Annotated in this window: 52 protein-coding genes and 1 pseudogene (1 of these 53 cut by a window edge); 23 read left to right on the top strand and 30 right to left on the bottom strand. The window is 70.8% G+C overall.

The window, feature by feature from the left end; genetic code table 11:
* From AB0877_RS14835 to AB0877_RS14805, 7 genes are all read right to left on the bottom strand, one after another.
* On the bottom strand, positions 1 to 353 hold the 5' portion of the coding sequence (locus AB0877_RS14835) for a DNA polymerase ligase N-terminal domain-containing protein (RefSeq protein ID WP_366609095.1). It extends 4 nt beyond the left edge of the window; only the first 353 of its 357 coding nucleotides appear in the window; the start codon lies at positions 351 to 353; its stop codon lies beyond the left edge, outside the window.
* 50 nt (positions 354 to 403) lie between these two features.
* Entirely contained in the window at positions 404 to 1,516 is a 1,113-nt protein-coding gene (locus AB0877_RS14830) for a Gfo/Idh/MocA family oxidoreductase (RefSeq protein WP_366609094.1), read from the bottom strand.
* Complete coding sequence (locus AB0877_RS14825; protein ID WP_366609093.1) at positions 1,486 to 2,196, bottom strand: ThuA domain-containing protein; 711 nt, start codon at positions 2,194 to 2,196, stop codon at positions 1,486 to 1,488. Before AB0877_RS14825 ends, AB0877_RS14830 begins: the two co-directional genes overlap by 31 nt.
* Positions 2,197 to 2,461: 265 nt before the next feature.
* Positions 2,462 to 2,689, bottom strand: a complete 228-nt coding sequence (locus AB0877_RS14820) for a hypothetical protein (protein WP_366609092.1) — start codon at positions 2,687 to 2,689, stop codon at positions 2,462 to 2,464.
* Positions 2,690 to 2,812: 123 nt separating this feature from the next.
* On the bottom strand, positions 2,813 to 4,288 hold the full coding sequence (locus AB0877_RS14815; RefSeq protein ID WP_366609091.1) for an RICIN domain-containing protein: 1,476 nt from the start codon (positions 4,286 to 4,288) through the stop codon (positions 2,813 to 2,815).
* 29 nt (positions 4,289 to 4,317) lie between these two features.
* Positions 4,318 to 5,757 (bottom strand): glycoside hydrolase family 43 protein, encoded by a 1,440-nt coding sequence (locus AB0877_RS14810; RefSeq protein ID WP_366609090.1) that lies wholly within the window; start codon positions 5,755 to 5,757, stop codon positions 4,318 to 4,320.
* A 36-nt stretch (positions 5,758 to 5,793) separates the two neighbouring features.
* Complete coding sequence (locus AB0877_RS14805) at positions 5,794 to 7,218, bottom strand: family 43 glycosylhydrolase (RefSeq protein WP_366609089.1); 1,425 nt, start codon at positions 7,216 to 7,218, stop codon at positions 5,794 to 5,796.
* 329 nt (positions 7,219 to 7,547) lie between these two features.
* Between AB0877_RS14805 and AB0877_RS14800 the strand changes: the two genes are divergently transcribed.
* The gene (locus tag AB0877_RS14800) at positions 7,548 to 8,147 is read left to right on the top strand and encodes a GNAT family protein (protein ID WP_366609088.1); all 600 of its coding nucleotides are present in this window, start codon (positions 7,548 to 7,550) and stop codon (positions 8,145 to 8,147) included.
* 18 nt (positions 8,148 to 8,165) lie between these two features.
* Here the strand turns inward: AB0877_RS14800 and AB0877_RS14795 are convergent, their stop codons facing one another.
* The gene (locus tag AB0877_RS14795) at positions 8,166 to 9,041 is read right to left on the bottom strand and encodes an endonuclease/exonuclease/phosphatase family protein (RefSeq protein ID WP_366609087.1); all 876 of its coding nucleotides are present in this window, start codon (positions 9,039 to 9,041) and stop codon (positions 8,166 to 8,168) included.
* Between the two features lie 135 nt (positions 9,042 to 9,176).
* On the opposite strand from AB0877_RS14795, the gene AB0877_RS14790 reads away from it, so the two are divergent.
* Both AB0877_RS14790 and AB0877_RS14785 read left to right on the top strand, forming a co-directional pair.
* Positions 9,177 to 9,707, top strand: a complete 531-nt coding sequence (locus tag AB0877_RS14790; RefSeq protein WP_366609086.1) for a GNAT family N-acetyltransferase — start codon at positions 9,177 to 9,179, stop codon at positions 9,705 to 9,707.
* Between the two features lie 92 nt (positions 9,708 to 9,799).
* Positions 9,800 to 10,405: a GNAT family protein gene (locus tag AB0877_RS14785; protein WP_366609085.1), complete on the top strand. Its 606-nt coding sequence runs from the start codon at positions 9,800 to 9,802 to the stop codon at positions 10,403 to 10,405.
* On the opposite strand, the pseudogene AB0877_RS14780 reads toward AB0877_RS14785, so the two are convergent.
* Positions 10,380 to 11,395 (bottom strand): annotated as a pseudogene (locus AB0877_RS14780) (ATP-binding protein). The gene AB0877_RS14785 and the pseudogene AB0877_RS14780 sit on opposite strands and share 26 nt — an antisense overlap.
* Positions 11,388 to 12,083: a response regulator transcription factor gene (locus AB0877_RS14775; protein ID WP_366609084.1), complete on the bottom strand. Its 696-nt coding sequence runs from the start codon at positions 12,081 to 12,083 to the stop codon at positions 11,388 to 11,390. Before AB0877_RS14775 ends, AB0877_RS14780 begins: the two are co-directional and overlap by 8 nt.
* A gap of 159 nt (positions 12,084 to 12,242) precedes the next feature.
* On the opposite strand from AB0877_RS14775, the gene AB0877_RS14770 reads away from it, so the two are divergent.
* Complete coding sequence (locus AB0877_RS14770) at positions 12,243 to 13,322, top strand: NAD-dependent epimerase/dehydratase family protein (RefSeq protein WP_366609083.1); 1,080 nt, start codon at positions 12,243 to 12,245, stop codon at positions 13,320 to 13,322.
* Here the strand turns inward: AB0877_RS14770 and AB0877_RS14765 are convergent.
* Positions 13,294 to 14,649, bottom strand: coding sequence for a hypothetical protein (locus AB0877_RS14765; protein ID WP_366609082.1), 1,356 nt, complete (start codon positions 14,647 to 14,649; stop codon positions 13,294 to 13,296). The two genes, AB0877_RS14770 and AB0877_RS14765, sit on opposite strands and share 29 nt — an antisense overlap.
* A 156-nt stretch (positions 14,650 to 14,805) precedes the next feature.
* Here AB0877_RS14765 and AB0877_RS14760 point away from each other — a divergent pair, with 156 nt between their 5' ends.
* From AB0877_RS14760 to AB0877_RS14720, 9 genes are all read left to right on the top strand, one after another.
* The gene (locus AB0877_RS14760) at positions 14,806 to 15,486 is read left to right on the top strand and encodes a glycosyltransferase family 2 protein (RefSeq protein ID WP_366609081.1); all 681 of its coding nucleotides are present in this window, start codon (positions 14,806 to 14,808) and stop codon (positions 15,484 to 15,486) included.
* Entirely contained in the window at positions 15,483 to 16,163 is a 681-nt protein-coding gene (locus AB0877_RS14755; RefSeq protein ID WP_366609080.1) for a DUF2064 domain-containing protein, read from the top strand. Before AB0877_RS14760 ends, AB0877_RS14755 begins: the two co-directional genes overlap by 4 nt.
* A gap of 122 nt (positions 16,164 to 16,285) precedes the next feature.
* Entirely contained in the window at positions 16,286 to 16,873 is a 588-nt protein-coding gene (locus AB0877_RS14750; protein WP_366609412.1) for a class I SAM-dependent methyltransferase, read from the top strand.
* A complete protein-coding gene (locus AB0877_RS14745; protein WP_366609079.1) occupies positions 16,870 to 18,036 on the top strand; it encodes a molybdopterin-dependent oxidoreductase in 1,167 nt (388 codons plus the stop codon). Before AB0877_RS14750 ends, AB0877_RS14745 begins: the two co-directional genes overlap by 4 nt.
* On the top strand, positions 18,033 to 18,458 hold the full coding sequence (locus AB0877_RS14740; RefSeq protein ID WP_366609078.1) for a hypothetical protein: 426 nt from the start codon (positions 18,033 to 18,035) through the stop codon (positions 18,456 to 18,458). The genes AB0877_RS14745 and AB0877_RS14740 overlap by 4 nt, the downstream gene beginning before the upstream one ends.
* Positions 18,459 to 18,501: 43 nt before the next feature.
* Positions 18,502 to 19,329, top strand: a complete 828-nt coding sequence (locus AB0877_RS14735; RefSeq protein ID WP_366609077.1) for an S-methyl-5'-thioadenosine phosphorylase — start codon at positions 18,502 to 18,504, stop codon at positions 19,327 to 19,329.
* 66 nt (positions 19,330 to 19,395) lie between these two features.
* Positions 19,396 to 19,992 carry a DM13 domain-containing protein gene (locus AB0877_RS14730; RefSeq protein WP_366609076.1) on the top strand — a complete coding sequence of 199 codons (597 nt, stop codon included), beginning with the start codon at positions 19,396 to 19,398 and terminating at the stop codon, positions 19,990 to 19,992.
* Between the two features lie 276 nt (positions 19,993 to 20,268).
* Complete coding sequence (locus tag AB0877_RS14725) at positions 20,269 to 21,633, top strand: ricin-type beta-trefoil lectin domain protein (protein WP_366609075.1); 1,365 nt, start codon at positions 20,269 to 20,271, stop codon at positions 21,631 to 21,633.
* Between the two features lie 119 nt (positions 21,634 to 21,752).
* Positions 21,753 to 23,039, top strand: coding sequence for a ricin-type beta-trefoil lectin domain protein (locus AB0877_RS14720; protein WP_366609411.1), 1,287 nt, complete (start codon positions 21,753 to 21,755; stop codon positions 23,037 to 23,039).
* A 52-nt stretch (positions 23,040 to 23,091) separates the two neighbouring features.
* Here the strand turns inward: AB0877_RS14720 and AB0877_RS14715 are convergent, their stop codons facing one another.
* The 3 genes from AB0877_RS14715 to AB0877_RS14705 are packed head-to-tail and all read right to left on the bottom strand — an operon-like array spanning position 23,092 to position 25,723.
* Entirely contained in the window at positions 23,092 to 23,301 is a 210-nt protein-coding gene (locus AB0877_RS14715; RefSeq protein ID WP_366609074.1) for an AtzH-like domain-containing protein, read from the bottom strand.
* On the bottom strand, positions 23,291 to 24,949 hold the full coding sequence (locus tag AB0877_RS14710; RefSeq protein ID WP_366609073.1) for a thiamine pyrophosphate-dependent enzyme: 1,659 nt from the start codon (positions 24,947 to 24,949) through the stop codon (positions 23,291 to 23,293). The genes AB0877_RS14715 and AB0877_RS14710 overlap by 11 nt, the downstream gene beginning before the upstream one ends.
* 12 nt (positions 24,950 to 24,961) lie before the next feature.
* On the bottom strand, positions 24,962 to 25,723 hold the full coding sequence (locus AB0877_RS14705) for a cyclase family protein (protein ID WP_366609072.1): 762 nt from the start codon (positions 25,721 to 25,723) through the stop codon (positions 24,962 to 24,964).
* 198 nt (positions 25,724 to 25,921) lie between these two features.
* Here AB0877_RS14705 and AB0877_RS14700 point away from each other — a divergent pair, with 198 nt between their 5' ends.
* The 6 genes from AB0877_RS14700 (at position 25,922) to AB0877_RS14675 (ending at position 33,570) form a co-directional block, all read left to right on the top strand.
* Positions 25,922 to 27,178, top strand: coding sequence for a serine/threonine-protein kinase (locus AB0877_RS14700; RefSeq protein WP_366609071.1), 1,257 nt, complete (start codon positions 25,922 to 25,924; stop codon positions 27,176 to 27,178).
* 84 nt (positions 27,179 to 27,262) lie between these two features.
* Complete coding sequence (locus AB0877_RS14695) at positions 27,263 to 29,038, top strand: extracellular solute-binding protein (RefSeq protein WP_366609070.1); 1,776 nt, start codon at positions 27,263 to 27,265, stop codon at positions 29,036 to 29,038.
* 118 nt (positions 29,039 to 29,156) lie between these two features.
* Positions 29,157 to 30,668 carry a DUF4419 domain-containing protein gene (locus AB0877_RS14690; RefSeq protein ID WP_366609069.1) on the top strand — a complete coding sequence of 504 codons (1,512 nt, stop codon included), beginning with the start codon at positions 29,157 to 29,159 and terminating at the stop codon, positions 30,666 to 30,668.
* 261 nt (positions 30,669 to 30,929) lie between these two features.
* Positions 30,930 to 32,060, top strand: a complete 1,131-nt coding sequence (locus AB0877_RS14685) for a hypothetical protein (RefSeq protein ID WP_366609068.1) — start codon at positions 30,930 to 30,932, stop codon at positions 32,058 to 32,060.
* A gap of 201 nt (positions 32,061 to 32,261) precedes the next feature.
* The gene (locus AB0877_RS14680) at positions 32,262 to 32,867 is read left to right on the top strand and encodes a response regulator transcription factor (protein WP_366609067.1); all 606 of its coding nucleotides are present in this window, start codon (positions 32,262 to 32,264) and stop codon (positions 32,865 to 32,867) included.
* A 118-nt stretch (positions 32,868 to 32,985) separates the two neighbouring features.
* Positions 32,986 to 33,570, top strand: a complete 585-nt coding sequence (locus tag AB0877_RS14675; protein WP_366609066.1) for a response regulator transcription factor — start codon at positions 32,986 to 32,988, stop codon at positions 33,568 to 33,570.
* 20 nt (positions 33,571 to 33,590) lie between these two features.
* Here AB0877_RS14675 and AB0877_RS14670 read toward each other — a convergent pair whose 3' ends face one another.
* From AB0877_RS14670 to AB0877_RS14650, 5 genes are all read right to left on the bottom strand, one after another.
* Entirely contained in the window at positions 33,591 to 35,369 is a 1,779-nt protein-coding gene (locus AB0877_RS14670) for an ABC transporter ATP-binding protein (protein ID WP_366609065.1), read from the bottom strand.
* Positions 35,366 to 37,093 (bottom strand): ABC transporter ATP-binding protein, encoded by a 1,728-nt coding sequence (locus AB0877_RS14665; RefSeq protein ID WP_366609064.1) that lies wholly within the window; start codon positions 37,091 to 37,093, stop codon positions 35,366 to 35,368. Before AB0877_RS14665 ends, AB0877_RS14670 begins: the two co-directional genes overlap by 4 nt.
* Before the next feature lie 72 nt (positions 37,094 to 37,165).
* Entirely contained in the window at positions 37,166 to 37,285 is a 120-nt protein-coding gene (locus AB0877_RS14660) for a SapB/AmfS family lanthipeptide (RefSeq protein WP_013734295.1), read from the bottom strand.
* A gap of 5 nt (positions 37,286 to 37,290) precedes the next feature.
* Positions 37,291 to 39,888, bottom strand: coding sequence for a class III lanthionine synthetase LanKC (lanKC, locus tag AB0877_RS14655; protein ID WP_366609063.1), 2,598 nt, complete (start codon positions 39,886 to 39,888; stop codon positions 37,291 to 37,293).
* A gap of 133 nt (positions 39,889 to 40,021) precedes the next feature.
* A complete protein-coding gene (locus tag AB0877_RS14650) occupies positions 40,022 to 40,567 on the bottom strand; it encodes a carboxymuconolactone decarboxylase family protein (RefSeq protein WP_366609062.1) in 546 nt (181 codons plus the stop codon).
* 468 nt (positions 40,568 to 41,035) lie between these two features.
* Between AB0877_RS14650 and AB0877_RS14645 the strand changes: the two genes are divergently transcribed.
* The 3 genes from AB0877_RS14645 to AB0877_RS14635 all read left to right on the top strand — a co-directional run bounded on the left by AB0877_RS14645 (position 41,036) and on the right by AB0877_RS14635 (position 43,687).
* A complete protein-coding gene (locus AB0877_RS14645) occupies positions 41,036 to 41,614 on the top strand; it encodes a hypothetical protein (RefSeq protein ID WP_366609061.1) in 579 nt (192 codons plus the stop codon).
* Positions 41,615 to 41,881: 267 nt separating this feature from the next.
* Entirely contained in the window at positions 41,882 to 42,487 is a 606-nt protein-coding gene (locus AB0877_RS14640; protein WP_366609060.1) for a lytic polysaccharide monooxygenase, read from the top strand.
* 264 nt (positions 42,488 to 42,751) lie between these two features.
* Complete coding sequence (locus tag AB0877_RS14635; RefSeq protein WP_366609059.1) at positions 42,752 to 43,687, top strand: DUF4394 domain-containing protein; 936 nt, start codon at positions 42,752 to 42,754, stop codon at positions 43,685 to 43,687.
* Positions 43,688 to 43,760: 73 nt separating this feature from the next.
* Here the strand turns inward: AB0877_RS14635 and AB0877_RS14630 are convergent, their stop codons facing one another.
* From AB0877_RS14630 to AB0877_RS14580, 11 genes are all read right to left on the bottom strand, one after another.
* Positions 43,761 to 45,416: a serine/threonine-protein kinase gene (locus tag AB0877_RS14630; RefSeq protein WP_366609058.1), complete on the bottom strand. Its 1,656-nt coding sequence runs from the start codon at positions 45,414 to 45,416 to the stop codon at positions 43,761 to 43,763.
* Between the two features lie 45 nt (positions 45,417 to 45,461).
* The gene (locus tag AB0877_RS14625) at positions 45,462 to 46,190 is read right to left on the bottom strand and encodes an anti-sigma factor (protein ID WP_366609057.1); all 729 of its coding nucleotides are present in this window, start codon (positions 46,188 to 46,190) and stop codon (positions 45,462 to 45,464) included.
* Positions 46,187 to 46,813 (bottom strand): sigma-70 family RNA polymerase sigma factor, encoded by a 627-nt coding sequence (locus tag AB0877_RS14620; RefSeq protein ID WP_366609056.1) that lies wholly within the window; start codon positions 46,811 to 46,813, stop codon positions 46,187 to 46,189. Before AB0877_RS14620 ends, AB0877_RS14625 begins: the two co-directional genes overlap by 4 nt.
* 48 nt (positions 46,814 to 46,861) lie before the next feature.
* A complete protein-coding gene (locus AB0877_RS14615) occupies positions 46,862 to 47,323 on the bottom strand; it encodes a class F sortase (protein ID WP_366609055.1) in 462 nt (153 codons plus the stop codon).
* A gap of 241 nt (positions 47,324 to 47,564) precedes the next feature.
* Entirely contained in the window at positions 47,565 to 48,353 is a 789-nt protein-coding gene (locus AB0877_RS14610) for a hypothetical protein (protein ID WP_366609054.1), read from the bottom strand.
* A 118-nt stretch (positions 48,354 to 48,471) separates the two neighbouring features.
* Entirely contained in the window at positions 48,472 to 49,995 is a 1,524-nt protein-coding gene (locus tag AB0877_RS14605; protein WP_366609053.1) for a molybdopterin-dependent oxidoreductase, read from the bottom strand.
* A 59-nt stretch (positions 49,996 to 50,054) separates the two neighbouring features.
* Positions 50,055 to 50,684 carry a fasciclin domain-containing protein gene (locus tag AB0877_RS14600; RefSeq protein ID WP_366609052.1) on the bottom strand — a complete coding sequence of 210 codons (630 nt, stop codon included), beginning with the start codon at positions 50,682 to 50,684 and terminating at the stop codon, positions 50,055 to 50,057.
* A 163-nt stretch (positions 50,685 to 50,847) separates the two neighbouring features.
* Positions 50,848 to 51,771: a serine hydrolase gene (locus AB0877_RS14595; protein ID WP_366609051.1), complete on the bottom strand. Its 924-nt coding sequence runs from the start codon at positions 51,769 to 51,771 to the stop codon at positions 50,848 to 50,850.
* Positions 51,764 to 52,378 (bottom strand): hypothetical protein, encoded by a 615-nt coding sequence (locus tag AB0877_RS14590; RefSeq protein ID WP_366609050.1) that lies wholly within the window; start codon positions 52,376 to 52,378, stop codon positions 51,764 to 51,766. The genes AB0877_RS14595 and AB0877_RS14590 overlap by 8 nt, the downstream gene beginning before the upstream one ends.
* Before the next feature lie 219 nt (positions 52,379 to 52,597).
* A complete protein-coding gene (locus AB0877_RS14585) occupies positions 52,598 to 53,098 on the bottom strand; it encodes a SigE family RNA polymerase sigma factor (protein WP_366609049.1) in 501 nt (166 codons plus the stop codon).
* Complete coding sequence (locus AB0877_RS14580) at positions 53,091 to 53,969, bottom strand: hypothetical protein (protein ID WP_366609048.1); 879 nt, start codon at positions 53,967 to 53,969, stop codon at positions 53,091 to 53,093. The genes AB0877_RS14585 and AB0877_RS14580 overlap by 8 nt, the downstream gene beginning before the upstream one ends.
* An 894-nt stretch (positions 53,970 to 54,863) precedes the next feature.
* Here AB0877_RS14580 and AB0877_RS14575 point away from each other — a divergent pair.
* Positions 54,864 to 57,242, top strand: a complete 2,379-nt coding sequence (locus tag AB0877_RS14575) for a non-reducing end alpha-L-arabinofuranosidase family hydrolase (RefSeq protein ID WP_366609047.1) — start codon at positions 54,864 to 54,866, stop codon at positions 57,240 to 57,242.
* Positions 57,243 to 57,355: the final 113 nt, after the last annotated feature.

Here is a 57,355-nt window from a genome sequence, read left to right as displayed (position 1 = left end):
CTGTGCTGGTCCGAGGGCTGTTCCTTGGTCAGGTGCAGCAGCCACCCCTCGCCGGTGCGGATGAGCGCGTACCGCCGGCGAGCGGTGCGGCCGTGCAACGTGAACAGCATCCGGCGGTCGGTGCGATCATGCTCCTCCCAGGTGCCGATGTCGGCGATCGACTTGTCGACGTCCTCGTAGGTGAGGTGGTCGAGGTCGTGGTCGGGCACGGCGATCGCGAGCCGGTTGTCGCCGGGGCTGTCCGGCAGGCCGCGGGGCACCGCCCACGAGCGCAGCACGCCGTTCTCCTCCAGCCGCAGGTCGAAATGCGGTCGCGGTTTGCGGTGATGATGCAGGACGAAGGCGGGCGCCACGTTCCCATTGTCGGCGCCAGCCGGCTCTTCCGCCGGTCAACGCGACCACCTCACGAGGCCCGGTATGCCGCCCAGTCCTCGATCGGCGTGAGCGGAACCGGCTCGGGCCGCTCCACCACCGTCGTCAACTCGATCCGCTGACCGTCGGCCGCCGACCGCAGCAGGCTGGTCATGGTGTCGAGGACGTGCAGTGCGACCTCGCCGTCAGCACGCGGGGCACGCTGATCTTCGGCCCTAATCAGGTCGATCAGGCCGATGCCCCGGGAAGCCTTGGCGTAACCGGCCCGCGGTTCGAGAGCGCGCCATTCGGTGTCGCCGAGCGCGAAGAGGCGGACCTCGCCGTCGAAGTAGTTCGGGTCGGGCACCGCGAGCGTGCCGCCCTCGCCGTGCACCTCGATCGGCGCGGCCGTCGTCCGGACGCCGTCGAAGCTGGTCGTGATCGTGGAGAGCGCACCGTTCGTGTGCTCGAGCACGCCGGTGAGGTGGGTGTCCACCCCCACCGGGATCCGCTGGCCGGTGCGGGGGCCCGAGCCGATGACGCGCTCGGCGCGCAGGCGACTGGCGGCACCGGTCACCGACCGGACCGGTCCGAGCAGATGGATGAGCGCCGAGATGTAGTACGGCCCCATGTCCAGCAATGGGCCGCCGCCCGGGGCGTAGTAGAAGTCGGGGTTGGGATGCCAGCGTTCGTGCCCCGGAGTGACCATGACGGCCGACGCGGACATCGGTCGGCCGATGAGCCCCCCGTCGATCGCCGCACGCGCTGTCTGCGTGCCCGTACCCAGGACGGTGTCCGGCGCGCACCCGACGCGGACGCCGGCCGAAGCGGCCCGTTCGATGATCGAGCGGCCGTCCGGGAACGTCACGGCGAGCGGCTTCTCCACATAGACGTTCTTGCCGGCGTCGATCGTGCCCAGCGAGATGTCGGCATGGGCCGCGGGGATGGTCAGGTTGAGCACGGTCTGCACGTCCGGGCGGGCGAGCAGACGCTCGACGCTCATCGCCTCGGCTCCCGGTATCGTGGCCGCGACCTCGGCCGACCGGGAGGCGTCGAGGTCGGCCACCGCGACGATGTCGACCTCAGGATGGTCCGCGAGTGTGTCGAGGTACGCGCGGGAGATGACCCCGAGACCTATGACGCCGACGCGGTGCGGGTCGCCCACACCATCCCCCTCTCGATCACGGTACGGACATCCGCGTGCTCCAGCACGTCGAGGCTGTGCCCCGGGGTCGTCACGACGACACGCCCGGCACCCCACTGTCGGGTCCAGATGGCCGGCGAGGTGACCGGCCGATGCCACGGATGCCACGCCTGCGTCGGGTGGGTGGTCACGGCCAGCACGTCGATCAGGTCGTCGTGCAGCACCCAGTACTGCTCGGTGACGAGGTCGAAGTCCTCGATGCCCGCGGTGATCGGGTGCTCCCGGCCGAGGTCGGTGACGCGCACCGTGTGCGGCAGGAAGTTGTCCTCCGGGCCACCGTGACGCTCACACGGCTCGAGGCCCGGATGGGTCGCGAACTGGCCGCCCACCAGGTGCAGGTATTCGGCTGACGCGCGGAACGAGTCGACGATGCCGCCGTGCCAGCCGGTGAAGCCCGTGCCGGCGATGACCGCCGCGCTGAGGCCCGCCACCTGGTCCGCGGTGATCTGCGACATCGTCATGCACTGCACGACGAGGTCGGTCTGGGCCATCTCGGCGGCGTCGGCGTAGATCTCCGTCGACTCCTCGACCCGTACGGCATAGCCGCTTCGTTCGAGGAAGGGGAGGAACAACTCGGTCGCCTTGACCGGCTGGTGCCCCTCCCAACCGCCCCGAACCACCAGTGCTCTCCGCTGCGCCACCGTCGCTCCCTCCCACGGCCGTCGTCACCGGGCTGGCCGCTCCCGCCCCGACGACGGGTCGTCCATGCCCAAACGTGCCGAGCACCGAAACCGTACCCGTGCTCGCCGACAAAGCCGACGTACGTCGGGCGCCGGATTCCACTCTGCCCGCTCGGCTTGGGCCACACCACCAGTGAGCGCCGCGGTGGAATGCCACGGCGCTCACGACCGGCATCGGTCTGATGTCGACCGCCGCGCCGACCCTCGGTGTACGCGGACGAAGCGATCAACCGCTACGGCGGTTACCCCACTGGCGGGGGCCCTGGACCGAGCCCCGGCCGCCGAAGTGCTGACCCTTCCCGATCGGCTGAGGTGAGGCGACCTTGCCCTTCGCGCGTCGGGCGGCCCGATTCGCGGGAGCGGCAGGCGGGTCGGTCTCGCCCTCGGTCTCGGCCGTGATCGAGGTGTCGGCTGCCGCCTCGTGGGCGTCCTGGTCGGGCTCGGGCTCCGGCATCGGGGTCTCCTTGGATCTGGTGGGTTCTGCGGGCCATCGACGACCGGCGGACGCGGACTCTCGACGCCGGGGCGCGCGCCTTGACGGTAGCGCAACGCCAGCCCCACCTACGTCGGACGACCCTCAGACGGCGGTGCGCGACCACTGCTGGTTGGTGCCGGAGTTGCACGAATACTGCTTGATGACCACTCCGTCCGCGGTCGCCGCGGCCGGCACGTCCACGCACTTGCTGCTGTGTCGTGCCCGGAGTTGGAAGTAGGCGCCGTTGCTGACCAACTGGAACTGCTGGTTGGCCCCGGTGCCGCAGGTGTACTGGACGAGCTCGGCGCCGTCGGCGGTGGATCCGCTCACCACGTCGAGGCACTTTCCGCTGTGCCGGCTGACGATGCGCCAGTAGCCGCTGCCGGCGTCCTGGAACTGCCACTGCTGCCACGCACCACCGCCGTACGTGTACTGGCCGACGCGAGCGCCGTTGGCGGTGTTCGGCTGCTGGACGTCCATGGCCTTGCCGCTGTGCCGCGCGTCGATCCGGTAGAACGTTCCCGTCGAGGGTGGGGGTGTCGTCGGGCCGTCGCCGACGGTGTCGCCCCACGCGTACCGGATCCGGTCCGCGCCCGAGGTGTTGCGGATGGTCAGGTTGAGGTCGGTGCCGCTGCCGCTCAACGCGAACATCGAGTACCAGTCGTAGCCGATGGTGCCGGTCTTGCCGCCGAGGGCGGGCCAGTAGGTGCCGCCCATCTGGTTGTCGCGCATGACCTGGGCCATGGCCCGGATGTAGCGCACGAAGTTGTCGGTGCTGCCCGCGTCGGCGTAGTTGCGGCCGTCGTTCATGGGCGCGCCGAACTCGGTCGCGACCGCCCGGGAGGCGCAGTTGCCGAGGCGGGCCTGGATGTGGCTGCGGAAGGCGTCGTAGGTCATCGCGCCGTAGAAGAAGGCGTAGTAGTGGAAGGACAGCAGGGTCGAGGTGAAGCGGCTGTCGTTGCAGATGTCGCGCAGATCCTGGCTGAAGCCGGTGCCGCCGATGAGCACCCGGCCGGGCACCGCCGAGTAGTGGTAGGTGAGCCAGTTGGCCGCGACGTTGCGCCACTCCGCCGAGCTGTAGCCGTGCGGCTCGTTCATCGGCTCGAAGTAGACATTGGTGTTCGTGCCGTACGTGTTGGTCACGGTGGACCACATCGCGTTCCACGCGGCGAGGTTCGTGATCCTGCCGCCGGAGGCGGCACCGTCCTCCCAGTAGGCGAGGATGACCTTGAAGCCGCGGGCCGTGGCCGCGTCGATGGCGCCTCGGTACGCCTCCCACCAGGCCGTCCCCACCGTGTGGGTGTTGATCGGGAGCCGGATCGTGTTGACCCCCATGGTGGACGCCATGTCGTCGTACAGGGCGTTGGCCTTGGCCCGCACCGTCGCGTTGCTGTCGGACGCGCTCAGGCCCTGCACGACGAGGGGGCTGGTCTTGAAGTTGTCACCCAACACGGCCCAGTTCATGCCGCGGAACTGGTTGGTGGCGGCGGTGGCCGGCGTCGACGCGACGACGACGACCCCCACCATCGCCGTCAGCGCGGCCACCAGGGCGGCGAGCACCCGTCGATGTAGTGCCACAGTCGGAACTCCTTGATCAGGGGCCAGCGTCAGCTGGTCACGCGGAAGGTGGCGTCGGCCCGGCTCTGCGCGTCGGGCACCGGGTCGAGCCGCAGCAGGTAGGCGTAGTGCCGGAGGTAGCGGTCCGGGTGGCTGTACGACTGGAACGACGTCCACGAGGAGTTGGCGAGACCCGCGACCTGCCGGAAGGTGGCGTCGGCGGCGAAGGTGGAGGTGCCGTCGTTGGCTTCCAGTCGGAAGTCGTACCCGTAGTGGCGTAGGTAGTGGCCCGGGTAGTTGACCGACTGGATGGAGACGGTTCCGGAGCCGACCAGACCGGGCACCAGCCGCCACTGGCCGTCCTGGGCCGGGCTGACGTTCGGGTCGATGCGGACGTCGTAGTCGTAGTGCCGCACGTAACGGTCCTGGAAGTTGTACGACTGGATCCGGTTGACAGCGGCGGCGGGCCAGCGGGCGAGGACCCGGCTCTGCTCGGCCGCGGTCAGGTTGAGGATCGAACCATGCCGCTTCTTGGTGCCACCCATCGAGTACGAGCCGGACGCCGGCAGTCGGTAGCTGCCCGGGCTCGACGGATCGGTGGTCAGCACCGGCAGGTAGCCGCGTCCGCTGGAGTACTGGTCGAGGTAGAGGACCCACTCGTTGCGGGTGTTCATCTTCATCCACATCGGGCCCTCGACCTGCGCGCCGGTCAGACCGATGCCGGAGAGGTTTCCGAGGCTGGTCCAGGTGCCGAGGATGGAGTTGCTGCCTTCGATGCCGATCTGGCCGTCCCGGGAGGCCCGGACGTAGCGGTAGGCGCCGACACCGGTCGGCACCTCGACGATCTGGGTGTCGATGATCTCCTGGTTCCCAGGCCGGTTGATGTAGACCTGCGGCGTGGTGACGCTGCGGAAGTTTGCCGTCCGCGCGTAGTAGATGCGGTGCTTGGTAGCCCCGTTGAGCGGGACGTTCGTCGCCCAGTAGAGGACGTAGTCATTGGTGGCGGGGTTCCAGATCGCCTCCGGCGCCCAGGCGTTGCGTCCGTCCGGGATCGCGCCGGCGACGTTCAGCAGCCAGGGCGCCGACCAGTTGACCAGGTCGGTGGACTCCCACACGACGAGGTTGCGGCTGCCGTTGTTGATCGCGGCCGACCAGTCCTGACCGCAGCCGATGCACAGGTCGGTGGCGATGATCCAGTACCGGTCGCCGTTCGGCGAGCGGACCAGGGCGGGGTCGCGTACGCCGCGGGTGCCGATCGTGGAACGCAGGACGAGCCCGCCGTTGTTGAGGTCCGTCCAGCGCAGGCCGTCGGTGCTGTGGGCGAGGTAGATCTGCTGGTCGGTCGACGACTCGCCGGTGAAGTGCGCCATCAGGTAGCCGACGGTCGGGTCCAGCGCGGCCGCCTCCTTCGGTGTCGCCGCCGACCAGGTGGTGAACAGCAGACAGGCGGCGACCATGACCGCGCAGAGCCGGGCGAGGACTCTCGACATGTGTCTCTCTCCTTAGCGCAGGGGCTTAGCAGTCAGCTACAGGGCCGGCACGACGGGCCGGATGGTGCCGTCGGTGTTGAACTCCATCCGGTCGATGGCGGTCTCGCGGTTGGTGCCGTTGCCGGCCGGAACGGCGAAGCGGTGGTAGGCGATGTACCAGGTGTCGCTGCCGGGAGCCCGGACCACGGAGTGGTGGCCGGTGCCCTTGATGCCCGCGTCGAGACGCTTCTGCAGCACCACGCCGCGCTTCGTCCACGGCCCGAGGGGTGAGGAGCCGGTGGCGTAGGCGACCCGGTAGTCCTCGCTGCGTGTGTCGTTCTCCGACCACATGAAGTAGTACAGACCGTTGCGCTTGAACACGAACGGCGCCTCGTTGTAGCCGGACGGGGTGATGACCCGCGCCTGCGCCACGTCGAAGGAGACCATGTCGGCGTTCAACCGCACCGCTCGCGCGATGCCCTGCCCCCAGTACAGGTAGGACCGCCCGTCGTCGTCGGTGAACACCATGGGGTCGATCGTCTGCCCGCCGGAGAACTGGTCGCTGCGGATCAGCGGTCGGCCCAGCGCGTCCCGGAACGGACCGGTGGGGCTGTCGGCCACCGCCACGCCGAGCTGTTTGGCGGTGTTGCCACTGGCCGCGCCGCCGCTGAAGTACAGGTAGTAGCGGCCGTTGGCGCTGGCCACCGCTGGTGCCCAGGCCGAGTTGTCCGCCCAGGAAACGTCCGGTCCGTGGTCGAGGATCACGCCGTGGTCGGTCCAGGTGACCAGGTCGGTGGAGGAGAACGCCTTGTAGTAGGTGCCGGCCCAGCTCGCGTAGCCGTCGGTGGTCGGGTACAGGTAGTAGCGGCCGTCGAACACGGCGATGTGCGGGTCGGCGAAGAGACCCGGGATCACCGGACCCTTGGTGGTCCTGGGTGCCCAGGGCGCGACGAGGCGGAAGGAGCTGTCCGCCCGGAACGCGGCCGTGTCCTGATAGGCGTCGAGCCACAGGGCGAAGTCGCGGTGCCGGATCCGCCGGGTCGGATAGTTGTACGAGGCCAGCGCCACCGACCCGCTGACCGAGCCGTCCACCGCGCAGAAGGTCGCGTCGGCCCGGAATGACGCGTCGCCGGTGTTCGGGTCGACCCTCAGCCGGTAGTCGCGGTGTCGCAGGAACAGGCCGGCCTTCGTCTGAAAGGAGTAGCAGGCCGGCGATGCCAGGCCGTTGACCACGGTGAAGGTGGCGTCGAGCTTGGTCTGGTTGGCGCTGCCGGAGGTCACCGGGTCGAGCTGACCGAGGTAGTCGATGTGGCGGACGTACCGTCCGGCTTGGTTGACCGCCTCCAGCGAGACGGCCCCGGTCGGCAGCGTGGCGGCCTTGGCCGGCCCGTCGGCCACCACCACGACCGCCGCTGCGACCACGGCGGAGAGCACGAGGAGCGCACGCAGACGGGCGGTCGATGCTTCCGGCAGCGATGCCACCCTCCTGCGCCGTGAGTCCACCGGCCCCGCCCCTCTCGCAAGATCATCTATGTTAGCGTTAACACATTCAACAGCGTCAGGGCCCAAGCCCAGCGGCCCTGGCGACGGGTTCGGAGTCTTCGCATATGGCGCCTCTGGCCGCGTGGCGACACAGGCACAATGTGTTCGGTTCGTTACGTTCGCGTTGCGGACAAGTGTTAGCGATCGCATCCACGAGTGTCAAGGCATCGAGAGTGGACGCTCCCCCGACGTCGCACCGGGCCCGTCCACCTGCGACCAGCGACCGGAAACCGCTTGCCCGTCAGCGGCGTCACGCAGAGGATCAGCCGATGCCCAATGACCAGGCGACCGCCGACTTCTCCACCAAGCCCACCCTCACCGGCGAGCGGGTGATCCTGCGTCCGTTCGTCGAGGACGACCTGGACACCTTCCGGGCGGCGGTGGCCGACCCCGAAGTGGCCCGACTGACCGGCAGTCCGGTCGACGACGCTCCCGACGAGGAGCGGATGCGGTCCTGGTACGGCAGCCGCAACGCCCAGACCGACCGCCTCGACCTGGCGGTCGTGGACCGCGCGAGCGGGGCCTGCGTCGGCGAGGTGGTCCTCAACGACTGGGACCCCGACAACCGGAACTGCAACTTCCGCACCCTGCTCACCGCCGCCGGCCGCGACCGTGGCCTCGGCACCGAGGCGGTACGCCTCGTCGTCGGCTACGGCTTCGAGAGCCTCGACCTGCACCGCATCTCGCTGGAGGTGTTCGCCTTCAACCCCCGCGCCCGACGGGTGTACGAGAAGGTCGGCTTCGTCGTCGAAGGCGTGCTGCGGCAGGTCCTGCGCGACGGTGACGACTGGGTCGACGCCACGGTGATGGCGATCCTCGCGCCCGAGTGGGCGGCGCACCGGGGGCATCCGGAGCGCCGCGACTCGTAGCCGGCAACGCCGAAGACGTCAGCTCTGGACGGAGAACGTCGCGACGACTCCGTTGTGGTCGGAATTGGTGCCGCCGACGATGTCGTAACCGGTCATCCACATCAGCTGGTACTCGGGCAGCCGCTTCCAGAAGTAGACGTAGTCGATGTGCCGGTTGCCGTGCGTCCCGGTGCCCTTCTCGCCGTAGAGGTTGTAGTTGGAGCGCAGGTTGGGCAGCTCGTTGGCTTCGAAGACCTGCCACGGGAACTTGGCGTACCCGTAGCTCCGGTCGGCGCTGAAGTCGACGTTGAGATCACCGCTCACGATGACCTGTCCCTCGGCCTGCTTGTTGACCGCCAGTTCCTTGAGGCCCTGAAACTGCGCTTCGGCGCACCTGGTGCGCGGTAGGTCCTGCGGCTGGCCGGCCGTCTCGATGCTGGCCACCGCGTGGGCGTTGATCTGGGTGACGTTGCGGCCACTGGCCTTGTGCCGGTACGTGGCCCAGTTGTTGTACCGCGCGGGCGGGACCTCGCCCGGACCGTTGGTGTCGCAGACGAAGATCGATCCCTTGTCGAGGACGTCGAACATGCTCTTCTTGGCGATCAGCGCCTCGCCGGCCTGGTTGGTGCCTCCCGGCGCGTACAACCACCAGCCGTTGTCGGCGGCCCAGTTCTCCAGGTACGCCTTGCGGTTTCCGACCTCGTTGAGCCCGACGAGGTCGGCCTTGGACGCGATCAGGTTCAGATCGTGTGCGAACTCGGCCTGACTCAACCCGTAGTAGATGTTCAGCGTCGCCGCCCTGAAGGTCACGCTGGCGGCGGTCGCCGGGGCCGCCGGCAGCAGGGCCACCCCCAGCGCGAGCGCGCTCGCGAGTGCGCCCAGCGCGCGGGCCGACCAGTTCGTTGTGCTGCGCATCGACTTCCCTCCGCCTGGAACGCCGGCGGTGGCCGGCCAACGGACACTATCGATTCCGGCCGAAGCGACGCCGAACATCCGGTGACGAAGCATCGACGAACCTGGGTCGGCCACTGCTCGGACTACCATTCGGCCATGGACGACACCACCCACGACGTACGCATCAGACGCGGCGGCCCGGCCGACGCACCCGCCGTCCTGGGCATGCTCGACTCCGCGGTGGTCTGGATGAACGACCGGGGCAACACCGAGCAGTGGGGCACGACGTCGTTCTCGGAGAAGCCCGAGAGGGTCGAACAGGTCGACCGGTACCTCAGCGAGAAACTCCCGTACATCGCGGAGGTGGACGGGACGCCGGCCGCAGCCCTCGTGTTGGATTCCGGGCCCGACCCCCGGCTGCCGATCTCGCCCGCCGAAGAGCCCGAGCGGTTCGTCCGCCTCCTGGTCTCCGACCGACGGTTCGCCGGCCGGAAACTCGGGTCGGCCCTGTTGGCGCACGCCGTCGCGGAGACCCGGCGCGCCGCCGTGCGGTTGCTACGGGTCGACTGCTGGGCGGGCGGCGGTGGCGAGTTGGTGGCGTACTACGAGCGCCACGGGTTCACCCCCACCGAAACCTTCCTGGTGGGAAGCTGGCCGGGGCAGGTGCTGGCCCAACGGGTCGACTGAGTCGCGCGCCCACTGCCGCCGAGCGTCGGGCGGGGGCCGCCGGAGAGATATTCGGGCGTCTCGCCGGGGTGCGTCCACTAGCGTCCCGCCTCATGGCGAACACCACCCTACGCACTGAACGCCTCGAGCTTCGCCCGGTGCGCGACGAGGACGTCGACCGGATCCTGGAGTACCGCAACCTGCCGCAGGTAAGGCGCTGGCTACTCCGTACCCAGGTCGACCCTGCGTCCTTCCGCGCGGCGTGGCGACGCGCGGCCACGGACCCCGACGACCACAGCATGGCGGCCACGCTCGACGGCGTGGTGATCGGCACCGTCTCGCTCGACGTCGTCGACGGCATGGGTCAACCCGGCATGCCACCACGGACCGAGGCCCACCTCGGCTACATCTTCGATCCAGCCTACGGTGGAAACGGGTACGCGACCGAGGCCGTCACAGCGGTGGTGGCGTACGCATTCGACCGGCTGGGCATTCGGAGAATCACCGCCGGCTGCTTCGCGGACAACCTCGCCTCGGCGCGAATCCTCGAGAAGGTCGGCATGCGCCGTGAACAGTACGGCGTCGGCGATTCCTGGCACGCCGAACTGGGCTGGGTCGACGGCTGCACCTACGCCCTCCTCGCCGAGGGCTGGCCGGTGGTGGCGGCCCTCGACCAGCCAGCGAATGGTCGTCTCAGGCGGTCGCCAGGCGGACCATGAACTGGCAGCCGTCGGGGTGTTGCGCACCTCGACCCGACCGCCGTGCGCCTCCACCAGGCCATGGACGATGGCCAGGCCGAGCCCTCCGGACGCCCCACCGTCGCCGGGGCCGGGCGTGCGGGCCGGTTCACCGCGGAACGCGATGTCGAACAGGCGGGGAAGGTCCGCCGGCGGGATGCCGCCACAGGTGTCGGCGACCGACAGCCAGGCGTGGTCGTCCTCCCGGCCGGCTTCGATGCGTACGGTGCCGTCCTCCGGGGTGTAGCGGACCGCGTTGAGCAGCAGGTTGGCCACGACCCGGGCCAGCTCCGGTTCGCTGGCGGCGACCGTGGGCCACCCCGACTCGCTGGCGATCAGCTTGATCCGGCGAGCGTCGGCCAACGGGGTGGTGCTGGCCAGCGCGTCCGAGACCACCTCCCCGAGCGGCACCGCCGTCAACGACAACCGCAACGCTCCCGCGTTGATCCGGGACAGCTCGAACAGGTCGTCGACGAGTCGGGTCATCCGATCGGTCTCCAGTCGGATGCGTCGGTGGTACTCGTCGACCGTGTCCGGATCACGAACCACCCGGTCCTCCAGCGCCTCCGCCATGGCCCTCAGCCCGGCGAGCGGGGTCCGCAGGTCGTGGGAGACCCAGGCGACCAGGTCGCGTCGGCCCTTCTCCAGTTGCCGTTCCCGCTCCCGGGCCTGGTCGCGCCAGACCGCGGCGCGGGCCAGTCGCCGGCCCACGTGCCCGCCGACGGCGAGGCTGACCACCGCCGCCGCCGCGACGGTGATCAGGACCACCTCAAGGTCGTGCGCGGAGAGGAACATCGCTTCCGCGACCGCCATCACCCCGACGGCGACGGCGACCACGGTGGTGGCCAGCAGCACGTTGAGGTGCACGGTGATCGAGCTGCGTCGCAGGGCGCGGAGCAGCACCGCACCGGCGAGCCCGATGCCGAGTGCCGCGCCGAGGGCGATCGCGAAGATCAGGACGATGTCACGCACTGGCTGGCTCGTACCGGTAGCCGACACCCCAGACGGTCACGATCCGCCGCGGATCGGCCGGGTTGGCCTCGATCTTCTCCCGCAGCCGGCGGACGTGCACTGTCACCGTCGAGTGGTCCCCGAAGTTCCAGCCCCAGACCTGCTCGAGAAGTTCGGCCCGGCCGAAGACCCGGGCGGGATGCCGCATGAGGTGGACGAGCAGGTCGAATTCGCGCAACGTCAGAGCCAGATCCGCACCGGCGCGAGCTGCGGTCCGGGAGGCCGTGTGCACCACCAGGTCACCGTCGGTGAGCGCCTCCGGCCGCTCCGGTGGAATCGCGCCGCCGGCGCGACGGAGCACCGAACGGACCCGCAGCACCAGTTCCCGGGGTGAGAAGGGCTTGGTCAGATAGTCGTCCGCGCCGAGTTGCAGCCCGAGGATCCGGTCGGCCTCGTCACCGCGCGCGGTGAGCATGACGATCGGTACGCCGTCCGGCCGTACCCGCAGCGCCCGGCACACCTCGAGGCCGTTGACCAGCGGCAGCATCAGGTCGAGCACGACCAGGTCGGGTGCCTGCCGCTCCACGGCCGCCAGCGCCGCCGCGCCGTCCGCCACGAGGCTCACCTGGAAGCCGTCGTTCTCGAGGTAGCGGCGGATGACGTCGCTCACGGTCTGATCGTCGTCGACCACCAGCACGCGCTGCGTCACGGGCCTTCCCCGTTCCGCCCCGTCAACGTCTCCCCCAGATGTCCATCGGCCCAGCCTAGCCAGGTGGCAGACTCCGCCCGGACCAGCAAACCTTGCGAGGTTCTTACGGCTGCGCGCGGAAGCCCGCCCAGGCGTACGTGAGGTCATACGGTGACCGGAATGCGGATCCTTGTCACCGGTGCGGCCGGGTTCATCGGCTCCCACATCGTCGACCTGCTCACCGACGACGGGCACGAGGTGGTGGCCGTGGACGCGCTCCTGCCCGAGGCGCACGCTGCGACGGCGCCGCCCTGGACCGAACGGCACGACCTGGTGGTCGGCGACGTCCGCGACAACGACCTGCTGACCCGGCTACTGACCGGGGTCGACGCGGTCTGCCATCAGGCGGCCATGGTCGGCCACGGCCTCGACCCCGCCGACGCTCCCCGGTACGCCGCGCACAACGACCTCGGCACGGCCACCCTCCTCGCGGCGATGCACGCCGCCGGGGTGCGCCGACTGGCGCTGGCCAGCTCGATGGTGGTCTACGGCGAGGGCCGCTACCACTGCCGGACCCACGGCATCGTCCGGCCTGCCCACCGACGGGTGGCCGACCTGGCCGAGGGCCGGTACGAGCCGACCTGCCCTCGCTGCGATCATGCGCTCTCCCCCGGTCTCGTACCCGAGGACGCGCCGCTGGAGCCGAACAGCACGTACGCCGCCACCAAGCTGGCCCAGGAACACCTCGCCGGTGCCTGGGCCCGGCAGACCGGCGGATCGGTCTGGGCCCTGCGTTATCACAACGTCTACGGTCCGCGAATGCCCCGTGACACCCCGTATTCGGGGGTCGCGTCGATATTCCGGTCGGCCCTGGCCGCCGGACGACCGCCCCGGGTGCTGGAGGACGGCCGGCAACGGCGCGATTTCGTGCACGTGACCGACGTGGCCGCCGCCAATCTGCTGGCCCTCACGACACCGGCACCGGATCCCCTGACCCCGATCAACGTCTGCTCGGGTGAACCACACACCGTCGGCGAGTTGGCCCACGAGCTGGCGTCGGCGATGGGCGGGCCGCCGCCGGTCACGGTCGGGGGCGGACGGGCGGCGGACGTACGGCACGTCGTGGCCGATCCGGCGCGCGCCGCCCGGGTGCTCGGTTACACCGCCCGGGTCGGCTTCGCCGATGGCATCGCCGATTTCACCGACGCGGTGATGCGGGATCCGGCATCGGTCACGACACGGTCCACAGTAGGTGGTTGACGGCGAGAGCCGTGGCGGCCTGGGCGGCCAACCACCACCGTCGGTGAGCGTGGGGCAGGTGCGCGGTCGCGACCAGCAGCCAGACGGCGAACGGTAGCCAGATCCGTTCGACCTCGGCCTTGCTGAGCCCGGACAGGTCCGCCGCGAGCACCGCCGCCGTCGCCGCGATGGGCAACCACACAGTGGGTCCGGCGCTGACGATCCGCTGCCGGAGGGCCGTGGCGAGCGGTGGGCGCGGTGCGTGGGGCGACACGGCGGCCACCGCCCGGCGCAGCGCCGGCCCGACCACCGGGCCGGCCGAGAGCAGCAGGGCGGCGAGATTCGCCCAGACCCAGTAACCGTACGGGCGCTCCGCCGCCCAGCCCTGGTAGTAGCGACGCGCCACCAGGTGGTAGCCGTCCAGCCACCAGAAGCCGGCGAGGGTGAACACGGCGACGATGGCCGCGACCGCCGTCGCCGCGACCAGGAGCACGTTGAGGCGATCCCGCGCCCGGAGCAGAACCACCGTCAACGCGAGCAACCCGACCAGGACGAACCCGTACGACAGGTAGAGCGCGAAGCCGAGGAGCAACCCGCCCAGGGCGGCACCGGGTCGACCACCCACCGCCAGCAGCGCCAACCCGGCCGCGACCACCGCGGCGAAGATCCCGTCCGCGGACGCGCCCACCCACACCGCCCCCGGCAGGAGCACCAGGAACGGCCACACCGCACGGGCCGCGTCCTCGACGCCGAGTGCCCGCAACGTCACCGGAACCGACACCGACACCGTGGCACCGAGGAGCACGCAGGCGAGCCCGGCGGCGGTCCCGCCGCCCAGGCCGATCCGTTCCAACCAGACGAAGATCAGCAACGCCCCGGGTGGATGAGCGGCGGCGTGGGTGGACCACGAATCGGGCTGGAAGTCCAGAATCCGGTCGGCGAAGCCGGACAGCATGACGCCGACGTCCGTCACCCGGGGCACCTCGTGCAGGTACTCGGCCTGCACGGTGAGCCGCTCGGTCAACCCCGCGGACCAGCCGTCCACCAGTGCCAGCGACAGCGTCCAGAGCAGCGAGGCGAGATAGCCGACCGCCAGCAGCCGCGGCCACGGCGTGTCGGTCGCCCAGCGCACGCCCCGCCAGACGAACAGCGCCGCGACGAGCAACGCGGCGGGGGTACCGAGCCCCAGATGGGGCTGCCAACTGGCGTAGAGCGGCGCCGCGTCGGCGTGCAGCCGTACGCCCTGATGGTTGAGCAGGGCGCCGACGGCGACAGCGACGGCGAGCACCGCCACCTCGACGGCGAGGACGATCTGGTCGGCGGACCGGGTTCGTCCCGGCCGGGTCATCATGGTCATGGTGACGGCCGACCTTACGGCCTCCCGCCAGGCATTCGGCTGCCCGAAGGTGACACGTCAGCGAGTCGTAAGATCCGTTGCCGCGTAAGCGATTCGTAAGGGGAAACCGCGGTCCGGACGGCCGGTGGCGGGCCTAGCGTCGCCGGTATGCACACACCGATCGACGTCGTGCTGCCGTGTCTGGACGAGGCGGCCGCACTGCCTGCCGTACTGAGCGGGCTACCGCCCGGCTACCGCGCCATCGTGGTCGACAACGGCTCCACCGACGGTTCGCCGGTCGTCGCGGCCGAGCACGGGGCCCGGGTCGTCCACGAGCAGCGACGCGGGTACGGCGCGGCGGTGCACGCCGGCCTGCTGGCCGCGGAGGCGGATCTGGTCTGCGTGCTCGACGCGGACGGCTCGTTCGACCCGGCCGAGTTGCCCAGGCTCGTCTCGGCGGTGCACGACGGGCGGGCCGATCTCGCCGTCGGGCGTCGTCGGCCGGTCTCCGCGAAGGCCTGGCCATGGCATGCCCGAGCGGGGAACGCGGTGATTGCCGCCCTGTTGCGGCGTCGCGGCGTGCCGGTGTACGACATCAGCCCGATCCGGGTCGCCCGCCGGACGGCGCTGCTGGGCCTCGGTGTCGACGACCGCGCGTTCGGCTACCCCCTGGAGTTGCTGCTGCGCGCGGCCGGAGCGGGCTGGCGGATCCTCGAACTGGACGTCGCGTACGCGCCCCGCGCCGCCGGCACCACGTCGAAGGTCTCCGGGTCGGTCCGGGGCACGTGGCGGGCGACCCGGGACTTCGCCGGAGTGCTGCGCGCCGACGCCGCCGGTGGTGGCCGGTGAACGTCCTGCTGCTGGTCGCGAAGGCACCGGTCCCCGGGCTGGCCAAGACGCGCCTCTGCCCGCCCGCCGATCCCACCCAGGCGGCCCGGATCGCTGCGGCGTCGCTGTTGGACACCCTCGCGGCGGTGCGCGCCACCGCCTCGACCATTCCCGTGTTGGCCCACACCGGTCGATTCGCTGATGCCGAGTACCGCGCGGAGCTGACCGCCGCGCTGGCGGGTTGGCACCTGCTTCCGCAACGCGGCGACACGTTCGCCGACCGCATCGCGAACGCCCACGCCGACACCGCCGCGGCGTTTCCCGGCCGGCCGGTGCTGCAGATCGGCATGGACACCCCGCAGATCGGGCCGGCCCTGCTCAGCACCGCGCTGGACCGGCTCGCCGAACACGAGGCGGTGTTCGGGCCGGCGCTGGACGGCGGCTGGTGGGCGCTCGGGTTACGCGATTCGAGGTACGCGAGCGCGGTACGCGAGGTACCCATGTCGACCGACGACACCGGACGCCGCACCCTCGCCGCGTTGCGCGGGCACGGCGTGCAACCGGCGATCCTGCCCGTGCAGCGCGACGTCGACGACTGGTCGACGGCGCTGGCCGTCGCGGCCGACCTACCCGGCACCCGGTTCGCGGATGCGGTCGCGTCGGTGGGTGGCCAACTGCTGAGCGGACACCCCCGGTGAGTTCGACTGTCAGCCTCGACGGGTTCGATGTGGTGCTGAGCAGAATCGGCGGCTGGTCCGCCGACGATGACGCCCGTGGCAGACCGGTCGGCCCGAGGTCTGCCACCCAACCCGACCACTGGCTGGTGCACACCGACGGGCGACGCGACCTGTTGCCGGTACGGCGCTGGCACGGGTCACCGGAGCCGGCCATCGAGTCCGTCGCCGCACGCTGCACGGGGCCCACGATCGATCTCGGCTGCGGCCCCGGACGGGTGACCATGGCGCTCGCTCGCCGCGGCCTCGTCGCACTGGGGGTGGACATCTCCGCCGAGGCGGTTCGCCTGACCCAGGGCCGCGGGGTGGTCGCCCTGCGACGCGACGTCTTCGAACCCCTTCCCGGGGAGGGAAGGTGGGCGCACGCCCTGCTCATCGACGGCAACATCGGCATCGGTGGCGACCCGGTCCGCCTGCTGCGCCGGTGCGGCACCCTGATCGCGGCCGACGGAACGCTGGTGGTCGAGGTGGAACCCCCGGGGGTCGGGCTGTGGCAGGGGCGGGCGTACGTCGTGTCCGGGTCGTCGGGCGATCGGGAACCGCGCGGACCGGTGTTTGCCTGGGCGCGGGTCGGGTCGGAGGCGGTGGCAGTAGCCGCCGCCGCTGCCGGCCTGCGGGTCGTCGACCGTTTCCGGTTCGGTCCGCGCTGGTTCGCCGAGTTGGCGCGCTCATGATCCGCCGGCCCCGCGTCCCCGTACCCGAGGACTTCACCGCACCCACGCACTCACCGCTGGTCGCCGCGCGGCTCGGTCTCTGGCTCGGGGTGGCGTTCGGGCTGTGTTTCGGCACCGGCCTGCTGAGTCACTACATCCAGCACCCGCCAGGCTGGTTCACCTGGCCGACCCGACCGGTCGACCTGTACCGGGTCACCCAGGGCGTTCACGTGCTCTCCGGTGTCGCCGCGATCCCGTTGCTGCTGGCCAAGCTGTGGGGCGTCTACCCCCGGCTGTTCGTCCGTCCGCCCCTACGTCAGCCGATCCGGTTGACCGCCCACGCCCTCGAACGGATATCCGTCCTGGTGCTGGTGTGCGCGGCCTTCTTCGAACTGGTCACGGGCCTGTTCAACGTCGCCCAGTCGTACCCGTGGGGGTTCTTCTTCCCGACGGCGCACTACGCGGTCGCCTGGCTGGTGGCGGGCGCGATGCTGCTGCACATCGCGGTGAAGCTCCCGATCGCTCGCGCGGCGCTGGGCACCCCACTGCGGCGCAGCAGAGCGCCGCGGGCTGCGACACCGGGGGCTGACGACCGGGACTCGTCCGAGCGACGCGCGTTCCTGCGTACCTCGGCGGGCGTCGCCGGCATCGCCGTGCTGGCCACCGCCGGGGTCACCGTGCCGTGGCTACGTCGGGTGTCACCGCTGGCGTGGCGTTCCGCGTCCGGGCCGCAGGGTGTACCGATCAACCGCACGGCCGCTGCCGCGCACATCGCCGTTCCCCCGGACTGGCGACTGGAGATCGTCTGGCCGGGCGGGCGGGGCAGCCTGTCCCTGGCGGACCTGGCGGCCCTGCCGCAACTGACGGCGGAACTGCCGATCGCCTGTGTCGAGGGCTGGAGCGCCTCGGCCCGCTGGACCGGTGTGCCCGTCGTCGAGTTGCTGCGCCGGGCCGGCGCACCGACCGGCCGACCGGTTCGGGTCACCTCCCTGGAGACCGAGGGCCTGTACGCGGCCAGCACACTGCCCGCGGCCCACGCCCGCGACCCGCTGACCCTGCTCGCCCTGCGGATCAACGGCGAGCAACTGTCGCCCGACCACGGTTACCCCTGCCGACTCATCGCGCCGAGCCGGCCGGGCGTCCTGCAGACCAAGTGGGTGGCACGGCTGGAGGTGTTGCGGTGAGAACCGTCCGGCTGATCCTGTTCGTGGTCGGTGCCGCGGTCACCGCGTACGGCGGTTGGTTGCTCCTCCCCCAGCTCGACACCGCCCTGCCGTGGCTGATCGGCGGCCCGGTGCTGCACGACGTCCTGGTGGCGCCGCTGGTCGGACTGGTCGGGCTGGCGCTGGGCCGACTGGTGAGGAACCGCCTACGCCTGGCCTGGATCGTCGCGGGTCTGCTGGCCAGCGCCACGTTGCTGCTGATCGCGGTGCCCCTGCTGTGGCGGCCACCCTCGGCGCCGCCGAACCCGGGCCTACCGGACCGCGACTACCCGCTGGGGCTCGCTGTCGGGCTGGCGGTGGTCTGGACCGTGATCGTGGTCGTCCTGGTCGTCGCCACCACCGTCGACAGACGTGTCGCGAGCCGACGAGCCGACCGTCGCTGAGCCGGCCCAGTCGTTCTTCACTGTTCGTCCAGGAGGGGTAAACATGTCAGCGGGAGACATCAGCACCACCGGTCGCCCACCGGTCGGCGTGATCGGCGGATCCGGGTTCTACGAGTTCCTCGACGACGTCGCCGAGGTCACCGTCGACACACCGTACGGGCCGCCGAGCGACGCGCTGTCCGTCGGCAGTGTCGGCGGGCGGCCGGTGGTGTTCCTGCCCCGCCACGGACGCCGGCACACCCTCCCCCCACACCGGATCAACTACCGGGCCAATCTGTGGGCGCTGCGCGCGCTCGGCGTCCGCCAGGTGCTCGCACCGGGTGCCGTGGGCGGCCTGCGACCGGATCTGGGCCCGGGGACCCTCGTCGTACCGGACCAACTGGTCGACCGAACCAGCGGCCGGGAGCAGACCTACTACGACGGACAGCCGCGCGCGGACGGGGAGCCCTCCCCGGTCGTTCACGTTCCCTTCGCCGATCCCTACTGTCCGGTCGGACGAGCCACGGTCCTCGACGCCGCCCGATCCGCCGGTTGGCAGCCGGTCGACGGGGCAACGATGGTCGTCATCGAGGGGCCCCGGTTCTCCACCCGTGCCGAGTCGCTGTGGTACGGCCGGCAGGGCTGGTCGGTCGTCGGCATGACCGGTCACCCGGAGGCGGTGCTGGCCCGCGAACTGGCACTGTGTTACACCGCGCTCTCCCTGGTGACCGACCTCGACTCGGGCGTCGAGGTCGGTCAGGGCGTGACTCAGCAGGAGGTGTTCGCGGTCTTCGCCCGGAACATCGAGCGCCTGCGCCTCCTGCTCGGCGACGCGGTGCAGACGTTGCCGGAGGGCCGGGAAGGCTGCCGGTGCGAACAGGCGCTGGCGTGACCGTCGTAAGAGTTCCGAAATGGTTCGCGAACAGTTCGACGACGGCTGCGGCCGTACGCTGCGGTGATGGGAAAACGGATGTTCCGGTCGCCGGTGGCCCGAGCCGGTCTCGCCTGTGCTGTCGTGGTGTCGACGCTGGCCCTGTACTGGTTTCAGCCGTGGAAGCTCGTCACCGACACCTACGTCGACGAGGCTGTTCCCGGCATCGCGACGACATCTGTCACCCCGACCCCGTCGTCCGCGAGCCCGGCCCCGGCGGCGTCGGCAGCCACTCCGGCCCCTGCGGCGTCGACATCCACCCCGGCGGCGAACGAGATCCTGACCGCCGGCGAGTTCGTCACGCATGAGCACCGGACGACCGGCAGCGCCGAGATCCACCGGCTCGCCGACGGGCGCCACCAGCTCGTGATCCGCGACCTGGACACGTCGAACGGCCCGGACCTGCGAGTGTGGCTGACCGACCAACCGGTCATCCGGGGCACGGCCGGCTGGCGGGTGTTCGACGACGGCGAATGGGTCGAGCTGGCCAAGCTCAAGGGCAACAAGGGCAACCAGGTGTACGAGCTGCCGGCATCGGTGAATCCAGGCGACTTCCGAAGCGTCTCCATCTGGTGCAAGCGGTTCGCGGTCTCCTTCGGCGCGGCTGATCTCACGAGCGCCTGACCGACCCGACCGGGTCGCAACCTGCCGGACACGGCATTGACATCTTTCACTGCTCGATCTAGCGTCGGGACGAATCGATTCGACGCCGAGCCAGGTGCTCCGGCACCGTCGGTCGAACGGTCTCGTGATGTTTGGGCGCACGAGGTGACCACTGTCGAATCGATCGTCGGGTGGTCCCGCGTGGGCGGCGAGACCAGCGGCGGAAACCTGCGTCGATGAGCCGGTCGGCCGTGGACCCCTTTCAACCAGTTCGTGCCGAATGGCGGGAGCCCCTTCATGACAAGACGTAGACCCATCCTTGGATTGCTCGCGACGGCGGCGGCCGTCGTCGTGACCGTGAGCGCAGGGGCACTGGCCGGTGGCCTGAGCACCACCGCGTCGGCCGCGGACATCGGAGCGGCCGCGGCGACGGCCGGGTGCGGCAAGGCGCCCACGCTGACCAGTGGCCAGCGGACCATTCAGAGCAACGGCCAGAACCGCAGCTTCATCCTCAGGATCCCCGACAACTACGACAGGAACCACCCCTACCGGTTGATCTTCGGGTTCCACTGGAACGGCGGCACCGCGAACGATGTCGACGGCGGCGGGGCCGACGGGGCGGCCTGGTCCTACTACGGGCTACGGCAGCAGGCGAACAACAGCACCATCTTCGTCGCTCCCCAGGGCAACGGGAACGGCTGGGCCAACCCCGGCGGTCAGGACGTCACCTTCGTCGACAACATGATCAGCCTGATCGAGGCCGATCTGTGTGTCGAGACCACCCAGCGTTTCGCGCTCGGTTTCAGCTACGGCGGGGGCATGAGCTACTCGCTGGCCTGTTCCCGGCCGGGTGTCTTCCGCGCTGTCGCGGTCTACTCGGGTGGGCAGCTCAGCGGGTGCAGCGGCGGGACCCAGCCGGTCGCGTACATGGGAATCCACGGCCTCGGGGACTCGGTGCTCAACATCTCCGCCGGACGGTCCCTGCGTGACCGGTTCGTCCAGAACAACGGGTGCACCGCCCAGAGCCCACCCGAACCGAGGGCCGGCAGTCTGACCCACATCACCACCACCTACTCCGGCTGCCGGTCCGGCTATCCGGTGGTCTGGGCAGCCTTCGACGGCGGGCACACCCCCGGCCCGGTGGACGGCGGCGGAGACAGCGGCGCCAGGACCTGGACCAAGGGCGAGGTGTGGAGGTTCTTCACCCAGTTCGGCGGCACCGATCCCACGTCGCCGCCGACCACCCCGCCACCGACCACCCCGCCGCCGTCGAGCGACACGTCGGCCCTGCGCAGCACGTCCTCCGGACGCTGCCTCGACGTCAACGGCGGCTCGCAGGCCAACGGCGCGGCGGCGATCATCTGGGACTGCCACGGTCAGAGCAACCAGAGCTGGACCTCGACCGCCGCACAGGAACTGCGCGTCTTTGGCGGCAAGTGCCTCGACGTCAACGGCGCCAGCACCGCGAACGGCAGCTCGGTGATCATTTGGGACTGCAACGGCCAGTCCAACCAGAAGTGGCGGTTCAACGCCGACGGCTCGATCACCGGAGTTGGTTCGAGCCGCTGCCTCACCATGGTCGGCAACGGCACGGCCAACGGCACGCGCGTGCAGATCTCCGACTGCACCGGCGCGGCCAACCAACGCTGGAGCCGGAGTTGAGCCCGACGAGGTTCCCGCAGCGGGGACCGGTCCAACGGATGTTCGACAACCCGCAGGGAGGCGCGACCGTGCCGCTTCGCAAACTCTCCGGCCCCTGGCTGGGCGCAGCCATGGCGGTCATGGTCCTGATCGCCGTCGGAATGTACGTTCTCACGACCGTCGCACCGGCGGCGGCGGCCACCACCGCCGGCTGCGGCAAGGCGCCCGGGCTGAACAGTGGCACCCACACCATCCAGAGCAGCGGAAAGACCCGCAGTTTCATCCTCCGGCTGCCGGACAGCTACAACAACACCTACGCCCACCGGCTGGCCTTCGGGTTCCACTGGCTGGGCGGCACCGCCAGTCAGGTGGCCTCGGGTGGAAGCGACGGTGCGGCGTGGGCCTACTACGGCATGCAGTCGCAGGCGAACAACAGCACCATCTTCGTCGCCCCACAGGGCCTCAACAACGGCTGGGGCAACTCCAACGGTGAAGACGTCACCTTCACCGACGACATGATCCGCATGATCGACAACGCGCTCTGCGTCGACACCACCCAACGCTTCTCGGTCGGGTTCAGCTACGGCGGCGCGATGAGCTACTCGTTGGCGTGCTCCCGACCGACGGTGTTCCGGGCGGTCGCGGCCATCGCGGCCCCGGGGGCGATCAGTGGATGCAGCGGCGGCACCGGACCGGTCGCGTACCTGGGGATCCACGGCATCAACGACAACATCCCCAGCGGACGGTCGCTGCGCGACCGGTTCGTCCGCAACAACGGATGCGCCGCACAGAGCCCGCCCGAGCCGAGGGCTGGCAGCCTGACCCACATCACCACCGCGTACTCCTGCCAGCCCGGATACCCGGTGCTCTGGGCCGCCTTCGACGGTGGCCACCAGCAGGGCCCGGTGGACGGTTGCGCCGGCTGTGAGAGCGGCGCACGGAGCTGGGTCAAGCAGGAGGTGTGGAACTTCTTCGCCCAGTTCGGGTCCACCGTGCCACCCACCACTCCCCCGCCGTCGACCCCGCCGCCCGGCCAGCAGAACGTGCTGATCGCCAGCAGCCCGGCCAACCGGTGCATCGACATTCCCAACTCGAGCACGACCAACGGTGCTCGTCCGCAACTGTGGGACTGTCACGGCGGCACCAACCAGCGTTGGACCTACACCGCCAACCGCACGCTGACCGTGTACGGCAACAAGTGCCTGGACGCCAGCGGAGCGGGCAGCAGCAACGGCACCGCGGTCATCATCTGGGACTGCAACGGCCAGGCCAACCAGCAGTGGAACCTGAACGCCAACGGCACCATCACCGGCGTCCAGTCGGGGCTGTGCCTCGACGCCATCGCATCGGGTACGGCCAACGGGACACAACTTCACCTCTGGGCCTGCCACGGCGGCGCCAACCAGCAGTGGAGCAGGCGCACCTAGCCAGGTCGGAGTACGCGCCGCCCGGAGCAGGACCCGGGCGGCGCGTACGGCGTCAGTCGGTGGCCGCGGCCGAGACGGAGACGTGCGCGGTGACGATCCGCCAGCCGACGGGCAGGCGTACCCAGGTCTGGGTCTGCCGCCCGGTGGTGGCCGTGCCGTCGTACCCGAACCGGGTGGTCACGACCGCCAGGTCCGGGCCGAACGTGGTGATGATCGGGTCGACCAGCCGGCGACCGGCCGGCAACGGTGGCTCAGTGGCCACGAAACGCCTCCTCCAACCACCACGAGCCGCGCGCGGCGCTGACCTTGGCGTCGATCACCAGCGGTCGGGTACGAGGACCAGCGAGCCAGTGGCGTACCGGTTCCAGGTCGTCGACGGTCCGGACGGTCAACCCGTCGCAGCCGTAGCCGCCGGCGATCGCGGCCAGGTCGGTCTCCGGGAAGGTGACCGTCTGCAATGGGTGCCCGTCCGGGCCGAAGTGGTGCACCTCCGCCCCGTACGCCGCGTCGTCGTAGATCACCACGAGCAGGGGTAGCGCCAACCGGACGGCGGTGACCAGTTCGGTGGCGGACATGACGAAGCCACCGTCGCCGACCGCGGCGACGGTGAGCCGGTCCGGGCGGGCGACCGCCGCGCCGAGCGCGCTGGCCAGCCCGAGCCCGACCGACTGGAACGCCTGGGTGAAACAGAATCCGGCCACGTCCGGCACGTCGAGCCACATCGACGGGTAGCCCATGAAGTTGCCGGAGTCGACCACCACCGTCCGGTCGGCCGGCAGCAGGTCGTCCAGGGCGGTCGAAAGGGTCCTCGGGTCGATCGTCGCCGGTGCGCCGGGACGCGCCGGCGCACTCTCGTCCTGGTACGGGACGGTCCGCCAGCGGCCGTGGTCGCGGATCCGCTGGGCCAGCTCCGGCGTACGCCACCCGCCGGTCCCGTCGCCCGCGGGCCCGGCGGCGTCGACGCTCAGCCGAGCGAGCAGCGCCTCGGCGACGGTCGACACCGCGCCGGCCACCGTCAGGTCGACCGGACGGTTCACCCCGAATGCGCCCTGGTCCCGGTCGACCTGGACGACGACCGCGGCGCGCGGGATCAGTTCGCCGTGCCGGGTCGTCCACATGTTCAGCGTGCTGCCCCAGGCGACCACCAGATCCGCCCCGCCGATCAGCTCGGCGGTGAGCGGAGTGGCGAAGCCGCCGGCCACGTCGAGGTTCCACGGGTCCCCGGCGAACAGCCCCTTCGCCGCCGCGGAGACCGCCAGCAACGCGCCGCACGCGTCGGCGAGCCGGATAAGCGGTTCCCGGGCCGACCGGGCGCCCCGACCGGCGATGAAGACCGGTCGACGGGCGGCCCGGAGCGCGGCCAGCAACGGCTCGACGTCCGGGGCGGCGACCGGGGTCGGCACGGTCGCGGGGACCGGGCCGGACCAGCGTTCGGTCACGGCTTGCTGCACCTCCAACGGGAGGCCCAGCAGCACTGTCGCGCCCCGGGCGGCGGCCCGGTACGCCGCGCCCGCGTCCTCGGCCGCCTGCGTCGCGCGTACCCGGTGGAAGTCGGCCCCGACCGCAGCGGCGAGTGCCGGCAGGTCGATGAAGAAGTTCGACCGCGGCGCGGTCGCCTCCGGGGCCAGGACCACCATCGGGGTACGGCTCTTCGCCGCCTCGGTGAGGCCGGTCAGCGCGTTGGTGACGCCGGGGCCCTGGTGCACCGAGAGCAGCCCCACCGTCGCGGCGGTGCGGGCGTACCCGTCGGCCATGCTCGCCGCGCCGCCCTCGTGGGCCGCCGCCACGAACCGGGCGCCGGCCGCGACCAGAGCGTTCGTGACATGAAAGTTGCCACTGCCGACCACCCCGAAGACGTGCCGCGCGCCGTGTCCGTACAGCACCCGACCGACCACCTCGGCTACCCGCATCGGTGCTCCGGCCTACCGTTCGACCAGCGCGAGGACCCGGCACGGGCTGCCCGACCCGGAGACGATGGGCAGCGGCCCGGCGATCACCACCGCGCCGGTCGCCGGCAACTGCGCCAGGTTACGGAGCTGGGTCAGGCCGTACTTGTCCTGACCCAGCAGGAACGAGTGGCACGGGAAGGGCGGATCGAACGAGTGAGCGGCACCCGCGTCGGTCCCGACCGTCTCCACCCCGACGCCCTGGATCGGTGACTCCTCGGCCAGCCAGCGGGCGCACTCCACGGAGATGCCCGGGGTACGCCCGGCGTTGGCGTACCGCTCCGGGTCGTCGCCGTACGCGTCCCACCCGGTGCGGTAGAGCAGCCAGCCACCCCTGGGCAGGGCACCGTGCTCCGCCTCCCACGCCTTGACGTGCTCGACCTCGAGCAGGAAGTCGGGATTCTCGGCAGCGTCGGCGGAGTGGTCGATCACCACCGCCGGGGCGATCAACTGGCTCACCGGAACCTGCGAGACGTCGGCGCCCTGTCGACCGGTGACCCAGTGCACCGGCGCGTCGAAGTGGGTGCCGGTGTGCTCGCCGGTGGAGAAGTTGTTCCAGTACCAGGCCGGACCGTTGTCGTCGTACCGGCTGATCTCGCTGAGTTGAAACGGCCAGGTCTGGCCGAACTGCTCGGGCAGACCCAGGATCGGGGTCTGGTCCGAGAGCGGGGCGGTGAGGTCGACAACCTGGATCCGGCCGCTGGAAAGAGCGGCGACAAACTCCTGCAGCACCGTCATGCGGCGACGGTACACCGCTCACCCTCCAGATAGGACCGACGAACACAAGCGCATTCCTCCCGTGTCGGACCGGGGCGGTCACCCGGCGGTGGGCGAGACTGTCCACCGCTCGAACGTCCTCGGTCGCCGGCCGCCGACGTGGCACGATGGCCGTGTCCTGCGCCGCCGGTGGCCGGGAGCGACACTGATGGAGTCTCGATGTCGGAGCTGGCCGGCCCGCCGGTGCCAGGGTTGGCGAAACTGTGGACGCACGACCCGGTCACCGCTGGGCCGTATCGCCTGGTCGGGCGGTTGGGCGCGGGCGGGCAGGGGGTCGTCTATCTCGGCGAGGACGACGCCGGTGACCGGGTCGCGGTCAAGATGGTCAACGTCGATCTGAGTGATCCACGGGCGCGGTCACAGTTCGTCAAGGAGATCGCCGCCGCCCGCCGGGTCGCTCCGTTCTGCACCGCGCAGGTGCTCTTCGCGGAGGTGGACGGCGAGCGACCGTACGTGGTCAGTGAGTTCATCGAGGGTCTGACGCTGCACCGGCACGTCCGCGAGCGTGGTCCGGTGACCGGCAACGCCCTGCACCGGCTCGCGGTCGGCACCGTCACGGCGCTCGCGGCGATCCACAGTGCCGGGGTGGTGCACTGTGATCTGAAGCCGGACAACGTGGTGCTGGGCGAGGACGGTCCTCGGGTGATCGACTTCGGTATCGCGCGGGCGTTGGGCAACACCGAGACCGCCTCCAGCCGGGTCATGGGGACCACCGCGTACATGGCGCCGGAGCGGTTCCGCAACGACGCGATCGGTCCACCCTGCGACGTCTTCGCCTGGGCGGCCACGATCGCCTTCGCCGCCGGTGGTCGGCCGCCTTTCGGCAACGACTCGCTCTTCGCCGTGATGCACCGGGTGCTGCACGATCCGCCTGACCTGCCGGCGTTGCCTCCCGTCCTGGACGAGCTGATCCGGGAGTGCCTGGCCAAGGACCCGGCTGACCGGCCGGTTGCCGAGCGCGTGTTGGTGCGGTTGCTCCGGCAGGACGGCAGGGTCACCGCGCCGCTACGTCGGGAGAGCCTGCTCGAGGTCGGCAACGAGACCGCCGGCGCACCGACGCCGGATCACCCGCTCCCCCAGGTCACGCCGACGGCACCGCAACCGGGCGCGACGCAGCCGCAGGGACCGGCCCAGCCGACGGTGGCGACTGAGACCCGACCGGCGCACCTGACGCCGACGGAGCCCGGCGGTGGTGCGGGAGGTGACGGCGCGATGAGGCGGCTGCGTCGTGAGGCCCCGGACGCTTGGGGAATCTCTACCGCGCTCTTCCTCGGTTCGGTCGGCGCCGCCGCCGGCTACGTCGCGTCGAGCGCGGTCGGCCCGGCCGCCGCGACCGGGGCGGTGGCCTTCGTCGTGGTCTACCTGGTTCGGCTGCTGGTCGCGACAGCAGTCGGGGGACGCTCCGACCGCGGGTGACGGGTGCACCGGGGTCGAGGTCCCCGACTGGCGTCCGATCGATAGGTTGACTGCCACCAGCCACCCGCCGAGGAGGACGTCCCGATGGTCCCACCCGCTACGCGTACGCGGCAGTGGTTGCCCTACACCGCCGCCGTCACCGCCGGGCTGGTGGTCATCGCCGGGGCGTTCGTGTTCGTCCGACAGCGCGAAGCGGGCAACGACTGCGCCACCATCCTCCAGGTCAACTCCTCGACGGAGAAGGCGGCGCTGCTGGTCGACCTGGCCGAGCACTACAACCGCAGCGACCGGTCGATCAAGGGCGGTGGCTGCGCCCAGGTGCACGTCAGCGCGTTGAACTCGGGCAAGGCCAGCGAGGCGCTGGCCACCGGCTGGACCCACACCGGCCTGCCGCAACCCCAGGTCTGGCTGCCGACGTCGAGCCTGTGGACCGGCCAGCTCCGGCTGCTCGACGAAGCCGCCGGGCGGGAGTTGCAGACTCCGGACCACTACCCGTCGATCGCCAACAGCCCGCTGGTGATCGCGATGCCGCAACCCAAGGCCGAGCTGGTACGCGAGCGCGGATCGCTGGGCTGGGGCGAGATCCTGGGCCTCTCCGGGCGGGACGGCTGGGCCGACTTCGGCAAGCCGGAGTGGGGTCGCTTCACCTTCGGCAAGGACAACCCGAACCTGTCCACCTCCGGGCTGGCGGCAACCATCGCCACCTACTATGCGGCGGTACAACGGGCCAGTGACCTGACCGAGTCCGACCTGGCCAACCCGGCGGTCACCCAGTTCGTCCGCCGGATCGAGGCGAACGTGTCGCACTACAGCGACGATTCGGTGGACCTGCTGCGCAGCCTCGCCGAGGCTGACCTGACCGGCGGCGCGGGCAGCACGGACGACATGAGCGCCATCGTCCTCCAGGAGGAGTTGGTGGACCTCTACAACACGGGCGCGCTGAGCCCTCGGCTGGAAGGGCAGGAGCGGGGCCGCCGGCCGAACGTCCCGCTGGTCGCCATCCACCCGAAGGAGGGCACGTTCAACCTGGACCACCCGTTCGTGGTGTTGCCCTCCGCTGACGAGCGGCAGCGCGCGGCGGCAGCCGACTTCCAGAAGTTCCTGACCGAGGACACCCAGCAGGAGAGGTTCACCCGCCTCGGCTTCCGGGACCACGAGCGCCGCGCCTCGGCGGAGTTGCTGACCAGTGTCGGCGCCGAGCCCACCGGCGGGTTGAACTACTTCGAGCCACCGGACCCGCAGGTGGTGAGCGCGATGCTCGACGGCTGGCGCACGCTCCGCAAGAAGGCGAACATCCTGATCGCCCTGGACACCTCGGGGTCCATGCTGGCGAAGGTCGGCACACGGACCCGTTTCCAGGTGGCCTCGGCGGCGGCGGGCAAGGGCCTCGCCCTGCTCAACACCGAAGACCGGGTGGGGCTCTGGTCGTTCTCCTCGGAGACGCAGCAGCAGCCGAAGAGCCCGTACCGGCAGGAGGTCCCTCTCGGCGGGTTCGATCAGAAGCGGATCAACAGCAAGATCGCCGGACTGCAGGTCGCGGGCAGTACCGCGCTCTACGCGACGATCCGGGCCGCGCACAGAGAACTGCTCGACCGGTACGACCCGCAGCGGATCAACGCGATTGTGGTGCTGACCGACGGAAAGAACGAGTACATCAGGGACAACGACCTGGCCGGGTTGCTCGCCGAGGTCGCCCTCGACCCGAAGCGGCCGGTGAAGGTCTTCTGCATCGCCTTCGACCGTGAGTCGGACTTCGCCACCCTGGACCGGATCGCCAAGGCGTCGTCGGGCAAGGCCTTCGACGCCACCGATCCCACCAAGATCGATGAGGCGTTCGTGAAGCTGGTCAGCAGCTTCTGAGATCAGGTTCCGTCGCGATGACGGCGACCGGCGAGTCCTGCGACGACCACGAGTAAGCGCAGGCCTGAAGCTGACTGGGCGGGCGTCGGTCCGGACGAAGGAGCGCTAGAGTCCCGCCATGGTGACCTTCCCGGTCGACGAGGTGAGTCCCGCGGCCGTGCGCCTGCCTACCCGGCCGCTCAACGAACTGTTCGATGACGCGTTGGTGTTTGGCGGCGATCCGACGTTGCCGGTGCTCGTGCCCGACGGGGTGCATCCGCTGCTCGACGCCGTCGGACGGGCGTTCGCCGATCATCGCCCGCTGGTGTTGTCCCCCGACGCGGTGTGGTTGACCATCGCGCAGGGGGTCGCACAACACATCCGGCTGCACGCCGAGGAGTTGCGCCCCCGCTTGGTGAATCACGCCGGCCGTAAGCGACTGACCGTCACCGTCGATGGGCAGCTGCCGCAGGACGCGGCTTCCTGGCAGGACCTGGTGGCGTCCTTCCAGGAACTGCTCGCCGCCGAGATCACCGACGCAGACCTGTTCGCGTGCGACTTCTCCACCAGCACTGACGTCGACCGGGTCGCGGGACGAGTTTCCCTGCTCGACGCCTATTCGCCGTATTTCTCGCTGTGGCTGGTATGCGTGTGTGGAATCCCCTCGATCACGTTGACCGGAGATGTGGCTGACTGGCAGAAGATCCGCGCGCGGGTGGACGCGCTCGCCGGGTTCGGCCTGCAGCAGTGGTGCCGCTCGCTCGCGCCGATCGTCGACCAGTTCGTCAGCGCCGCGGCAGGGGATGAGGACGTGGCGTTCTGGCGGCGCATCTACAACCCTGTCGACGCGTACGGCGGTGACGTAGTCACCGGCTGGGCCGCGCGCCTGTACCCGTACCTCAGCGGTGAGGGCATGTTCGACCGACCGAACCCGCTGCTGGAGCTGCCCATCGACGAGCCGCGCGACGCGACAATCGACGGACGCGGCTTCTACCGGGGGGCCGGGCTCCGCACCGATCAGGTCCCCGCAAGGTTGTCGCGGGTCACAGTGAATGTCAACGATCGGGTGGCAGGCGAAAACCGGGCAGTCGCCCTGCACAGCGGCCTGGTCGGCGTCGCGCAGGACGACGACGGTGGACTGCGACCCATCGCCGGCTGGTACCTCGCACCGAGCGTGGTGGAGATCGACGACGTGATCGACCGGATCGTGCGCGACCATCAGACCACGCCACCACAGCCCTTACGCCTGTTCAACGTGCCCGCCGAGGTCGTGGCGCTCTACCAGCGCATCGGTGCCGCCACCCTGTTCGGCACGTGGCGGCTGCTGCCGGTCGCCGAACACCGTCGGATCTACCGCGAGGACGAGCGGTCGCTCCTGACGATCATCGACCTCCCCGATGGTCGAACGATCTGCGCTGCCGTCGACGACGAGACCCAGTCGACCCACTGGGTCCTCTGCCGAGCGGAGAGGGTGACGGCCGCCCAGTTGGACGAGTTCGATGCCCTCGTCCGACTGATCGACGAGCCCGCCGACGTCCCCGTGTACGGCACCTCGCTCGCGCAGCTGCTCGACGCCGCCCTCGACTCCGACGGCGACATTTCCCACCTGGAAACCGGCCGACTCCACCAGCTCGACCGGCCCAGCGGTTGATTCAGGAGTGCGCCTGGTCAGAGCAGTCGTCGGCGGACCCACCAGAGGATGAGCAGGGACAGCACGACGGTCAGCAGCCGGCCTCCACTGCGGACCTGGTGCGCGCCCGGATCCGCCAAGCTGCGCACTCCCACCGGATGCGGCTACGTGAGCACATCGCTACTATGGGTCAGCAATCCACAGGGAAGGGGTCGTGCCCGCGTGCGAAGTCCCGTCACCGAGACCGCGTCGGCGTCTGCGCCGGGCCGATCCGCGCCGCTCATGACCAGCCGGTTGCGCAGGCTCGCCCGGCTGCTGGTGCTGATCGCGGCTGCCGCCGGCGCCGGTTTCGTCGTGGCCGTCCTGTTCCAGGGCCCGGCCGCCGCCAACGGAATGCGCAGCGGGTCCGGTGACGAGCCTCATCGAACGGTCGGCGTTCTGGTCGAGTCGGTCACGCGGCTCACGGTCGCCGAGCGCCCCCACCAGGGCCGCCACCTGGCGCCGGTTGCCGACGACACTCGACTTGCCGACGACAGTCGACGCGACAAGGTCCGCACCCCACTGGCACGGCCCACCGGCGATGCCGCCGCCCCCCGTGAGAAGCCACCCGCGACGCAGCCTCGCGGCTTGACGGGCACGTCGAGGCGCGACGCACCCGTCCCACCCCGCGCGGCGGCGGAGCGCGAGAAGCTGCGGCCGGCCGCCGTCGCTCGCACGGCTCATCGCCCAGCTCACCGCGTCGGGCTGTCGCAGCCGGCCGCGGATCCACCACGGAAGCCAGCCACCGCCGCGCCCCCGCCGGCCGCGCTGCACTTACCAGGCGAATCACCGGTGGTGGGCCCGATCACCGCCGCACTGCCGTACGTCGTCGACGTCGTGAGCAGAGTGCCGATCAGGCCCGTCGTCATGACACTCCTCCGGGTCGCCGACGCCGTTCTACCACCGGCTCTCGGCGAGGTGGTCGTCCCGTCGACGACACCCGCACTGCCCGGTCCCCCGGCACCCGGGCCGGGTGGCGTCCCGGTGACCGAGACGGCTCCCGCACTGCCAGCGCCGACGCCACCGGCCGGTCCGACGCCGGTCAGTCCGGCGGCGGCCCCGGTACGCGCCGCAGTGCCGCCGATGCCGGCCGCGCCACCGCCGATGTCCGCCGTTGCCGCCGCGCGTGCCGCGGTCCCGACGGGGCACCTCGCCGCACGCCCGAAACCGCTGGCCCCGCAGGCTGTGCTCTCTGGTCAACCGGTCACGCCCGCCGACGAGGATGTCGCCTGCGTCGACAATGGCTCGACACCCGGGCCTGGGCTGGCCCGGCCGCTCGAGAGGCAGTCGCACGTCGATGCTGGGCCGCCCGCCGATCTCGTGCCACTCCTGGTCGAGAGCCGAACCCTCTCCCCGATCACCCGCCCCGGCTGAGGCCTGCCGACCGACCCCGGTGACTGGTGCCCGCAGCGCCTGCTTCCCCGCTGGTCGGTCGATTCGTGTCCGCGCCCGTCCGCCGTGACGGTGCCGTGGGCCGATACCTACCTGTCTGTAGCGCACGACCGCCCCGACGACCCGTGGACGTTCCGGGATCGGTGGTCGTCGTGACGCGTACCGGAGATCGGAGAAGACGTGGTGATCCACGTTGTCGTCGCCGAGGACATGGGTTTGCTCCGCGGGGCGCTCTGCGCCGCGCTGTCACGTGAGGAGGACATGGAGGTGGTCGCCGACGTCGAGGGTGTCGGTGAGCTGTTGACGGTGGTCCGGCGGTGCCGACCGCAGGTGGTGGTGCTGGCACTGACACCGGAGTTGCCCGACCCGGTGGAGGTGGTCGCCCGCATCGACGTCGAGGCGCCGCACGCCGCCGTGCTGGCGATGAGCCCTCGGTGGAGCCCGGCGCTGGTGGAGGCCGCACTGGCAGCCGGCGCGCGCGGCCTGGTCGGGAAGGACAGCTCGCTGGACGAGTTGGTGCGCGCGATCCGCGCGCTCGCGGTCGGGGAGCGCGCGATCGACCCCGCCGCGGCGATCGCGGCGCTGAGCCCTCCGGAGATGCCGTTGACGCCTCGGGAGATGGACGTGCTGCGGTTGGCGGCCGACGGTCTGCCCCTGAAGGAGATCGCCGTCCGCCTCTATCTGGCACACGGAACGGTGCGCAATCACCTGTCGGTGATTCTGCGTAAGACCGGGGCGCGCAACCGGTTGGAGGCGGTGTCGCACGCGCGGCGTAACGGCTGGTTGTAGCCGTCGGGGGTGGGTTCGGAGGCGATGTCCGAACCCACCCGTCGCCGTGCGACCCCACCGGATGCGTGTTTGAATATTGACGTACCGTGATCATTGTCGGAGTGCGGGAAGGTTCGTCGTGATCCGTACCCTGCTGGCCTTGGACGGCGCCCTGGTTCTGGGTGCGCTGTCGCTCGTCCTCGCCGCCGAGGACGACATTCGCGTCGTGGCGGAGGTGGATCGCGGCGACGAGGTCTCCGCGGCCGTCCGCGCGCAGAGCCCCGACGTGGTGGTGGCCGACCTCGACTTCGTCGAGGGAGTCGATCCCGACCGTCTCGGCCGGTGTCCCGTCCTGGTGCTGGCGCACCCGCATCGGGCCCGACGGTTGCGAGGCATGTTGTGCCCGACCCGGGCAGTCGGCATCCTGCGCAGTGACGCCGCCCCCCAGCGGGTCATCGACGGGATCCGCCGGCTCGCCCGCCGGGAGCCCGTGCTCGACGCGGATCTCGTGGTCGCCGCGCTGCACTCGGACGGCCCACTGACCAGCCGCGAGACGGAGGTGTTGCGGCTGACGGCCGCGGGTGCGCCGGTCGCGGAGGTGGCGGAGTCGCTCGGGCTCACCCGCGGCACCGTCCGCAACCATCTCGGTCGGATCGCCCGCAAGGTGGGCGCGCGTACCCGGGTGGAGGCCGTGCGGATGGCCGGCGAAGCGGGCTGGATCTGACCGGCGCCGCCGCGCGGGGTTCAGCTCTGCCGCGCCGTCGCCGCCGGGGACGGCACCACCGGGTCGTCCCAGCAGCCGACGAGCACCCGGTAGGTGGCCGAACGGGCCATCAACTGTTCGTGCGTCCCCAGGACGGGCTCGTCGCCGTCGAGGACCAGCACCCGTCCGGCCCGCAACGCGGAACTGATCCGGTGCGCGATCACCACGAGGGCGCCGGGCCGCCGGGCGAAGGCGGCCTCGACCGTCGCTTCCAGCGCCGGGTCCAGGTGGCAGGTCGCCTCGTCGAGGACCGCCAGCGGGGCGGGTGCCAGCCAGGCCCGGACCGCCGCGACGAGCTGCCGCTCGCCGGCGGAGAGCAGGGCCGGCGTGACCGGCGCGTCCAGGCCGCCCAGGCGGGTCGCCAGGGGACGCGCGCCGAGCAGGTCGAGGGCGGCCTCCAGCGTGTCGTGGTCGGCGTCCGGTCGGAGGTAGCGGAGGTTGTCGGCGAGACTGCCCGTGAAGACGTACGCCTCCTGGGGCACCAGCACTCGCATCCGGGCGAGGTCGGCCGGCTCGATCTCGGTGACCCTCGTGCCGGCCAGGTGGACCGTGCCTGCCTGCGACGGCACGATGCCGGCCATCAGGGAGGCCAGTGTGGACTTGCCCGCACCGCTCGGGCCGACAACGGCGAGATGATCCTGGTCGGCCAGTGTCAGCGAGAAGTTCCGCAGGACGGGCCGGGCGCGCGGGCCGTAGCTGAAGGTCAGTCCCCGGATCTCGACGGCCGCCGGCCGATCGGCAGGGCCGGCGGGTGGTCGGCAGCGGGGCGCCCGTCTGGTGAGGGCTGACGGGAGCGGGTCGTCGGCGGCCGGATGAGCGCGCAGGATGTTCTCCAGGGTGACCGCGTAGCGCAGCCCGCCTCCACCGAGGCCCTGCACCAGGGTGTGCAGGGCGGGTTGCAGCCCGGTGGAGACGTAGATCAGCGCGCCCAGCACCGCGCCGGCGGTGAGACCACGCTCGACCAGCCACGGGGCGGTCACCATCAGCACCAGCAGTGGCAGCCAGCCGCCGATGCCGAGGCTGAGGCTGCGGATCGCCGCCATCCGGGCGAGCATGCGTTCGGCGGCGGCCTGCGCCGACACCCAGCGTTCCACCTCCGCCGACACGCGTGCCTGGGCGCCACAGGCCAGCACGTCACGGTGAGCGGCCAGGGCGGTCGCCGCGGACTGGCCGAGCTGTTCACCGGCCCGGACGTAGGCGCGCTGGTGCGTGACCATCGACGGCAGCGCGGCGAGGAACACGACCAGACCGACGACCAGCGGGGCGAATGCCAGCGCCGCCACGACCGGCGCCAGCGCGAGCAGGCCGAGCAGGGCCGCGCCGGCGGAGAAGAGGAAGCCGCGGGTCACCATCAGCAGACCGGCGAAGGTGTCGCGGACGATCTCCATCTGGTGGGTCAGCCGGGTCACGGCGGCGCTGTCCGGGCGGCCACCCGCCCTGGTGGCGTCGCGGAGCGCGCCCCGGATCACCTGGGCGGCCACCTCGTCGCGGAACGGCTCGACCACCGCGCCGAGGCTCCGGTACGTCCGGCCGGTGGCTGCCGCGCCGACCAGCACGGCCACGGCGAGGACCCCCAACCAGGCCAGACCGGTGAGGAGACCTCCGGCCAGGAAACCCTCGTCGACGGCGCGGGCGACCAGATAACCGGCGAGCAGCGCGGGCAGCGACTCGACAACCGACCAGCCGCCGAGCCCGGCGAGTTCCCACCGGCGGGCCCGCAGCGCCCGCCAGGTCACCCGTCGTACGCCGGGACGGCTCACGACAAACCGCCGGCCGGCTGGAAGACGGCACGGTAGTCCGGGTCGGCCCACAGTTGCCGGTGCGGCGCCAGGCCGCGCAGCCGGCCGCCGTCGAGCCAGGCGACCAGGTCGGCGGCCGCGGCCGCCGCGGTCCGGTGGGTGACCACCAGTCGGGTACGCCCCCCGGCGCGCCCGAGAACCGCCTCGGTGATCCGGTGTTCGGTCGCGGTGTCGAGACTGGACATGGCGTCGTCGAGGATGAGCAGCCGTTCGGCGGCGAACGCGCGGGCCAGGCCGAGGCGTTGGGTCTCGCCCCCGGAGAGCGGTGTGTCCGCCAGTGGGGTGCGGTAACCGCCGGGCAGACGCTCGATCACGTCGGCGACCGCCGCCATCCGGGCCGCCCGCAGAACCGCCGGCGTGGCCGGGCTTCCGTCGGCCGGCGGGACCGCCGAGTCGACCGGCAGCGCCAAGCCGATCGCGTCGTGGACGGTCACGCCGATCAGCACCGGCCGGTCGAAGGCGTAGCCGACGGCCCGGCGCAGCGCCATCGCGTCGAGGTCCCGCAGCGGCACCCCGTCGAGGCGCACCTCACCGCGGTCGGGGTCGTACAGGCGTCCCGCCACGGCCGCCAGGGTCGACTTGCCGGCACCGGACGCCCCGACGACGGCCACTGTCGCGCCGGCCGGCACGTCCAGGTCGACGCCGTCCAGGACGGGTCGCCCGTCGTCGGCGTGCACGCACACCCCACGCAGTCGCAGGGCACCGCCGCCGGGTGGGAGGGGCCGATCGCCCACCGGCGTGGTGGGCTGTGTCAGCAGCTCGGCGACCCGGTGTGCTCCCGCGCGGCTGCGGACCAGGTGGTTCAGGGTGGCGAGCACCGCACCGAGCCCGGCGCCCATGGCCGCGTACCGGACCGCGGCGACCAGTTCACCCGGTGTGAGCCAGCCGGCGGTCAGAGCGTACCCGCCGACCGCGATGACGCTCAGATTCAGCAGCGGCGCCACGGCCGAGGTGCGCGCACTCGCCCGGGCCAGCAGTCCCCAGGTCCGCCGGCCGTGCCGGTCCAGCTCCGGTAGGGCCGCCCGCACCCGGTCCTCCTCGCGGCGGGTGGTGCCGGCGGCGGCGATGGTCCGGGCACCGCTGAGCGACTCCAACAGCCGGCCGGCGATGTCACCGAGGACCCGTTGGTACCCGGCGGTCGCGGTCGAGGCGTCGGCCACGAAGGCACGCATGAGGACGGCGAGCAGGCCGAGACCGGCGAGCAGGGTGACTCCGAGGACCGGTTCCATGATGGCGAGCGCGACGACGCTGCCGAGCGGCGGAAGCACCGCCACGGTGGCCAGGACCACCGCGTTGCCGGCTTGTCCCGCGTCGGCGGCCTGGCCGACCAGTCGGCCGACGAGGTCACCCACCGGGTACCGGCGGGTGGCGCGGACGTCCACGGCGAACAGGTGACGCGGGAGACTCCGGCGCAGCCCGGCGGTGGCGCGCGCCGCACCGAACCCGCTGGCCAGGTCCGTCAGGGTGTCGACGCAGATGAGGACGACGACAAGGGCGCCGGCGGACACCGCCCACCCGGCGGAGCCGCCGTCGAGGGCGGCGTCGACGGCGCGCCCGAGGACCGCGGGGAGCAACAGCTCGGCGGCCGCGCCGAGCAGCGCGACCGCCGCGAGTGCGACCGTCCAGCCGCCGCCCGCCAGGACCGTCTGCCGCAGCAGCCTGTCCCCCGCGGCGAACGTCGGCATCGGTCCTCCCGTTGGTACACGGATGCCCTGGGTGGGCACGTCTACCCACCCAGGGCCCCACGTGTGCGTGGATCAGTTGCAGGTCGTGACGGAGAGCGAGCTGTCGCCGCAGAGCAGCAGGCTCGCCCGGCTACCGCCACCGGTACGGTCGGCCGGAGCCATCTCCAGGCCCTGGAGGTCCAGAAGTGCCATGTCGTTCACCTCCCTTCCATCCGTTCGCCGATCGGGTCGCCCCCGCTGTCGCGAGGGAGTCTGTCCGCGCCCGGCAGGGGCGCGAGAAAGGGCAGCGCCGGCGGCTGGTCGTGCCGCGCGCTGGCCAGCGCGTACAGCACGCCGGCGGTGCCGGTGCCGAAGTCCATGGAGAGGCGCAACAACTGCTCACCGGGGAAGGCGGTCCCTTCCCGGTACGGCAGCGCGTGCCAGGCCAGCCGGTCCACCTGCGCGCGGAGTTCGAGGCGGTCGGCGGGGTCGGTCGAGGCGGCGAGGTAGGCGATGATGCCGGCCCGACCGGCGAAGAGCCCGGACTGCGCGTAGAACGGTGAGCGCGCCGCCCGGCGGACCCCTGCGCTCGCCTCGGCGAACCGCTCGTCGGCCCGGTGACGCAGGTACTGGTCGAGGACCAGCCCGATCCCGACACTGCCGTGCGCCAGGTAGGGCATGGTGCGCCAGCCCTCGTTGACCTCCAGGGCACCGTCCGGGCGCAGCACACACCGGCGTAGATCCTGGCGCAGCGCCGTGGCGGCGTGCCCCAGCAACTCGTCGTCGCCGCTGAGCTCGTAGAGCCGCAACAGCATCAGCGCCGGTCCGGTCCGGCCGCGCAGCAGCCCGGCGTACGGGTTTCGTCCGCCGCTGACGTCCGGGCCCGGGTCGTCGGACAGTTGCCCGATCACACGCTCGGCGGCCCGCCACGCGGCGTCGTGCAGCGACACCTCACCGGTACGCGCGGCCATCTCGGCCAGGTTGAGCGCGATCCCGGACAGTCCGCTGGCCAGGCTGTGGTCGAGCCCGTCGAGGGGTTCCCGCAGGCAGATGTCGACAACGTCCAGCGCGTCCTGCCGGCGTCCGAGGTGAGCGAGGGTGTAGGCGACGCCGTGCAGCCCGTCGTAGAAGCCGCAGCGGGTGCCGGACGGTGGCGCTGTCGCCCGCCGCACCAGCCACTGTTCGTGCTCGGGCCACCGTCCGGCGCCGCTCTTGTCGAGCGCGTGCAGCACTCCCGCCGCCCCGTGAGCGAGGTTGAGACCGCCGCTGCGGAACTGTTCGATGTCACCGGGAAAGAGCCGGTCGTCGCGCTCGGGGGTGGCGCTGGCCAGGATCGCGGTCGCCAACCCGTCCCGCGACGGGCGCCAGTCGTCGACGCCGGGATTCCCTTGCGGTTCCGCGGTGACACGCGGCTCACCGGTGATCTCCTCGACCGCCGGATCGAGGAAGGACCTCGGCACCGGGAAGTTCGCGGCGATGATGTCGGCCAGGTGAGTCACCTTCGCCGGGGCCAGCCGGACGAGCTGGGTCAGTGGCAGGAACAGCGCCAACCGCAGGCACGCCAGGGCGTACCGGTCGACCGCCGGTCCGCTGCGGTCCCTCGGGGCCGCGAAGCCCTGGTTGCGCAGCCCGGGTCGGCGGTGCCCGGCGATCGGGGCGGCCACCTCGAAGTCGACCAGGGCGACCTGGTCGTCCGGTCGGATCATGATGTTGAACAGGTGCAGGTCCCCGTAGACCAGACCGCGTTCGTGGATCGCTGCCACGACGGATTCGACCTGTTCGTAGGTGTGGCGGGCCCACCGGGCGTACTCCGCCCGGTCGCCGTCGGTCGCGTCGGCGTCGATCAGCGGGTACCGGTCGACCAGCACCTTGTTCAGCGGTCGGCCCTCGATGAACTCGAGCGCGAGGAACCCGTGCTCGCCGATGGCGAACTCGTCGTGCACCCGAGGCACCTGCGGCAGGTCGGCGAGTTTCCGCAGGGCCTGCGCCTCGCCGGCCAGCCGGGCGACGGCGTCGGTGCCGTCGGCGTCCAGGCCGGCATGCGGTCGGGCCTCCTTGAGCACCACCTCGGTGTCGGTGCGCAGGTCCCTGCCCACGTACAGCCCGCCGCCGTTCGAAAAGTGGATCACCCGCTCGATCCGGTACGGCACCTCGTTGGTACTGGTGTCGTTGCGGGCGGCCAGGTGCGGGCCGAGGAAGTCGGGCAGCGTGACCCAGGCGGGTACGTGGAAGACGGGCTCGCGGCGGTCCGGCACCAGCGTGCCGGAGTCGTCCTCGATCGCCGGCACCACCTGGCCGTCGGGCGAGTGGCAGTAGCGGGCGGCGAAGCCGCCGTAGCGCACGTGGACGGGGCCGGCGCCGTAGCGGAGGTCACTGAGGATGTACGGCCCGGTCTCGCCGGTGAGCAGCTCGTCGAGTTCCTTGCAGGCCAGCTCCAGCTCCGCGTCGTCGCGCGGATAGACGGTGACGAACTTGCCGCTGGCGGCCCGGGCGGCGTACTTGGAGTTGCGCAGCAGCAGCGTGCGCGGCCCGCGCAGGAACTTGAAGGACAGGCCACGGGGGACGCAGTAGTTCCAGACCGCGTCCAGCACCCGCTCGGCGTTCGCCAGGCCCGCCGACACATGAATCTTCCAGCCCTGCTGCGGCAGCGAGCCGCCGTCCGGCGCGTAGATCAGCCAGTCGTCGAGCGGCTCACGACGCCAGCCGGTCGGAACCGGTCGTTCGGCGGCCGGGAAGACGGGCTGCGCGACGGCGCTGCCGAGCGAGTCGTAGAACAACCGATCCGCGGCGCAGTAGCTGTCGTAGCGTTCGTCCACCGTCTCGCCGCCTCTCGAACTCGGCCGGCTCTTGTTCCGGCGTCGAATCGAGTCTCATCGACGGGACGTGGTGGGCTCCAGTGCGCTTAGTCACGACCTTCGATGCGGTGCGCACAGGCACTCATGACATTAGTCAGGCCCGCGCACCGTAGACGGCGGCGCCCATCGGCTTGTCGACGTCGAGGTCCGCCACCGCGGCGACCCGGGCGATCATCATGTACTGCCCGATCACCATCAGGAGCTCGACCACCTCGCGCGGGGAGAGCAGCCCGGTCAGCGCGGTGACGGTGGCGTCGGGCGGGCGGACGTCACGGACGACGTCGGTCGTGAAGCGCAGGACGATCCGTTGCTCCGACGTGAAACAGTCGTCCCCGATCTCGTCGCGGCCGAGCGCGTGGATCATCTCGTCCGTGGCGCCGACGGAGCGGGCGATCGGCTCGTGCTGGACCCACTCGTATGTCACGTCGCTCAACTGCGCGACTCGCAGGATCGCGATTTCGCGGAGCAGCGGGTCGAGGGCCAGGTCCCTGAGCAGCGTGCCGCCCCAGCGCATCCAGTCCGGAAACGCCGTCTCGGCGTGGGCCATGACGCGGAAGAAGCCCAGCGGAAGCGCGGCCTGCAACGTCTCGCGGACCGGTGCCGGGGCGTCGGCGGGGTTCACGTACGGCAGGCGACTCATGTTTCCCCTTGAAGGCGGCTAATCGGGTTATACCGACCATATCCAATCCCCGTTTCGCCCGCCGCGGTTCTCGTTCCGGGAGACCCGGCGTCGGTGCCGGCGGTGAGCACCCAGGCGAGGAGGGTGCGGGTGGCCGGCCGAACCCTCGCTGATGTTCGTCGATGTTGCGAAGCCGATCCAGACGTGTTGGAATGGCTCATATCGCCGCAGCGCGGGGGCAACCGCGCTGGGAACGGCCAGCACGGGAGCATCGCAGCGCCGGCAGCGCGCCGCCTCGGCGGACGCCCGCCTGGCGGATCGCCGGGCCACCTCTACGGCGACGGGCGCTTTGCCGGGCAATCATCCTCGCCCGCCGTAGGTAACCCCCCGGCACGTGTCCCCACGGTTGACGCGCTCGACGCCTGACCCGCCGGGGGCGTCCGATTCGGCCTGCCAGCACCAGAACCGGCGACGAGGTGAGAAGCAACAATGATTTCCCGAGAGAACTTCGCGGGTTGGTACCGCAACCGCTTCGTGTGGGTAGCGGTGATCCTGCTGGTGGTGTCGGCCGGCACCGTCGTCCTGGTCAACCGGACCGGCCCGGAGGCGAAGCCGGCGGATCTGCAGTCGCAGATCATCGCCCGGATGCGCACCACGCTGGAGAAGGCGGATCCGGGGCAGCACAACCACGCCGGCCACGGGGCCCAGGCAGCGGCCGCCGCGGAGAAGGCGGCCGTGATCTGCGGGGTCCGCGTCTACGGTTACGAGCCGACCGAGGCCACCGCGCTCGCCGACGTGCAGACGGTCTACGGCTTCCACCTCTGCGGGGTCGCCGAGAAGCAGCGCCCCTGGGACGTGGCGGTCAAGCTGGCCGGTCCGGTGATCATGGACGTGTCCACCACACCTCCGGGCATCCAGGTGGTCGAGGCGACCGCCGACGTCATGTTCATCGACCGACTGCGGCAGATGTTCCCACCGAAGTACGCCGAGCCGGCGACCAGGGAAGCGCTGACCGAGTCGGAGATGATCGACCTTCGGCGCCGCTACGACGCCGCAGCCGGTCTCTGATCACGCTGGGTGGCCGGTGGCCTGGTCGCTCCCGCACCCGGCTGCGAACCGGGCGGCTGCGGACACCCCGGTCAGCTCGATCCACATCCGACCATAGATAGATAAACATTGATATCTAAGTCGATAGATGCAACAGTTGGCTTGGGAGCGTTCCCATTCTGAGTTGCAGTCCCGAAGAGCGGAGGATGAACAGTGCGTTCACTCAAGTCCGATCGATCCGGCGGACGATCCCGGTCACCAGTCCGTCGGTCCCTGCGAGCATTCGTCATGGTGTTCGCCATCGTGGCCGGCATGCTGCCCTTCACCGGGGCGGCCCAGGCCCACGGCACGATCATCAACCCGATGAGCCGCGCCTACCAGTGCTGGAAGGCGTGGGGCAACCAGCACATGAACCCCGCCATGCAGCAGCAGGACCCGATGTGTTGGCGGGCGTTCCAGGCCAACCCCGACACCATGTGGAACTGGATGAGCCAGTTGCGGGACGGGCTCGGCGGCCAGTACCAGGCCCGCACCCCGGACGGCCAGCTGTGCAGCAACGCTCTGTCCAGGAACGACAGCGTGAACCAGCCAGGGGCGTGGAGGACGACCACCGTCAGCCGCAACCTCACGGTCCAGCTGTACGACCAGGCCAGCCACGGCGCTGACTACTTCCAGGTCTACGTCACCAAGCAGGGGTTCAACCCATCCACCCAGAAGCTCGGGTGGGGCAACCTCGACCTGATCACGACGACTGGGCGCTACGCGCCGGCGCAGAACATCTCGTTCAACGTCTCGCTCCCGTCCCGCAGCGGAAACCACATCCTGTTCGTGCTCTGGCGGGCGTCGCACCTGGACCAGACCTACATGTGGTGCAGCGACATCAACGTCACCTGATCGGCAAGAGTTGATCCGGCTCAGGGCGCCAACGCCCTGAGCCGGATTGCTTTTCCGACCCTGTCGGGTGTGGTTGGTCGCCGCACGTCGACTGCACCGTGCAGAAGGTGCGAAAGTTGAAGGAAAGGCCGAATCCCGACAGATGCTGCGGATCGCCTCTACATAGGCTCTGAGCAGGGAATTCATCCCTGCACCGTCGCCGGACAACGGCGTCGGATTCCGCCGAGGAGTCCGACGGTGCATCTGATCAAGGAAGTGCCTCTCATGCACCGTACGCTTCGCCGGGGGCTGCTCGCAGCCGCCACACTCATCGTCGTCAGCATCCCGATCACCGCGACGCCCGTCACCGCCGCCCCACCAAGCCACCGCACCGCAGCGAGCATCCCGGCTCGCGGCCTGCCCTCGTTGGGCACTGGGACCTGCACCCTGCTGTGGGACCTGCTGAACGCCGGAGGCCGGAACGGGCTCGTCGCCATCGGTCTCACCGACGGTCAGCGCCTGATCAAGTTCGCCGCCAACCGCCCCGCTCTGGCCTGCACCATCGGCCCGGTCGACCTGCCCGGCAGCGAAGCGCTCATCGGCATCGACTTTCGCGTCCAGGACGGACGGCTCTACGGCGTCGGCGACAACGGCGGCATCTACGCGCTGAACACGCGCACCGCGGCGGCCACGAAGATCAGCCAGCTGACCGTCGCGCTGAGCGGCACGTCGTTCGGCGTCGACTTCAACCCCGCCGCCGACCGACTGCGGATCATCAGCGACACCGGGCAGAACCTACGCCACAACATCAACCCCGGCGGCACGACCCTTGTCGACGGCCCTCTCACCTACCCGCCCAGCACCGCCGCCGTCGGCGTCACCGCTGCGGCGTACACCAACAACGACCTGAACCCCGCCACCGCTACCACCCTGTTCGACATCGACACCACCCTCGACCAGGTTGTCCTGCAATCCCCCGCGAACTCGGGGCAACTGGCCGCCACCGGCGCACTGGGGGTGAACGCGAACCTCCAAGCAGGCTTCGACATCCACAGCCCGCTGAGTGGAGACCGCGCGGTGGGCAACAACGCCTACGCCGTCCTCAACGGCATCGGCGGCTCCCGGCTGTACCGGGTCGACCTCCTCACCGGCGCAGCCCAGACGACAGGCGTGTTCAACGGGCACGTGGTCCTCGACCTCGCCCTGCTCCTGCGGCAGTGACCATCGGGTGGGGTGCCGGGCCGCACCCCTCCCACACGCGTCCACCCTCAGGCGCACACCGGCAACCGCCGCGTCAGTCGAGGCGGATGCTTGCCAGCGCCAGTCGTTGGAACGGCTCGGTCTCGTCCCACTGGCTGTCCTGGGTGATCCAGGACAGGCTGTAAGCGCGGGCCTTGCTCTCGTTGATCAGCAGCCGGCGGGCGTGCAGCCGCGTGCCGCCGGCCTGCTCGCAGGTGTACTCCCACTCCGCCGCGCCGCCCGGGCGGATGACCGGCCCAATACTGATCCTCTGGTAGCCGGCCAGCACTCCGGTGGTCAGCGCGTCGCGCTCGGCGGCCTCCCACCGCTTCGACGGTACGGAGGAAGCTGTCGCGGCGGGGTCGACGGCGATGGCTCGGACTTCGGCGGGATCGCGGAAGCACACCAGTGCACCCTCGGTGTGCCGGCTCCATCCCTCGGGCACCGCCAGCAGGAAACCGGCCGGGTCCTGGTGCCACGCCCACCCGTTCGGCAGGGCGTACGGCAGCGGTGCGCCGGGCGCTCGCAGAGGCTCGGCCTCGCTGGAGTCGGCGTCCTCCAGGCAGGGGTGGGCCGGCGGTGCCGGCGCGGTAGATTCCACCACGCCGGCGGCCGCACCGCCTGGTTCGGCCGCCGGAAGGCTGTCCTGGCCGCGCCAACCGCCGATCACCGCACCGGTTGCCGTGACGACGACGGCCGCGACCGCCAGCAGGCCCACCACGGCACCGGCGAACGCCCAGCCGGTCGTCCGATCGCGGGTGGTGGGCGTCACGACCGGAATCACCATTGTGGTGATCGCGTCCGCGGCGGTCGACGCCGTCGGCGTGACGGCCCGGGTTCGCCGACGCGACGTGGCGCGCACCCGCGGCCATCGGCCCGCCCGCGCCACCGGCACGGGCGTCGCCGCGGCCACCTGCTCCAACTGGTCGCGGGCCTCCTGCGCGGAGAGGCGTTGGCGGGGGTTGCGCAGCAGGAGACCGGTGATCGCGGGTTCGAGCGGCAGGACGGTCATCCGGTCCGGCGCCTCGGTGGCCAGGGCGGCAAGCATGGCCAGGGTCGACGGCCGGCTCCATGGCGGACGGCCCTCCGCAGCCAGGTAGAGCGTCGCACCGAGGGCCCACAGGTCGGTCGCGGGGGTGGCCCTACCGTCGCGGGCACGCTCCGGTGCGATGTACTGGACCTTCGACAGGCTCCCCGCGGTGACGGTCGCGGGATCCCGGGAGTCGAAAATCGACAGACCGAACCCACCGAGCATGACCCGCCCGTCGTCGGCGAACAGCACGTTCTGCGGCCGGACCTCCCGATGCGTGACTCCCCTCGCGTGGGCGGCACCCAGTGCCGCGATCAGGTGCAGGCCGACCCGCGCCGCCTCGGCCGGCGTCAGCGGACCGTCGCTGGCAACCACCTCGGACAGGGACCGGGAGGGCACGTGCTCCATGACGAGCCACAGATATCCGTCGGTGCTCAGCACGTCCCACATCGCGACCACGCCCGGATGATCCAGCCCGGCCAGGCCGCGTACCTCCCCGAGCGTTCTGTTCCGCAGCCGGGACCGCTCCGCGTCGCTCACCCAACCCGGAAGGGTGATCTGCTTGAGCGCGACGTGCCGATCAAGCACCTCGTCGCGTGCCAGCCAGACGCGTCCCGAGGTCGCGGTGTCCCCGATCAGCAGAAGCCTGCGGTACCGGCCGGCGAGCAACTCGTCATCCATGCGGGTGATTCGGAGCGGTCCACCGTCCGGATGGGTGGGTTGACCTCAGCTCAGCGCCACCGTACCCAGGATCTGAGTGGGGGCGACGGAACCACCGACGGGCTCGTTGGACACCCCGAACGTGCCCGCCTCGGCGACCGGGCCGATGACAGTGGTCGACGCCCTGTCCCCCTCGGCGAGCTGTCCCACCTTGCGGGGCTCACTCCCCCGGATGAGCCAGAGCTCGTAGATCCGCCCGGCACCGGGCGCGGGCAGGTCGCGCAGCAGCACCACACCGCGGTCGCGGTCGCGGGAGACCACCACCGTGGCGGCGCCACCGGGCGGCAGCGACCGCTCGAACACCCGGGCGTCCGGGGCGTTCAGGACGGCGGCGATCTGCCGGGCCTGGTCGCTGCCGGCCTGCTCGTCGCTGATCCGATCGTTGCTGACGGTCCAGGTGACCGCGCTCGCGCCACCGGCGACGAGGACGGCTGCGGCGGCGGCCACCGCGAGCTGTCGCCACCTGCCTGCCCGCCGTCCGCCGCTGGCACCCGGGGAGCTGACCCGCAGTTGCGGGGTCCGGGCCACCTGAGCAAGGGTCCGCTCCCGCAGACCCGGCGGGGTCGCCTCGATGACGGCGTCGTCGGCGAGGCGCGCGACGGTCTCCCGCAACTCGGCCACCTCCACGCGACACGGCTCGCACTCGGCCAGGTGCCGCTCGAACGCAGCCCGCTCAACGTCGTCGACCGCGTCCAGGACGTACGCACCAGCGAGGGTGTGCACATCGGCGCTCATGCCCGTCCCTCCATCTCGATGCCCAGGCAGTCGCGCATCCGGATCAGTCCGTCGCGCATCCGCGTCTTCACCGTCGGCAGCGGCGTCTGCAACTTCTCGGCGACCTCTCGGTAGGTGTGACCGCCGTAGTAGGCCAGGGTCACCGACTCCCGCTGCACCGGCGTCAGCCGGTCCAGGCACCGGCGGACCTGCTCCCGCTCCAACCGGGCGCTGACATCCTCGACCACCTCGTCGTAGGGAACGTGTGTCTCGGTCGCGGCGACCCGCAGAGCACGGTCGGTGTGGGCCTGTTCGGAGCGCACCCGGTCCACCGCGCGGCGGTGCGCCATGGTGAGGATCCACGCCGACGCGGATCCCCGGCCGGCGTCGAAGCGGCCGGCGGTGCGCCACACCTCGACCATCACCTCCTGCGTCACCTCCTCCGCCTGCGCCGGATCGCGCACGACCCGCCGGGCCAGCCCGAGGACCCTGCCCGCCACGGCGTCGTACAGCATGGCGAACGCCGCCTCGTCGCCCCGTGCCACCCGCGTCAGCAAGTCGTCGGCGTTCGGTGGGGTCGCGGTGTCCGGCGGCACCGCTCGCAACCGCCGCCCCTGTTCCGGGTCGCCGCTCATTCTCGGCATGTCCTCTCCCTGTGCTGTCGACGGCCCGGTGTGCCGCCGCACTCGTGTCTAGGCGGGACGGGCCTGGGCGAGGCGCGCGTAGACGATGACATTGTCGCGGTAGTGCTGGGTGGTGTCGTCGAACTCGCCGCCGCAGGTGATCAGGCGTAACGCCGCATGGTCGGTCGCCCCGTACACCTCGGTGGTGGGGAAGCGGTCCTTGGGATGCTGCTCGACCCTGGTGACGGTGAACATCGCGGTGCTGCCATCCTGACGATCGACGGTGATCCCGGCGCCGACAGGCAGCTTGCCCAGGTCGAAGAACGTCCCGCGGCGGCCCTTCCAGTTGACGTGCCCGGCCAGCACGGCCGGCCCGAGAGCACCGGGTGTCGGCGCCTTGGTGAACCAGCCCACATCGGTGGCGCTGTCCGGAACCTGCATCGCGCCGTCCGCCTGCAGACCGAGCGCGACGATGGCGGCGGTGGCCTTCAGCGACGGGATCGACACCCGCGTCGGCGGTGAACCGGCCATCAGCGGTCCCGAGGTCAACTCGCCCGGCCCGCTCGCCGGGGCAGGCGACGCGTTCGCGGCTGGCGCCGCAGCGGACCTGTCGGGTCCGGGTGGGTCGCCGCCCCGCCTGGTGACTGCGACACCGATCGTCAGGACCGCCGTCACGGTGAGGATGCCGGCCGTCGCCAGGAGCGCGTGGCGCCCCCGGCGACGGCCGGCCGGCACTGGTGCGTCGCCGGTGTCCATCACGATCGCCGGCGGCTCAGCGCTCGCCGGCGAGCCGTCGTCGCGCGACGACCGCACCGGCAGCGCCGAGCAACGCGAGACCACCCACGGCGTAGATCATCGTCGGCGATCCGCCGGAGGTGCTGCCATCGCCGGTGGCGACACCCCCCGCGGGTACGGAGCCGGCGGCCGCGCCGCTGACCATGCCGCACGTCGCGGGGTCGGTGGCCTCGGCGGGGATGCCGTTGACGCCGACGGACTTGGCGAACGTCGACTCGCCGAGCGCTTCCATGTCGTACGTGCCGTTCTTGTTGGCGTCGATGCCGTGCTGCACGAGGTGCAGGTCCTTCAGGTGCGCGATGGTGCCCTTGGGCAGTTCGGCAGCCGGGATGGTGCGCTCGTAACTGAGGTTGCCCTGCGCGTCGGCCTTCGGCATCCGATCCACCGCCAGGCCGCTGGCCTTGGTCGTGTCGCCGGTGGTGGTCAACGAGATGAAGATGTCCCCGTACATCTTGAGGCCCTCCTCGGTGCTGACGTAGCCGTTGCCGTTGGCGTCGGCGGACTTGTCCGGGCAGTGGAAGTCCATGCCGTTCGCCGCGCCGTGCACGTGCTGGGCGTGCGGCGAGTTCGGCGTCATGCCCTTCGACCGGATCATGACCTTCAGGTCACCGCCGCTCGTCGCGGTCAACGTGGCGGTTCCGGTGGCACCGGTCTCGTTGAGGTCCTGCAACTGGACCTGCACGCTCTCGTCGGCGTGCGCGACCCCCGGAAACGCGAGGACCAGGGCGGCTGCGGGCACGGTGAGCAGGGCTCGGGACAATCTCACAACAAATCTCCGTCTCCGCCTGGGTACGGCGTCGATGTTCAGGTGCTGTCGGGAGGGATTCGTCGCCTCCCGTCCAGCGGATTGGTCCCGGCCTGGCTTTTTTCCGGTCCGCACCAGCTCAGGTGATGGTCACTGTGGTGCTGTGCCAGCCGGTCGCGCCGTCCGGGAAGGGCGCGGCCCGTTGATCGGTCTGGGTCGCGCCGGTGGCATCGGTGGCCCGTACGCGCAGGGTGTGGCTGCCGGGGCCGGCGTCCCAGCGGTAGGTCCACTGCCGCCACAGGTCCGCTGAGGGGCCGTCGGCGAGGCGGGCCTGCCGCCACGGCCCGTCGTCGATCTGCACCTCGACGGCGGTGATCCCGCGACGTTGCGCCCAGGCGACACCGGCGATCATGACGGGGCCGGCGCGTCGTTGGGCGAAGGGTTTCGGGGTGTCGATGCGGGATGCGGTCTTGACGGGCGCCTCGGCGGCCCACCCGCGCTGTACCCAGTAGGGATCGAACGCGTCGAAGGTGGTCACCTGCAGGGAGGTGAGCCACTTGCAGGCGCCGACGTAGCCGTAGAGGCCGGGGACGAGCATGCGGACGGGAAAGCCGTGCTCCAGGGGCAGGGGTTCGCCGTTCATGGCCACGGCCAACAGCGCGTCGCGACCGTCGAGGATCGCCTGAAGCGGGGTGCCGATGGTCATGCCCTCCACGGAACGGCTGACGAGCTGATCCTGCCCGGGGCGGATGCCGGCCTCGCGAAGCAGCGGCGCCAGGGGGATCCCCGTCCAACGGGCGGTGCCGATGTAGGGGCCGCCGACCTCGTTGGAGACGCAGTTGAGGGTGATGTCGCGCTCCACCACACCGCGGGCGAGGAGCTCGTCGAATGTCCAGGTACGGGGCCGATCGACCGCTCCACCCAGAGTCAGCCGCCAGGTTTCCGCGTCGACCTGCGGGACGGTGAGGGCCGTGTCGACCCGGTAGAAGTCCCGGTTGGGAGTGAGGAACGCCGAGACACCGTCCACCCCAGCGGAGACGCCGCCGGGCAGCGGCGGCGCGGGTCGCGTCGGCGGCGGTATGCGAACGGCCGCGCGGGAACGGGCGCCTGCGGCTCTGCCGCGACCGACAATCTGGCCGATGGTCGCCGTGGCGGCGGCGGTGAGCGCTGCTCCCGCCGCCGTGGCCAGAAACTGGCGGCGGTTGAGCAGCCGCGGCCGACCCGAGCCAGGAACCGGTAGCGTCCGAGCGGCGTGTGCCACCACCAGCATCGCGGCCATTCCGATGCCGGCCCCCGCCAGGACCGGCAGGACGTCCACGAGTGTCGCCGTCGGGCGGGACAGGGCGGCGGCGACACCGACGGCAGCGAACACGGCAAGGCCCGCCAGACCGTACCGGCGGCGTCGTAACGTCGCCGCGCCGAGCAGGACCGCGCTCAGCGCCAGCACTGTGTAGACGCCGGCCAGGAGGGCGACCTTGTCGTTGGCGCCGAAGGTGCGGATGGCGAATGCCTTGACCGGTTGCGGGGCCAGATCCACAGCGGCACCACCGACCGTCAGCACCGGGTCGGCGGCCGGATCGACCAGCGCCGCGACGAGGTGGGCCACGCCCAGGGCGACCCCGGCGCTCAACACGCCGACGACGAGGCCGCGGATGGCTGTCATGCTTCGGGACGGCCCCGGCCGGCGGTTCGCCGGCCGGGGCTCGACGGGGGTGGACACTCTCAGCTCTTGGGCATCAGAACGCTGTCAACGATGTACACCGTGGCGTTGGCCGTCGAGACGTTCCCGCAGACCACCATCGAGGTGCCGTTGACGGTGAACGACGTGCCACCACCGGTCACCGTGACGTCGTCGCCCTGCATCGTCTTGTGGGTGCCGGCCAGGGTGTCCGGGGACAACTGGGTCGGCACCACGTGATAGGTGAGGATCTTCTTCAGCATGGCGTCGTCGGCCAGGACCTTGTCCAGGTCGGCCTTCGGGATCTTGTCGAACGCGTCGTTGGTCGGCGCGAACACCGTCACGCCCTGCGCGCCGTTGAGCGAGTCCACCAGGTTGGCCTGCTTCACCGCCGTGACCAGCGTCGACAACAGGGGGTTGCCGGACGCGGCGGTGGCCACCGGCACCTTCGCCATCGCCTCGAAACTTCCCGGGTTGGACGAATCGGTCGGCACGGCCGCGCACCCCGAGCCGAACTGACCCGACATCATCATCGACGGCGACGCCGAGGCCATCGGCGCGCTGGCCGACGTACTCGGCGTGCCGCCGGCGGTGTCCTCGCTGTCGGTTCCGCCGCAGGCGGACAGGGCCAGCACGGCGATCACGCCGACCGTGGCAAACAGGCGCCGCTTCATACGAACTCCTCAAATGCTTGTACTCGATTGCTGCTGTCATGAGGCATTCGAGGCCGACCCGCAGACGGATGGGTACAAGATCGGGAATTGTGTGCTGCCGGCGATGGCAAGCGCCCGCCGGGCCGGTCGACCGACCCACTGTGGGCCTGAGCGGACCGGGGGCCTACCCCGGCGACAGCCCGTCGTGCGCGGTGGCGGCGCGCAGCTCCTTGAGCACGTACGTGGCGGCCTTCTCGACGACGCGGATGCCCTCCTTCTGGCTCACGTGATGGTCGGAGAGCACGGCGATCAGCCAGTCATGATCGGCGTCGACGATCCGCCCGATGCTGTTGACCAGCCAGCGGCCCCCGTCGACGTCGGCGGTGTCCCAGCCGTTCTTGACGTACTCGGAACGACCGCCCGGCTCCCGCGCGGCGGTGACCCCCCACCGCTGCTCGGGGGTCACCTTCTTCATGAGACCCATGATGAAGGTGCGGTCCTGCGGGGTCAGCGGTCCCGTCGGCGACGTCAGCGCGGTCAGCAGACGGAGCTGGTCGGCGACCGTGGTCGTGGTGAGCCCCCAGTGCGAGTTGGGCTTCGTCTCACGCAGACCGAGTTCGCGATTCGCGGCCGTGAGGCCGCGCGAGCCCTCGATCCGCTGCCACAGGGCCACCGCCGCATCGTTGTCACTGGACACGATCATGGCCTCGGCCAACCGCCGGGTGCCAGCACTCAGGGCCTTGCCCGCCGGGTTCTGCCGCAGCAGGAGAGCAGCGAGGATGTTGACCTTGACGATGCTGGCGGTCTCGAAGCGTTTGGCGCCGACCGTCACCGACGCCGTCCCTTGTCGATCCAGTGCCGCGACCGCGAGGTGGCCGTCGTAGCGCTCCACGTAAGCCTCGATGCGCGTTCTCGCCTGGCCGATCCAGTCGATGGCCGGCGTCGTGGGGATCGGACTGGTCGGGGAGGAACCGTGCGATGGTCCGGCCTCGTCACCGTCGCGGCCGCGCGTGGCACCGTAGGCGGCCGTCGCAACGCCGGCCAGCGACACGGTGGCCGCGGAGAGGACCCAGCGTCGCGACAACTGCCGCCCTGTCCGCTCAGCCAAGGCGGGCCACCACCCTCGCGGCGATCGAGTCCACCACGGCCTGGCTGCCCGGATCGGGCAGGCGGACCGTCGAGACCGTCTCACCCCGTCTCACCACCACGAAGTACGTGACGGTGTCCGGGGTGTCCGTGTGCGCGATACGACCTCGAATGAGCATCCCAGCGCCCTCCAGATATTGCGGGTCCACGACGTCGAACGAGACCTGCGATCCGAGGACCGGGTAGCTCGCACACCGCAGGAGGACCCGACGGACGTCGTCGACGTTCCGCTCGGCCCATCCGGGTTCGTACGTCTCCACGACGTGGTGGGCCGGCGACGAGCCGCCGGACGGCCGGTAGTAGCGCTGCACGGCAGCACGCCGATGCGACTTGGCCAGGTAGTCGCTGCTCCGGTAGTTGGGACAGCTGTCCTGCTCCCACGGCCAGGACGCCAGACCGACTCGCGCGTCGTCCGCATGCCAGTCCGCTCCCAGATCGCCCGCCCCCAGCAGCAGACGTGGGTCGCCCCGTTCCGCGTTCACGCTGTGCGGCTCGTCGGGGCCGACACCGGGCTCCCCCCGATGGCACCCCGCGACCATGACCGCCAACGCCGACAGGACCACCGGCACGAGCGCGACCGAACCGCGGCCTCTGCCGCGAATCCGACCTCGGCTCGTCCGGTTGCTCCATACGGACACCGAAAACCTCCCCAAACGCAGATATCTGCCACCACATGTGGCGCTTCGGCCGACGACGCGTGGCGGCCCCTTGGTCGCCGCCGCGGCGATGTGCCGGCCGACGGTGCAGCCCCACCGGGCTGCGCACACCCCGCTCGCAGGCGGCACCCGTCAATGGCGTTCCTCGGCGAACAGCTCGGAACGGGTCTCGCCGAGCAGCTCGCGCAGCCGGTTGAGGGAGCGCATGCTCTGGCTCTTGACGACGGCGATGGAGACGCCCACCACCTCGGCGGTCGCCTCCACGCTCAGGTCGTCCCAGTACCGCAGGACGATGATCGCCCGGTCCCGCAACGGCAGGGTGGCGACCGCGTCCAGCAACGTCATGCGCAGCTCGGCCGGATGTTCCTCGCCCCGCTCCGGCGGCGCCGACATCGCCAACTCGCGGCTGGAGCGACGTCGCTGCTGGTCGAGCATGCAGCGCAGCAGTATCTTGCGGGCGTACGCGTGGGGATCGTCGGCCCGGCGGACCCGCCTCCAGTTGGCGTACACCTTGGCCAGCGTCGTCTGGGTGAGGTCCTGGGCGAGATGCCAGTCGCGGCACATCAGGAACGCGGCGTCGCGCAGTCGGCCGGCGGCCGCCTGCGCGAACTCCACGAAGTCTTCGTCAGCCATTCGACCGGGCCAACCTGGGGAACCTCTTGGCGCCGTTGATGACGTACTCGGCCGGCAGTTTCGTCCCCCAGGCCGGGTTGGCGGCGATCTCGATCGCCTCCTTCAGGGAGAGGACGGCCGGTGCCGGAACGGTTCCCTTGGGGCCCCAGACCAGACAGGTAGCGATCATGAGATCGACCTGGAGGCCGGCGTCGTGATGCACGGTGATCATCTGGGTCTGCACGCAGTTGCCGGGTACCTCGGTCAGCTCCACCGTCCCCGGGACAGGGTTGCCGCCGAGGCGGTCCCGGTAGATGGAGAGCCGCAGCATGCCCGGTCCATCGCCACGGTCCAGGTAGAGCTGGACGTACGGCATGCCGGGGCCAGCTCCGCTGCTCTCCAGACCCACGTAACCGCTGGTCTTCCCGGTGGGCAGCAGCCGGGTCAGCAGTTCCAGGGCGCCCTCGGGGGTGGTGGTCACCAGGTCACCGTCCGGCCCCGCCCCGATTCTCACGGTGTCGATCACTGTGGTGAAGGGAGTCGGCGGCACCGACCGAGCGGGGTTCTCTTCGGTGCCCGGCTCGAACCCGCCCGGGGCGTCAGTTGGGGAATCGGTCGGGGACGGCATGCCGGTGTCGACCGACGGGCCCGGCAAAACCAGGTTCGGCCCACCAGGCTGACCGGTGTCATCCGCTCCGCCGCCGAGCGGACCGGCGGCCAGCCCGATCACGAGCAGCATCGCCAACGCCGAACCGCCGGAGCCGAACTGCGCCAGGCGACGCTGTCGGCGCAGTCGGCGGCCCTGCACCATCGACTGCTGGACCAGGTCACCCAATGGCGGGGCGGGGTGTCGGTCCAGGTCGTCCCTGAAACTCCCACGCACGTCGCCCATGTCCTTGTTCCTCCTCGGCCGACCGCCCGCGGTGGCGATCCGTCATTGACCTGACGGGTTGGCACGCCGATTTGGTTACCGGATTTCGACACGAATTTTCGGCCGCCCGCGTCGGCGGAACGCCGCGTTCCCGTGCGTGTGCGGGCACCTCCGTAGCGTCATGCTCCGCCGGCCAGAAGCGTCGCCACAGGCGGTTCGAGCAGCTGAAACCGCTGGCTCCCTTGGGCCAACTGGCGACACCGTCGGTCGAGGCACAATCCGTAGAGCATCCTAGGAGGTTAGGCCGACGGGCTCGCGCGCTTCGCGCCGGGACACCCGGCAGGTTCCGCGACCCGCCACCGGGCGTGGAGCCCGACGACGCGGACGTCCAGCCTGTCGCCTCCGACCTGGCCCACGCCGGACGCGCGTCGACCAGCCACTTCGCGCGCGGACTCCACCCTTCCGCCCGTACCCGTAACAGGTCCGAAACTACCGGTTGAAAACTCTGGAATTTTCTGCCAGCCTGAGAGCCATCGACAAGTGTGAACGTTAACAAGATCAGTTAGCACTGGAGGCGCTCCACGCGACCGTCGGGTCCACCCACCTGCCAGGTGAGCACGTCCACCACCGAACGAGCCCGACGCCCGCAACCGCTCCCCCACGGGCGACCGGGCCTACCTGTCACCACCCTTTATCCGCTGGCCAGACAGCCCGAGCCCACTCAGGTCCGGGCGGGCGCCCGACATGAGTTCCGCCTTCGCTCGGGCGAGCTCACCATCGCGTCCGCCGCGTCCGAGTGGGCCTCCCGCTGCACCAGCGACACGAATCCCGTACCCCACCACTGGAGGGATCAGCATGGTTTCCCGTACCCGTCCCATCGGGCGCACCCGACTACGAACACTCACTCTTTCCGGAATGGCCGCGATAATTCTGGCCCTGGTCGTGTCGCTGCTGCCCAATCTGGCCCAGGCCGCCGAGACGACCCTCGGTGCCGCCGCAGCCCAGTCCGGCCGGTACTTCGGTGCCGCCGTCGCCGCCAACAAGCTCAACGACAGCGCCTACACGACGATCCTGAACCGGGAGTTCAACAGCATCACTCCCGAGAACGAGATGAAGATCGACGCGACCGAGCCGCAGCAGAACAACTTCACCTTCGGCAACGCGGACCGGATCGTGAACCACGCCATCTCCCGGGGGTGGAAGGTTCGGGGCCACACCCTGGCCTGGTACTCGCAGCAGCCGGGCTGGATGCAGAGCATGGAGGGCACCGCGCTGCGCAACGCGATGCTGAACCATGTCACCCGGGTGGCCAGCTACTACCGGGGCAAGATCGACTCGTGGGACGTGGTGAACGAGGCGTTCGAGGACGGCAACAGTGGCGCCCGCCGCAACTCGAACCTGCAGCGCACCGGAAACGACTGGATCGAGGCCGCGTTCCGTGCCGCCGACGCGGCGGACCCGAACGCGAAGCTCTGCTACAACGACTACAACACCGACAACTGGACCTGGGCCAAGACGCAGGCCGTCTACAACATGGTGCGTGACTTCAAGTCTCGTGGCGTTCCGATCGACTGCGTCGGCTTCCAGTCGCACTTCAACGCCAACTCGCCGTACAACAGCAACTACCGCACCACGCTGTCCAGCTTCGCCGCCCTCGGGGTGGACGTGCAGGTCACCGAGTTGGACATCGAGGGGTCCGGCAGCACGCAGGCCAACACCTACCGCAGTGTCGTCAACGACTGCCTCGCCGTGGCTCGCTGCAACGGGCTCACCGTGTGGGGCGTGCGGGACTGTGACTCGTGGCGCTCCGGCGGCACCCCGCTGCTCTTCGAGTGCAACGGCACCAAGAAGGCCGCCTACACGGCCACCCTGGAGGCGCTGAACAGCGCGGGCCCCACCAACCCGCCCACCGACCCGCCGACCAACCCGCCCACCAACCCGCCGGGGGGCTCCGCCAACGAGATAGTCGGCACGCAGTCCGGCCGGTGCGTGGACGTGCCGAACGCGGCAACCACCAACGGCACCCGGGTCCAGCTCTACGACTGCAACAAGCAGACCAACCAGGCCTGGACCTACACCTCGAACAAACAACTCCAGGTGTACGGAAACATGTGCCTCGACGCCGCAGGCTCCGGCAACGGCGCGGCGGTGCAGATCTACAGCTGCCACAGCCAGACCAACCAGCAGTGGAACGTCAACTCCAACGGCACCATCAGCGGCGTGCAGTCCGGGCGCTGCCTGGACGTATGGAGCACCGCCAACGGCGCCCAGATCCAGCTCTACGACTGCCACGGCCAGACCAACCAGCAGTTCCGGCTCGCCGCCCTCGGCGGTACCACCCCGACGCCCACGACGCCGCCCACGACGACGCCGCCGCCGACCAGCACGTGTGACCTTCCGTCGTCGTACCGCTGGTCGTCCTCGGGCGTGCTGGCGCAGCCGAGGTCGGGCTGGGTCTCGCTGAAGGACTTCACCGTCGCGCCGTACAACGGCCAGCAACTGGTCTACGCCACCACCCACGACACCGGCACCACGTGGGGCTCGATGAACTTCGGGCTCTTCAACAACTACTCCCAGATGGGCTCGGCCAGCCAGAACGCGATGAACTCGGCGACCGTCGCGCCGTCGCTGTTCTACTTCGCGCCGCGCAACATCTGGGTGCTGGCCTACCAGTGGGGTGGCACGGCGTTCTCGTACCGGACCTCCAGCGACCCGACCAACCCGAACGGGTGGTCGTCGGCGCAGACGCTGTTCACCGGCAGCATCTCCAACTCGAACACCGGCCCGATCGACCAGGCCCTCATCGGTGACGACCAGAACATGTACCTGTTCTTCGCCGGTGACAACGGCCGGATCTACCGGGCCAGCATGCCGATCGGGAACTTCCCCGGCAGCTTCGGCGCCAACTACACGACCATCATGACCGACTCGACGAACAACCTCTTCGAAGCCGTCCAGGTCTACAAGCTCCAGGGCCTCAACAAGTACCTGATGATCGTCGAGGCGATCGGCGCAAACGGGCGCTACTTCCGCTCGTTCACCGCCAGCAGCCTGGGTGGGTCGTGGACCCCGCAGGCCACCAGCGAGAGCAACCCGTTCGCCGGCAAGGCCAACAGCGGTGCCACCTGGACCAACGACATCAGCCACGGTGAGCTGCTGCGCACCAACGCCGACCAGACCATGACGGTCGACGCCTGCAACCTGCAACTGCTCTACCAGGGCCGCTCCCCCAGTTCCGGCGGTGACTACGGCTTGCTGCCGTACCGACCGGGTCTGCTGACCCTGCAACGCTGACGACCGGACATCACCGGGGGCGGGGGGGGGGGGCGACGGGCAGCCCCCCACCCCCCCCCGCGGCCGCCCCCCCCCCCGGCGCGACAGGACAGAGAGGGCCCCCGCGAGCCACA

Origin of the sequence: Micromonospora sp. NPDC047644, assembly GCF_040704315.1 — a bacterium.
GTDB lineage: Bacteria > Actinomycetota > Actinomycetes > Mycobacteriales > Micromonosporaceae > Micromonospora.
Note: the sequence above shows the minus strand (reverse complement) of the source record. Positions and strands in the feature narration are given on the sequence as shown.

Coding starts and splice junctions, on each gene's coding strand:
- AB0877_RS14600 (WP_366609052.1), bottom strand. CDS start 50,684: ATGAAGCGGCGCCTGTTTGCCACGGTCGGCGTGATCGCCGTGCTGGCC.
- AB0877_RS14685 (WP_366609068.1), top strand. CDS start 30,930: ATGACCAGCCGGTTGCGCAGGCTCGCCCGGCTGCTGGTGCTGATCGCG.
- AB0877_RS14765 (WP_366609082.1), bottom strand. CDS start 14,649: ATGACCCGGCCGGGACGAACCCGGTCCGCCGACCAGATCGTCCTCGCC.
- AB0877_RS14735 (WP_366609077.1), top strand. CDS start 18,502: ATGTCAGCGGGAGACATCAGCACCACCGGTCGCCCACCGGTCGGCGTG.
- AB0877_RS14690 (WP_366609069.1), top strand. CDS start 29,157: ATGGTGACCTTCCCGGTCGACGAGGTGAGTCCCGCGGCCGTGCGCCTG.
- AB0877_RS14585 (WP_366609049.1), bottom strand. CDS start 53,098: ATGGCTGACGAAGACTTCGTGGAGTTCGCGCAGGCGGCCGCCGGCCGA.
- AB0877_RS14710 (WP_366609073.1), bottom strand. CDS start 24,949: ATGCGGGTAGCCGAGGTGGTCGGTCGGGTGCTGTACGGACACGGCGCG.
- AB0877_RS14575 (WP_366609047.1), top strand. CDS start 54,864: ATGGCCGCGATAATTCTGGCCCTGGTCGTGTCGCTGCTGCCCAATCTG.
- AB0877_RS14745 (WP_366609079.1), top strand. CDS start 16,870: ATGATCCGCCGGCCCCGCGTCCCCGTACCCGAGGACTTCACCGCACCC.
- AB0877_RS14645 (WP_366609061.1), top strand. CDS start 41,036: ATGATTTCCCGAGAGAACTTCGCGGGTTGGTACCGCAACCGCTTCGTG.
- AB0877_RS14760 (WP_366609081.1), top strand. CDS start 14,806: ATGCACACACCGATCGACGTCGTGCTGCCGTGTCTGGACGAGGCGGCC.
- AB0877_RS14620 (WP_366609056.1), bottom strand. CDS start 46,813: ATGCCGAGAATGAGCGGCGACCCGGAACAGGGGCGGCGGTTGCGAGCG.
- AB0877_RS14665 (WP_366609064.1), bottom strand. CDS start 37,093: ATGCCGACGTTCGCCGCGGGGGACAGGCTGCTGCGGCAGACGGTCCTG.
- AB0877_RS14605 (WP_366609053.1), bottom strand. CDS start 49,995: ATGACAGCCATCCGCGGCCTCGTCGTCGGCGTGTTGAGCGCCGGGGTC.
- AB0877_RS14700 (WP_366609071.1), top strand. CDS start 25,922: ATGTCGGAGCTGGCCGGCCCGCCGGTGCCAGGGTTGGCGAAACTGTGG.
- AB0877_RS14640 (WP_366609060.1), top strand. CDS start 41,882: ATGGTGTTCGCCATCGTGGCCGGCATGCTGCCCTTCACCGGGGCGGCC.
- AB0877_RS14820 (WP_366609092.1), bottom strand. CDS start 2,689: ATGCCGGAGCCCGAGCCCGACCAGGACGCCCACGAGGCGGCAGCCGAC.
- AB0877_RS14650 (WP_366609062.1), bottom strand. CDS start 40,567: ATGAGTCGCCTGCCGTACGTGAACCCCGCCGACGCCCCGGCACCGGTC.
- AB0877_RS14790 (WP_366609086.1), top strand. CDS start 9,177: ATGGACGACACCACCCACGACGTACGCATCAGACGCGGCGGCCCGGCC.
- AB0877_RS14785 (WP_366609085.1), top strand. CDS start 9,800: ATGGCGAACACCACCCTACGCACTGAACGCCTCGAGCTTCGCCCGGTG.
- AB0877_RS14720 (WP_366609411.1), top strand. CDS start 21,753: ATGGTCCTGATCGCCGTCGGAATGTACGTTCTCACGACCGTCGCACCG.
- AB0877_RS14705 (WP_366609072.1), bottom strand. CDS start 25,723: ATGACGGTGCTGCAGGAGTTTGTCGCCGCTCTTTCCAGCGGCCGGATC.
- AB0877_RS14695 (WP_366609070.1), top strand. CDS start 27,263: ATGGTCCCACCCGCTACGCGTACGCGGCAGTGGTTGCCCTACACCGCC.
- AB0877_RS14615 (WP_366609055.1), bottom strand. CDS start 47,323: ATGGCCGGTTCACCGCCGACGCGGGTGTCGATCCCGTCGCTGAAGGCC.
- AB0877_RS14635 (WP_366609059.1), top strand. CDS start 42,752: ATGCACCGTACGCTTCGCCGGGGGCTGCTCGCAGCCGCCACACTCATC.
- AB0877_RS14800 (WP_366609088.1), top strand. CDS start 7,548: ATGCCCAATGACCAGGCGACCGCCGACTTCTCCACCAAGCCCACCCTC.
- AB0877_RS14660 (WP_013734295.1), bottom strand. CDS start 37,285: ATGGCACTTCTGGACCTCCAGGGCCTGGAGATGGCTCCGGCCGACCGT.
- AB0877_RS14630 (WP_366609058.1), bottom strand. CDS start 45,416: ATGGATGACGAGTTGCTCGCCGGCCGGTACCGCAGGCTTCTGCTGATC.
- AB0877_RS14625 (WP_366609057.1), bottom strand. CDS start 46,190: ATGAGCGCCGATGTGCACACCCTCGCTGGTGCGTACGTCCTGGACGCG.
- AB0877_RS14770 (WP_366609083.1), top strand. CDS start 12,243: ATGCGGATCCTTGTCACCGGTGCGGCCGGGTTCATCGGCTCCCACATC.
- AB0877_RS14810 (WP_366609090.1), bottom strand. CDS start 5,757: ATGTCGAGAGTCCTCGCCCGGCTCTGCGCGGTCATGGTCGCCGCCTGT.
- AB0877_RS14730 (WP_366609076.1), top strand. CDS start 19,396: ATGGGAAAACGGATGTTCCGGTCGCCGGTGGCCCGAGCCGGTCTCGCC.
- AB0877_RS14795 (WP_366609087.1), bottom strand. CDS start 9,041: ATGCGCAGCACAACGAACTGGTCGGCCCGCGCGCTGGGCGCACTCGCG.
- AB0877_RS14725 (WP_366609075.1), top strand. CDS start 20,269: ATGACAAGACGTAGACCCATCCTTGGATTGCTCGCGACGGCGGCGGCC.
- AB0877_RS14580 (WP_366609048.1), bottom strand. CDS start 53,969: ATGGGCGACGTGCGTGGGAGTTTCAGGGACGACCTGGACCGACACCCC.